The organism is Saccharopolyspora hirsuta, from assembly GCF_008630535.1.
Classification (GTDB): Bacteria; Actinomycetota; Actinomycetes; order Mycobacteriales; family Pseudonocardiaceae; genus Saccharopolyspora; species Saccharopolyspora hirsuta.
Genome location: NZ_VWPH01000009.1, coordinates 287,204 through 343,876 on the forward strand (window position 1 = coordinate 287,204; position 56,673 = coordinate 343,876).

At 71.3% G+C, this 56,673-nt stretch carries 51 protein-coding genes (2 of these 51 only partly in view); 24 read left to right on the forward strand and 27 right to left on the reverse strand.

The features are described from left to right. The 5 genes from F1721_RS21245 to F1721_RS21270 form a co-directional block, all read left to right on the forward strand. Positions 1–425: the end of a LacI family DNA-binding transcriptional regulator gene (locus F1721_RS21245; RefSeq protein ID WP_150068478.1), read on the forward strand. Its footprint begins 553 nt before the window's first position; 425 of the gene's 978 nt are visible here — the last part of the coding sequence; the start codon falls outside the window, past its left edge; its stop codon occupies positions 423–425. Between the two features lie 709 nt (positions 426–1,134). Further along, the gene (locus F1721_RS21250) at positions 1,135–1,842 is read left to right on the forward strand and encodes a M50 family metallopeptidase (RefSeq protein ID WP_150068580.1); all 708 of its coding nucleotides are present in this window, start codon (positions 1,135–1,137) and stop codon (positions 1,840–1,842) included. Positions 1,843–2,037: 195 nt separating this feature from the next. Next, complete coding sequence (locus F1721_RS21255; RefSeq protein WP_150068479.1) at positions 2,038–2,940, forward strand: oxidoreductase; 903 nt, start codon at positions 2,038–2,040, stop codon at positions 2,938–2,940. A gap of 491 nt (positions 2,941–3,431) precedes the next feature. Next, a complete protein-coding gene (locus F1721_RS21265; RefSeq protein ID WP_150068481.1) occupies positions 3,432–4,241 on the forward strand; it encodes an SAM-dependent methyltransferase in 810 nt (269 codons plus the stop codon). 92 nt (positions 4,242–4,333) lie between these two features. Continuing rightward, entirely contained in the window at positions 4,334–6,481 is a 2,148-nt protein-coding gene (locus F1721_RS21270; protein ID WP_150068482.1) for a putative bifunctional diguanylate cyclase/phosphodiesterase, read from the forward strand. A 131-nt stretch (positions 6,482–6,612) separates the two neighbouring features. On the opposite strand, the gene F1721_RS21275 is transcribed toward F1721_RS21270, so the two are convergent. Beyond that, on the reverse strand, positions 6,613–7,125 hold the full coding sequence (locus F1721_RS21275) for a hypothetical protein (protein WP_150068483.1): 513 nt from the start codon (positions 7,123–7,125) through the stop codon (positions 6,613–6,615). A gap of 311 nt (positions 7,126–7,436) precedes the next feature. On the opposite strand from F1721_RS21275, the gene F1721_RS21280 reads away from it, so the two are divergent. After that, a complete protein-coding gene (locus F1721_RS21280; protein WP_150068581.1) occupies positions 7,437–8,255 on the forward strand; it encodes a maleylpyruvate isomerase family mycothiol-dependent enzyme in 819 nt (272 codons plus the stop codon). Here the strand turns inward: F1721_RS21280 and F1721_RS35390 are convergent, their stop codons facing one another. The 4 genes from F1721_RS35390 to F1721_RS21300 all read right to left on the reverse strand — a co-directional run bounded on the left by F1721_RS35390 (position 8,256) and on the right by F1721_RS21300 (position 10,400). After that, positions 8,256–8,522, reverse strand: coding sequence for a cytochrome P450 (locus tag F1721_RS35390; protein WP_281288800.1), 267 nt, complete (start codon positions 8,520–8,522; stop codon positions 8,256–8,258). 280 nt (positions 8,523–8,802) lie between these two features. Beyond that, positions 8,803–9,159, reverse strand: coding sequence for a GntR family transcriptional regulator (locus F1721_RS21290; protein ID WP_150068485.1), 357 nt, complete (start codon positions 9,157–9,159; stop codon positions 8,803–8,805). Positions 9,160–9,226: 67 nt separating this feature from the next. Continuing rightward, positions 9,227–9,835: a DUF4232 domain-containing protein gene (locus tag F1721_RS21295; RefSeq protein ID WP_170301555.1), complete on the reverse strand. Its 609-nt coding sequence runs from the start codon at positions 9,833–9,835 to the stop codon at positions 9,227–9,229. 220 nt (positions 9,836–10,055) lie between these two features. Continuing rightward, complete coding sequence (locus tag F1721_RS21300; protein WP_150068487.1) at positions 10,056–10,400, reverse strand: STAS domain-containing protein; 345 nt, start codon at positions 10,398–10,400, stop codon at positions 10,056–10,058. 70 nt (positions 10,401–10,470) lie between these two features. Between F1721_RS21300 and F1721_RS21305 the strand changes: the two genes are divergently transcribed. Further along, complete coding sequence (locus F1721_RS21305; RefSeq protein WP_170301556.1) at positions 10,471–11,796, forward strand: pentapeptide repeat-containing protein; 1,326 nt, start codon at positions 10,471–10,473, stop codon at positions 11,794–11,796. On the opposite strand, the gene meaB is transcribed toward F1721_RS21305, so the two are convergent. Genes meaB through F1721_RS21320 form a run of 3 tightly spaced genes read right to left on the reverse strand, consistent with a single transcriptional unit; the run spans position 11,793 to position 16,851 of the window. Continuing rightward, complete coding sequence (meaB, locus tag F1721_RS21310; protein WP_150068489.1) at positions 11,793–12,782, reverse strand: methylmalonyl Co-A mutase-associated GTPase MeaB; 990 nt, start codon at positions 12,780–12,782, stop codon at positions 11,793–11,795. The genes F1721_RS21305 and meaB overlap by 4 nt on opposite strands. A 2-nt stretch (positions 12,783–12,784) precedes the next feature. Continuing rightward, positions 12,785–15,004 (reverse strand): methylmalonyl-CoA mutase, encoded by a 2,220-nt coding sequence (gene scpA / locus F1721_RS21315; RefSeq protein ID WP_150068490.1) that lies wholly within the window; start codon positions 15,002–15,004, stop codon positions 12,785–12,787. Further along, positions 15,001–16,851 (reverse strand): methylmalonyl-CoA mutase family protein, encoded by a 1,851-nt coding sequence (locus F1721_RS21320; protein ID WP_150068491.1) that lies wholly within the window; start codon positions 16,849–16,851, stop codon positions 15,001–15,003. The genes scpA and F1721_RS21320 overlap by 4 nt, the downstream gene beginning before the upstream one ends. 278 nt (positions 16,852–17,129) lie before the next feature. On the opposite strand from F1721_RS21320, the gene F1721_RS21325 reads away from it, so the two are divergent. Together F1721_RS21325 and F1721_RS21330 are read left to right on the forward strand one after the other, a co-directional pair. After that, positions 17,130–17,564, forward strand: a complete 435-nt coding sequence (locus F1721_RS21325) for a hypothetical protein (RefSeq protein WP_150068492.1) — start codon at positions 17,130–17,132, stop codon at positions 17,562–17,564. A 248-nt stretch (positions 17,565–17,812) separates the two neighbouring features. Further along, positions 17,813–19,006, forward strand: a complete 1,194-nt coding sequence (locus F1721_RS21330; protein WP_150068493.1) for a M23 family metallopeptidase — start codon at positions 17,813–17,815, stop codon at positions 19,004–19,006. Positions 19,007–19,052: 46 nt separating this feature from the next. Here F1721_RS21330 and F1721_RS21335 read toward each other — a convergent pair whose 3' ends face one another. Beyond that, positions 19,053–19,259: a hypothetical protein gene (locus tag F1721_RS21335; protein ID WP_150068494.1), complete on the reverse strand. Its 207-nt coding sequence runs from the start codon at positions 19,257–19,259 to the stop codon at positions 19,053–19,055. A 539-nt stretch (positions 19,260–19,798) separates the two neighbouring features. Then, entirely contained in the window at positions 19,799–21,292 is a 1,494-nt protein-coding gene (locus tag F1721_RS34510; RefSeq protein ID WP_170301557.1) for a PucR family transcriptional regulator, read from the reverse strand. A gap of 138 nt (positions 21,293–21,430) precedes the next feature. On the opposite strand from F1721_RS34510, the gene F1721_RS21350 reads away from it, so the two are divergent. The 5 genes from F1721_RS21350 to F1721_RS21370 all read left to right on the forward strand — a co-directional run bounded on the left by F1721_RS21350 (position 21,431) and on the right by F1721_RS21370 (position 28,465). Then, complete coding sequence (locus F1721_RS21350; RefSeq protein WP_150068582.1) at positions 21,431–22,852, forward strand: sodium:solute symporter family protein; 1,422 nt, start codon at positions 21,431–21,433, stop codon at positions 22,850–22,852. A 97-nt stretch (positions 22,853–22,949) separates the two neighbouring features. Further along, positions 22,950–24,596 carry a thiamine pyrophosphate-binding protein gene (locus tag F1721_RS21355; RefSeq protein ID WP_150068496.1) on the forward strand — a complete coding sequence of 549 codons (1,647 nt, stop codon included), beginning with the start codon at positions 22,950–22,952 and terminating at the stop codon, positions 24,594–24,596. Positions 24,597–24,678: 82 nt separating this feature from the next. Next, positions 24,679–25,242, forward strand: a complete 564-nt coding sequence (locus F1721_RS21360) for a GNAT family N-acetyltransferase (protein WP_150068497.1) — start codon at positions 24,679–24,681, stop codon at positions 25,240–25,242. A 216-nt stretch (positions 25,243–25,458) separates the two neighbouring features. Further along, positions 25,459–27,966: a DEAD/DEAH box helicase gene (locus F1721_RS21365; RefSeq protein ID WP_150068498.1), complete on the forward strand. Its 2,508-nt coding sequence runs from the start codon at positions 25,459–25,461 to the stop codon at positions 27,964–27,966. Positions 27,967–28,051: 85 nt separating this feature from the next. Further along, a complete protein-coding gene (locus F1721_RS21370; RefSeq protein ID WP_150068499.1) occupies positions 28,052–28,465 on the forward strand; it encodes a universal stress protein in 414 nt (137 codons plus the stop codon). Between the two features lie 14 nt (positions 28,466–28,479). On the opposite strand, the gene F1721_RS21375 is transcribed toward F1721_RS21370, so the two are convergent. The 3 genes from F1721_RS21375 to F1721_RS21385 form a co-directional block, all read right to left on the reverse strand. Continuing rightward, positions 28,480–29,283 carry an SAM-dependent methyltransferase gene (locus tag F1721_RS21375; RefSeq protein WP_150068583.1) on the reverse strand — a complete coding sequence of 268 codons (804 nt, stop codon included), beginning with the start codon at positions 29,281–29,283 and terminating at the stop codon, positions 28,480–28,482. Between the two features lie 172 nt (positions 29,284–29,455). After that, positions 29,456–29,848, reverse strand: a complete 393-nt coding sequence (locus F1721_RS21380) for an MmcQ/YjbR family DNA-binding protein (RefSeq protein WP_170301558.1) — start codon at positions 29,846–29,848, stop codon at positions 29,456–29,458. A gap of 16 nt (positions 29,849–29,864) precedes the next feature. Next, positions 29,865–31,757, reverse strand: a complete 1,893-nt coding sequence (locus tag F1721_RS21385; RefSeq protein ID WP_150068501.1) for a heavy metal translocating P-type ATPase — start codon at positions 31,755–31,757, stop codon at positions 29,865–29,867. Positions 31,758–31,863: 106 nt separating this feature from the next. Between F1721_RS21385 and F1721_RS21390 the strand changes: the two genes are divergently transcribed. Then, a complete protein-coding gene (locus F1721_RS21390; RefSeq protein WP_150068502.1) occupies positions 31,864–32,208 on the forward strand; it encodes an ArsR/SmtB family transcription factor in 345 nt (114 codons plus the stop codon). Between the two features lie 505 nt (positions 32,209–32,713). Here F1721_RS21390 and F1721_RS21400 read toward each other — a convergent pair. After that, the gene (locus F1721_RS21400; protein WP_150068504.1) at positions 32,714–32,944 is read right to left on the reverse strand and encodes a hypothetical protein; all 231 of its coding nucleotides are present in this window, start codon (positions 32,942–32,944) and stop codon (positions 32,714–32,716) included. Between the two features lie 149 nt (positions 32,945–33,093). Between F1721_RS21400 and F1721_RS21405 the strand changes: the two genes are divergently transcribed. Beyond that, positions 33,094–33,945, forward strand: a complete 852-nt coding sequence (locus F1721_RS21405; protein WP_150068505.1) for a helix-turn-helix domain-containing protein — start codon at positions 33,094–33,096, stop codon at positions 33,943–33,945. A gap of 5 nt (positions 33,946–33,950) precedes the next feature. Continuing rightward, positions 33,951–34,154, forward strand: a complete 204-nt coding sequence (locus F1721_RS21410; protein ID WP_150068506.1) for a DUF397 domain-containing protein — start codon at positions 33,951–33,953, stop codon at positions 34,152–34,154. Here F1721_RS21410 and F1721_RS35530 read toward each other — a convergent pair. The 8 genes from F1721_RS35530 to F1721_RS21455 all read right to left on the reverse strand — a co-directional run bounded on the left by F1721_RS35530 (position 34,126) and on the right by F1721_RS21455 (position 43,474). After that, the gene (locus tag F1721_RS35530; RefSeq protein WP_425474412.1) at positions 34,126–34,545 is read right to left on the reverse strand and encodes an MFS transporter; all 420 of its coding nucleotides are present in this window, start codon (positions 34,543–34,545) and stop codon (positions 34,126–34,128) included. The genes F1721_RS21410 and F1721_RS35530 overlap by 29 nt on opposite strands. Before the next feature lie 197 nt (positions 34,546–34,742). Further along, positions 34,743–35,204, reverse strand: coding sequence for an Imm1 family immunity protein (locus F1721_RS21425; protein ID WP_170301559.1), 462 nt, complete (start codon positions 35,202–35,204; stop codon positions 34,743–34,745). Then, a complete protein-coding gene (locus tag F1721_RS21430) occupies positions 35,201–35,956 on the reverse strand; it encodes a DddA-like double-stranded DNA deaminase toxin (RefSeq protein WP_170301560.1) in 756 nt (251 codons plus the stop codon). Before F1721_RS21430 ends, F1721_RS21425 begins: the two co-directional genes overlap by 4 nt. Positions 35,957–36,022: 66 nt before the next feature. Then, positions 36,023–37,720 carry a formate--tetrahydrofolate ligase gene (locus F1721_RS21435; protein WP_150068509.1) on the reverse strand — a complete coding sequence of 566 codons (1,698 nt, stop codon included), beginning with the start codon at positions 37,718–37,720 and terminating at the stop codon, positions 36,023–36,025. Then, positions 37,717–38,559 carry a methylenetetrahydrofolate reductase gene (locus tag F1721_RS21440; RefSeq protein ID WP_150068510.1) on the reverse strand — a complete coding sequence of 281 codons (843 nt, stop codon included), beginning with the start codon at positions 38,557–38,559 and terminating at the stop codon, positions 37,717–37,719. The genes F1721_RS21435 and F1721_RS21440 overlap by 4 nt, the downstream gene beginning before the upstream one ends. 143 nt (positions 38,560–38,702) lie before the next feature. After that, the gene (locus tag F1721_RS21445; RefSeq protein WP_150068511.1) at positions 38,703–39,896 is read right to left on the reverse strand and encodes a glycine cleavage T C-terminal barrel domain-containing protein; all 1,194 of its coding nucleotides are present in this window, start codon (positions 39,894–39,896) and stop codon (positions 38,703–38,705) included. A gap of 100 nt (positions 39,897–39,996) precedes the next feature. After that, positions 39,997–42,468: a GcvT family protein gene (locus F1721_RS21450; protein WP_150068512.1), complete on the reverse strand. Its 2,472-nt coding sequence runs from the start codon at positions 42,466–42,468 to the stop codon at positions 39,997–39,999. 349 nt (positions 42,469–42,817) lie between these two features. Next, positions 42,818–43,474 carry a GntR family transcriptional regulator gene (locus F1721_RS21455; protein ID WP_150068513.1) on the reverse strand — a complete coding sequence of 219 codons (657 nt, stop codon included), beginning with the start codon at positions 43,472–43,474 and terminating at the stop codon, positions 42,818–42,820. A 100-nt stretch (positions 43,475–43,574) separates the two neighbouring features. Here F1721_RS21455 and F1721_RS21460 point away from each other — a divergent pair, with 100 nt between their 5' ends. From F1721_RS21460 to F1721_RS21475, 4 genes are read left to right on the forward strand one after another with little or no spacing between them, the layout of a single operon-like run. Then, a complete protein-coding gene (locus tag F1721_RS21460; protein ID WP_150068514.1) occupies positions 43,575–44,795 on the forward strand; it encodes a sarcosine oxidase subunit beta family protein in 1,221 nt (406 codons plus the stop codon). Between the two features lie 58 nt (positions 44,796–44,853). Continuing rightward, on the forward strand, positions 44,854–45,111 hold the full coding sequence (locus F1721_RS21465) for a sarcosine oxidase subunit delta (RefSeq protein ID WP_150068515.1): 258 nt from the start codon (positions 44,854–44,856) through the stop codon (positions 45,109–45,111). Then, positions 45,108–47,930, forward strand: coding sequence for a 2Fe-2S iron-sulfur cluster-binding protein (locus F1721_RS21470; RefSeq protein WP_150068516.1), 2,823 nt, complete (start codon positions 45,108–45,110; stop codon positions 47,928–47,930). Before F1721_RS21465 ends, F1721_RS21470 begins: the two co-directional genes overlap by 4 nt. Beyond that, complete coding sequence (locus F1721_RS21475) at positions 47,917–48,525, forward strand: sarcosine oxidase subunit gamma (protein ID WP_150068517.1); 609 nt, start codon at positions 47,917–47,919, stop codon at positions 48,523–48,525. Before F1721_RS21470 ends, F1721_RS21475 begins: the two co-directional genes overlap by 14 nt. A gap of 173 nt (positions 48,526–48,698) precedes the next feature. Here the strand turns inward: F1721_RS21475 and F1721_RS21480 are convergent, their stop codons facing one another. Continuing rightward, a complete protein-coding gene (locus F1721_RS21480) occupies positions 48,699–49,895 on the reverse strand; it encodes an NAD(P)/FAD-dependent oxidoreductase (protein ID WP_150068518.1) in 1,197 nt (398 codons plus the stop codon). Positions 49,896–50,111: 216 nt separating this feature from the next. On the opposite strand from F1721_RS21480, the gene F1721_RS21485 reads away from it, so the two are divergent. Further along, positions 50,112–50,855: an IclR family transcriptional regulator gene (locus F1721_RS21485; protein ID WP_150068519.1), complete on the forward strand. Its 744-nt coding sequence runs from the start codon at positions 50,112–50,114 to the stop codon at positions 50,853–50,855. Positions 50,856–51,442: 587 nt separating this feature from the next. Here the strand turns inward: F1721_RS21485 and F1721_RS21490 are convergent. Then, entirely contained in the window at positions 51,443–53,008 is a 1,566-nt protein-coding gene (locus tag F1721_RS21490) for a Na+/H+ antiporter (protein ID WP_150068584.1), read from the reverse strand. Positions 53,009–53,098: 90 nt separating this feature from the next. Between F1721_RS21490 and F1721_RS21495 the strand changes: the two genes are divergently transcribed. Further along, complete coding sequence (locus F1721_RS21495; RefSeq protein ID WP_150068520.1) at positions 53,099–53,371, forward strand: UBP-type zinc finger domain-containing protein; 273 nt, start codon at positions 53,099–53,101, stop codon at positions 53,369–53,371. Between the two features lie 58 nt (positions 53,372–53,429). Here F1721_RS21495 and F1721_RS21500 read toward each other — a convergent pair whose 3' ends face one another. Together F1721_RS21500 and F1721_RS21505 are read right to left on the reverse strand one after the other, a co-directional pair. Then, positions 53,430–54,929 (reverse strand): amino acid permease, encoded by a 1,500-nt coding sequence (locus F1721_RS21500; RefSeq protein ID WP_150068521.1) that lies wholly within the window; start codon positions 54,927–54,929, stop codon positions 53,430–53,432. A 112-nt stretch (positions 54,930–55,041) separates the two neighbouring features. Further along, positions 55,042–55,599, reverse strand: a complete 558-nt coding sequence (locus F1721_RS21505) for a TetR/AcrR family transcriptional regulator (protein ID WP_150068522.1) — start codon at positions 55,597–55,599, stop codon at positions 55,042–55,044. Positions 55,600–55,682: 83 nt separating this feature from the next. On the opposite strand from F1721_RS21505, the gene F1721_RS21510 reads away from it, so the two are divergent. After that, positions 55,683–56,138, forward strand: coding sequence for a nuclear transport factor 2 family protein (locus F1721_RS21510; protein WP_150068523.1), 456 nt, complete (start codon positions 55,683–55,685; stop codon positions 56,136–56,138). 2 nt (positions 56,139–56,140) lie between these two features. On the opposite strand, the gene F1721_RS21515 is transcribed toward F1721_RS21510, so the two are convergent. Further along, positions 56,141–56,673, reverse strand: the 3' portion of a protein-coding gene (locus tag F1721_RS21515; protein ID WP_150068524.1) for an IclR family transcriptional regulator. It continues 256 nt past the right edge of the window; the window shows 533 of its 789 coding nt (coding positions 257–789); its start codon lies off the right edge, out of view; the stop codon is at positions 56,141–56,143.

Here is a 56,673-nt window from a genome sequence, read left to right on the forward strand (position 1 = left end):
GCGCGAAGCCGACCGACTCCGCCGCCCAGGCCCGCCTCGACGGCTACCGGCGGGCGGTCGGCGACGGCGACGACGTGCTGCTGGGCGACTTCAGCAAGGAGTGGGGCCAGCAGGCGGCGAAACTGCTGCTGCAGCGCGGATCGCTGCCCGACGGCATCGTCTGCGGCAACGACACGATCGCCCTCGGCGTGCTCGGCGAGCTGGCGGCCAACCAGGTGCGGGTCCCGGACGACGTCCTGGTCGCGGGCTTCGACGACATCCCCTACGCGGAACTGGCCCAACCGGCCCTGACCACGGTCCGCCAACCGCAGCAGCAGATCGCGGCCGAAGCGGTCCGAGTCCTCGACGCCCGCCTCTCCGGCGACGAAACGGCCCCCCGGAGCATCGCCATCACCCCGGAACTCGTCGTCCGAGCCTCGACCTGAACCACAGTTTCAATTGAGGTTTTTCCAGCCTCGTTCTGCGTGGCGGTGCCGGTGGCGGAACCTCAGCGCCCGCCTGGCTGTGGGTGCCCTGACTTGTGTATGTCCGATACACGGCGTCAGGGCCGTCCTCGCCAGGCGAACGCTGAGAACCCGCGGCGGTGCAAGCTGCGAGGGTGGGTTATGCGCCTGCGGCGCATGCGACACCTGCCGACCGGTGCCGGTCACCCTTCGCAGCTGCGGTCCACGGACAGGATGAAAAAGGCTCATTGAAACTGCGATCCGACCTGGAGGTGAGGTGCGGTTTCAATTGAAACTGCGATCCGACCTGGGCGGAAACCACAGTTTCAACTGAAACTGTGCCCTGGCGTGGGGGAGGGCCGCAGTTTCAACTGGAACTGTGGCCCGGCGTGGGGGAGGGCTGCAGTTTCAACTGAAACTGTGGCCCGGTGGAGCTGTGGTCCGGCGGTGGGTGGGGCTGCAGTTTCAATTGAAACTGTGGATGGCCGGTGTGTCGGGGGCCCGACATGCCGACGGGTCGTCCGGCTGGGGGAGGGGTTGCCGCGATTTCAATGGAAATCGGACCTCTGATTTCCATTGAAATCGCGGGAGACCCGGCTGCGGAGGCCGGTGCGAATCGGTGTCCTCGGGGGTGGTCGGGGAGTCGGCTAGGGTGGACCGCGGCCTGTACCCGGAACACCTGGTGTCTGCTGTGGACGAATTAGTGCGGGAGTGGACCGCGCAGCTGCTCGACTCGGGCAACGCCGCCGCGCTGATCGCGGGCCTGGTCGCGCTGGTCCTGGTGCTCAACAGCACCACCTGGCTGCCGCTGCGCAACGTGGTGACCATCGCGCACGAGGGCGGGCACGCGGTGGTCGCGCTGCTCAGCGGGCGCAAGCTCAACGGCATCCGGCTGCACTCCGACACCTCCGGGCTCACCGTGTCGACCGGCAGGGCGACCGGCCCGGGCATGGTCTTCACCCTGCTCGCCGGGTACCCGGCGGTGTCGCTGCTCGGGCTCGGCGGGGCGTGGCTGGTCACCGTCGACCTGGCGCACGTGATGCTGTGGGGCTGCGTTGCGCTGCTGGCGGCCATGCTGCTCGCGATCCGCAACGCCTACGGCGTGCTGTCGATCCTGGTGGCCGGGGGTGCGGCGTTCGCGGTGTCGTGGTTCGCCACCCCGGCCTGGCAGGCGCTGTGCGGGGCGCTGCTGAGCTGGTTCCTGCTCTTCGGCGGGCTGCGGCCGATCGCCGAGCTGCGCCGCAAGCGGTCGCGGGGGAGGGCGCCGAACTCCGACGCCGATCAGCTCGCCCGGCTGACCGGTGCCCCTGCCGGGGTGTGGTTGACCTGCTGGTTCCTGATCGGCCTGGTCGCGCTCGTCCTCGGCGCCCGCTGGCTCCTCCTGATGCCCCAGGTGTGAGCGCCGCCGAGCCCGACGTTTCGGCTGGTCGAGGTCCGTGAGCACTTTCTGGTGCTATAGCCCCGCGAAGTGCTCGCGGGTCGCCACCTGCGGAAGGGCTTCCGCACGGCGAGGTCCGGTGGTGCGGCCGTTCCGGGGTGCTGGTGTGAGCATGCGCTCCTTGCCGGAGCTGGCGTTTTCTAGCAGCATCGCGGCGTGACGAGTGCTTCCAACGCCTTGGGCGGCGTGTTCCAGTTGACCGCGGACCGGAAGGTCGGCCGGGTCGGGTTCGGCGCGATGCAGCTGGCCGGGCCCGGGGTGTTCGGCCCGCCCGCCGATCGCGATCGGGCGGTCCGGGTGCTGCGGCGCGCCGTGGAACTGGGCATCGACCACATCGACACCAGCGACTTCTACGGCCCGTGGGTGGTCAACGAGCTGATCGCGGAGGCCCTGCGGCCCTACGGCGACGACCTGGTGCTGGCCACCAAGATCGGCGCCTACCGCGACCACCACGGCTCGTGGCTGCCGCTGAACCACCCGGACGCGCTGCGCGCGCAGGTGCACGACAACCTGCGCCGCCTGCACCTGGACGCGCTGGACCTGGTCTACCTGCGGCACACGGTGGATCGCGGGATCCCGCTGGCCGACCAGCTCGGCGCGCTGACCGAGCTGCGCGAGCAGGGGCTGGTGCGCGCCATCGGACTGTCCAACGTGTCCGCCGAGCAGTACGAGGAGGCGCAGCGGCACGCCGAGATCGCCGCGGTGCAGAACCTCTACAACGTGGTCAACCGCACCTCGGCGGACCTGCTGGCGAAGACCGCTGCGGCGGGCGCGGCGTTCGTCCCGTTCTTCCCGCTGGGCTCCGGTTTCGCGGACAGCCGGGCGCGGGAGGACGACGTGCTGCGCGGGATCGCGGAGCGCCACGGCGCGACCCAGGCGCAGGTCTCCCTGGCCTGGCTGCTGCGCCGCGCGGACAACGTCCTGCTGATCCCGGGCACCTCCTCCCCGGAGCACCTGGAGGAGAACACCGCGGCGGCCACCGTCGAGCTCTCCGAAGCCGACGTCGCCGCGCTGAACGCCCTGGTCGCCGAAGGCGAAACCCTCGAAGAAGCCCACTGAGGCACTGCCAGGTCCCGTTTCCGCTGGTCAGGTGCCGTGAGTGCTTTGTGGTGCCATAGCACCGGAAAACGCTCACGGCAGCCACCAGCGGGAACGGCGCGCTAGTGCGGCGATCTCGCGCGAAATCGCCCGCTGCGGGCGAATGTGCCGGGCGGCGTTGTCCGAGACCGCTCACCGCCCGCGAAAAGCCGCGCGGTAGGCGGTCGGCGTGGTGCCGACCCGGTTCGCGAAGTGGCGGCGGAGCCGAACCCGGCGCGCTCGGCGACGTCCTCGACCGGCAGGTCCGTCGTCTCCAGGAGCTCCTGGGCGCGGGGCGCCGTCTGGCAGGAGGCGCGCTGACCGGGGACCGCCACGGGGCCCGGACGGGTGGTGAGGTGCACGAACGGACCTCTCGACCGATACGGAAGTCGCAACAGCATTACGCCCTGCGGGGCGGGGTGGTGTCACCCAGTAGTCTGGTCGACACGCAACGGTGCTAATGCGAGGCAGACGTGACCGAACCAGTCAAATGGGTCCCCGACGGCGTCGACGAAGAAGTCCCCAGCGCGGCCCGGCTCTACGATTACCTGCTCGGCGGCGCGCACAACTTCGCCGCGGACCGCGCCCTGGCCGAGAAGTTCCTGAGCGCGCTGCCCAGCGCCCGCGACGTGGCCCGGCTCAACCGGGCCTTCCTGCGTCGCGCCGTGGTCTTCATGGGGCAGCACGGCGTCCGGCAGTTCCTCGACGTCGGCTCGGGAATCCCGACGGTCGGCAACGTGCACGAGATCGCGCAGGCCGCTGATCCGCAGGCGCGCGTGGTCTACGTGGACTACGAGTCGGTCGCCGTGGCGCACAGCCAGCTGCTGCTGGAGGGCAACGACAACGCCGTCATCGTGCAGGCCGACATGACCGACCCCGACTCGATCCTGCAGCACCCGGAGACCCGGCGGCTGCTGGACTTCGACCAGCCGATCGGGCTGATCATGGCCGGGGTGTTCCACTTCGTGCCGCACGAGGCCGACGCGCCGGCGATCATCGCCCGCTACCGCGACGCGCTGGCCCCCGGCAGCTTCCTGGCGCTGTCGCACTTCACCGCCGACATCAGCCCGGAGGAGATGGCCGGGGTGGTCGAGGTGATGCGCCGCAGCTCCGACCCGATCCACACCCGCACGCACGCCGAGGTCAGCGAGCTGTTCACCGGCTTCGACCTGGTGGAACCGGGCGTGGTGGGCACCGCGCTGTGGCGGCCGGACCGGCCGGAGCAGGCCGAGGACGAGCCCGGCGGCTCGCAGATCTACGCGGGGGTGGGGCGCAAGCCATGAGGCGGTCGCGGGGGGCGCGAGCCGGTTCGACGATGATGGTGGGAAAGGTGTGACTGGGGCGGAGGCCCGACGAACGTTGCTGGACGGTTGAGATGAGCGAGGGAGCGGCGGACGATCCGCCGAGCGCGCTGGTTCCCGAGCGGCGCGACGCCGATTGGCGGGCCGAGGTGGCCCGGCAGTGGGCCGCGCAGCTGAGCACGGCCTCCTACATCCCGCTGGCCCGCGCGACCGTCGAGCAGACCCTGGCGGAGCTGGTCGACCGGATCGTCGCGGCGCTGGACGACCCGTCCACCTTGGACGAGATCGGGCGCGAGGTCGGGGCCCGGCTGGTGGAGATGCACGCCACCGGCGAGACGAGCCTGCCGCTGAGCCTGGACCTGCTCCGCGACGCGCTGGTGCAGCGGTTCGGCTACGACGAGGTGCACCGGATGCTGGCGCTGGTCGCGGCGATCGCCGCGGGCTACGCCGCCGCGGACCGGGAGAGCACGTTCGTGCAGCAGGAGACGCTGAAGAAGGCGTTGCTGCGCTCGAAGCTCAAGGCGGACCGCGAGCTGGCGGCCAGCGAGGCGCGGTTCGGCGAGGTGTTCACCACGACGCCCATCGGTGTCGCGATCAGCGATCTGCAGGGCAACTTCGTCCAGGTGAACCCGGCGTGGGAGCACACCCTGGGCTACCGGGAGCAGGCCCTGACGTCGATGACGATCCACGACCTGTTCCACCCGGAGGACGCCGAGTACCTGTCCGCCGCCTACCGCGAGCTGGCCGAGGGCGGCGGTGCCAAGCGCCTCAGCGACCGCAAGCGCCTGCTGCGCGCCAACGGCGAGGAGGCGTGGGCGTACCTGGCGGTTTCCGTGCTGCGCGGTTCGGACGGCGCGCCGCGCAACTTCGTCACGATGGTCGAGGACATCACCGAGCTGCACATGCTGCAGGCCCGGTTCCGCTACCAGGCGCTGCACGACGTGCTGACCGGCCTGCCGAACCGGCAGTACTTCTTCACCCGCCTGGAGACCGCGCTGGTCAACTTCCCGCGCGACTCCCGGATGACGCTCTACCACCTGGGCCTGGACGGCTTCGAGCTGATCAACGACGGGCTCGGCTACGAGGTCGGCGACCTGGTGATCAAGACGGTGGCGCGGCGGCTGGAGCAGCTGGTCGAGGACGAGGAGGCGCTGGTCGCGCGCTTCGGCGGCACGGAGTTCGCCATCCTGGTGTGGGAGCAGGAGAAGACCCCGCCGGTGCCCGAGGTGGTCCGGCTGATCAACGAGCTGCTCGCCGAGCCGGTCTACATCGGGGAGCAGGGCATCGCGGCCTCGGCGAGCGTCGGCGTGGTGCAGCGGCAGGTGGCCGAGGCGGAGGCGTCGAACATGCTGTGGGCCGCGGACGTCGCGCTGCGCCGCGCGGAAGCGGCGGGCAAGCGGCAGTGGGCGCTGTTCGACCCGGACCGGGCTCCGGAGGAGCGGATCGAGTCCAAGCTGGCCGCGGTGATGCCGGGCGGGCTGGAGCAGGGCGAGTTCGACGTGGTCTACCGCCCGCTGGTGCGCCTGGACGGCAGCGGGCTGATCGCGCTGGAGGCCGGACTCCGCTGGGACACCAGCGAAAGCGGAACGCTGGAGCACGACGAGTGCCTGCGCCTGGCGGAGCGCTCCGGGGTGACGCTGTCCCTGCGGGACTGGATGGTGGAGACGGCCTGGCAGCAGCTGCGCGAGTGGCACGCGGACGGCCACCGGGTCCAGCTGAACCTGGCGCTGAGCCCGAACCAGGGCCAGGACCCCGACCTGGCGGCGGTGATCCACCGCGTCCTGGACGCCGGGGACGTCGACCCGGGCTGGCTGCGCCTGTGCCTGCCGATGGTGGCGATCAGCGGCGACAACGAGGAGACCCGGGACAACTTCCGCTTCCTCAGCAGCCGGGGCATCAAGACCTCCCTGCACGGCTTCCAGGGCTCCCCGGAAGAGCTGCGCCTGCTGCGAGAGCTCCCGGTGGACGCGGTCCGCCTGGCCGACGAGCTGGTCGCGATAGTGCACAACGCGGAGTCCCGGGACGCGCCCGAGGTCCAGGCGATCTGCAGCCTGGTCCCCCTGACCCGAGCCTGCGGAGCCCAGCTCTGGGTCGGCGGGATCCACGACGAGAGCCAAGCGGAAACCTGGCGCGAGATGGGCTGCGAGGTGGCGTCGGGTCCCCACTTCGGTGACCCCCTCTGCTCCTTCGACGTCGCCGACTACCTCCACGCCCAGAACTGACCGAGCAGCACCCGCAGGCCGGGCGAGGCCCGCCGGTGCTGCGCGGTCGCGCTCGACGGCGCAGTTGCTCGGTCGCTGCAGATCCGGCGCTCCGCCGGAGGGGCGCCGCCGGGTGGCGCCCCTCCGCTCGGTCAGGCTGGCATCTCGACCATGCTGTTGATCTCGTCCTCGGAGTTGAGGCTGATCTCGACGTAGATGGCGCCCCTCTGCAGCGCTGCGATCAGCTCGTCCTTGCCGCACGTTCCGGAGCAGACCTTCTGGGAGCCCGTGACCTCCACCTCGTCGGCCAGCGGGACGAAGAAGTCCCCGGGGTTGCTGGGGTCTTCGGACCAGTCGCCGCTGTTGTACTCGCCGGGGGCCGGGACGATGAGCTCGACCATGTCGTTCGCGGCGTCGTACTTCTGCAGGTTGACCACGAGCACGCCGCCGTTGCCGAGCTCCGGTATCCGCTTCTGCGCGGTGCTGGTGGGCGAGCCCTCGGTGTCCGATGTGGACTCCGCGGGGCTGCTGGGTGCTTGCGGCGCGGGCGGGGCGGTCTGCTTCCGCGGGGTTTCCTGGGGTGCCTGCGAACAGCCTGCGGTCACCGCGGCGGCCAGCCCCAAACTCGTTGCGACCAGCGCGATCGCCCGCTGACGGTACTTCATCGGGGAACTCCTCGAATCGTCGGGGGAAGTTGGATCTTCCTTGCGCCTCTGATGACGGGAGGAATCCGCTGCGGGTTGCTCCGCAGGTGATCAAGTTCTGGCAAGCTCGCGATAACCGCTCGCGGACGATTCCCGCGAAGTGCGGCAGCGGAGTTCACCTGCCCCTAAGATGCGCGGAACGACCCTGGTGAGCCGCCTACGTCGACGAACTCATGCCCGGCATCCTGGGCGGCACCATCGAGCCCTGATCCCGACGTGGGTTGATATTCGATGGCTGTCGGGTGCAGGTGGTGGGAGCATTCGGGGATATGATGGTTTTCGGGCCAGTGCTGGACGTTCGCCCCTTGTTCAGGCAGGAGCGGGAGGAGCTGCTTGGGTTGCTTCGGTCGCTGAGCCGTGAGGAGTGGTCGCGGGCGACGGTGTGCCCGGGGTGGGACGTGCACGACGTCGTCGGGCACGTGCTGAACGACTACGTGCGGCGGATCTCGGGGAGTCGGGACGGATTCGGCGGGGCGGTGTTCGCCAACGACGAGACGTTGCCGAGCTACTTGGCCCGCACCAACGACGAATTCGTCCGGGCGGCGCGGCAGTGCAGCCCGGAGCTGATGGTCGAGCTGCTGGGGCACCTCGGTCCTGAGCTGGACCGGGTCTGGGAGTCCTTCGACCTGACCGGACCGGCCGCGCTGGACGTGTCGTGGGCAGGGCCCGGTCCCAGCCCGGCCTGGTTGGACATCGCTCGCGACTACACCGAGTTCTGGGTGCACCAGCAGCAGATCCGGGACGCCGTGGGCAAGCCCGGCGCCGACCGGCCCGAGCTGGTGCACCCGGTGCTGGACACGTTCTTGCGCGCACTGCCTTACACGCTGCGCGAAGTCGCCCGCCCGAGCGGAACTGCGGTCCGCGTCGTCGTCACCGGACCGGCGGGCGGCACCTGGTGCGCGGTGTCCGACGACGGGAGCTGGCGGATGGGCGACGGCGACCCGGCGGCGACGGTCACCATGCGGCCGGACGACCTCTGGCGGCTCGCCACCCGGGGCATCACCGTCGCCGAGGCCCGCGAACGAGCCGCTGTGCAAGGCGATCCCGCACTGACCGACGCGGTGACCTCGCTGCTCGCGGTGGTCGCCTGATCACCACTGGACGCGGATCTCCTCCAGGCCGCGGATGAAGCCATCGGTCTTCCAGCGCAGTTCGGCGTCGGCCAGGCGCAGCTGCGGGAAGCGGCGGGTGAGGCCGCCGAGCCCGGTCTCCAGCTCGATCCTGGCCAGCTGCGCGCCGAGGCAGCGGTGCACGCCGTCGCCGAAGGCCAGGTGGCGGTTGGGCGCGCAGCCGGGCGATGCGTTCGTGGTCGTCGGTGAACGGGAAGACCGGGAGTTCGCTTTCGGTCGCGCGCACAACGCCTCCTCGGCGGGTCGGACCGGCCCGGTCGCGCGGTGGAGCCCGTCCGGCGGAACCGTGCCGGTGGCTGAACTCCGGGAATCTCGATGGGCCCCGCGCTGCGCGGCATCCGCCGCCAGCAGGCTATCGCGCTGCCGGGCCGGTGCCGATCGGAAGATCGAGTGGCGAAACCCGTTGCCCGACAGGACGAATCCGTCCTCCGATCGTCCCCGCCCTGAACGGCCCAGGGGTCGTGAGCGCGCAACGGTGTTCGAACACGCACTCACGGCAAAACGGGGCTCAGGCCTTCAGGGCGGCTCGGACGATGGCGAGGGCCTCCTCGGCGGGGATGCCGAGGGCGTGGGTGATCTGGGCGTAGGTGGCGGCCGCCTCCGCGGCGCGGGCCGCCGTCTGGTCGCCCGCGTCGGAGACGAAAGTGCCCGCGCGGCCGCGGGTTTCGATCAGGCCCGCCTGCTCCAGCTCGCGGTAGGCCTTGGCCGCCGTGTTGACCGCGATGCCCAGGTCCGCGGCCAGGGCGCGGACGGTCGGGAGCTTGGTGCCCACCGGCAGTTCGCCGCTGCGGACCTGCTCGGCGATGCTCGACCGCACCTGTTCGAAGGGCGGCACTCCGGAGTGTGCGTCAACGCTGATCCGCATGGTCCATCGCTTCCGGGGTCGAGGTCGGTGCCGTTCCAGTATCCGCCCCGCCCCCGGGCGGGTGGGATCAGGCCCGCGCGTACGGGTCGATGGACACGCCCTTGGCACACACCTTGCCACCGGTCCACGGCGTTTCCTTGGCGTCGGAGGTGTTCGGCGGGTACACGGCGACGGTCTCGGGCTCCAGGCAGGGCTCGAACTCCGGGCTCGACGACCAGCCCAGCGGTGCCTTGAACCGCTCGCCGGGCTTGATCTCCAGCAGCTCCTGCGTCGAACCGCTCTGGCTGGTGGGGATGCTGAGCTGCTGGTGCCCGGCGTCGTAGAACCGCAGCTCCGGGAACCCGGCCAGGTTGCACGCCTTGGTGCCGACGTTGGCGATGAACAGGTCGGCGCTGCGGGCCACGTCCTCGTCGCCGTGGTACTCCACGCGCACCGACAGCGTTCCGGCCGTGCACTTGCCGAAACCCGTTCCCTCACCGGGGTGTTCGGCGGGCTGCCCGGACTGCTCGGTTTGCTCCGACTGCGGGGCGTCGGCCTGCCCCGGTGCTGGTTCGCCCACCGCGATCCCGGGGTTCTGCCCGCTCGGAGCGGGGGTGGTGCCCGATGCGCAGGAGCTGAGGCCCGCGGTGAGCGCGAGGGCGGAGAGCACGGTGGCGGCGGTTCGTGGGTGGCGCACTGTCGACCTTCCAGGAGTACGATCTTTCCCGTTGGACGTGCGCCGCGCCGCGGGGTTGCTCGCCGGGTCAGGATTTCCGGAACACGTCGAGCTCGGCGGTGCCCGCCCGCGCCTGCTCGAAGGGCGGCACACCGGAGTGCGCGTCAACGCTGATCCGCATGGTCCACCGCTTCCGGGGGGCGCGTTCCAGCGTCCGGCGGAGATGTCGGCGGGATCGCGCTCATGCGCGCCAGGCACGAGCCGAGGGGACGTCGGGCAGGATGGGGAACACCTCGGTCAGGCCGGTGATCCGGAAGACCTTGATCAGCCGCTCCGCAGTGCACACCAGAACCAGGTCGCCGTCGGCGGCGCGCATCCGCTTCAGGCCACCGACCAGCGCGCCGAGCGCGGTGCTGTCCAGGAAGTCGACCTGGCTGAGGTCCACGATCAACCGGCGAGCACCGTCGTGCACCGCGTCGGTCAACCGCTCCCGCAGCGCGGGCGAGGTGTAGACGTCGATCTCCCCGCTGACGGTGATCAGCGCGACGTCGCCGGGCAGCCGGGTGCTGGTCACGCTGAAGTCCATGGCGTGCACACTAGTGGCCCGAGCCCGGTTTCCGGTGACGAACCGGCGTCCTGCGCGCACGGTGGGTGGCATGCTCATCGGCATGATCGGTTCGTGGTGGAAGCGGCCCCGGAACGAGGTGGGGCGGGTTTCCGTGATGCCGCCCTGGTCGATCTGGCTCGGAGCGCTGGTGCTGCTGGTGGTGGCGGCGGTCTCGATGTGGACGTTGTTCGGCCTGTTCGGGGCCGGGAGCCCGCAGGACAAGATCCGCCTGGAGATCGTCAAGCTGGCCGGTAGCATCGTGGTCGGCACCGGTGGCGCAGTGGCGCTGCTGCTCGCCGCACGTCGGCAACGGGCCACCGAGCTGCAGCTGGCCCAGAACGAGCGGGATCTGGCGCAGAAGGAGCGCGCCGCCGCCGACGCCCGCCACGACGCCGCGGAGCGGCGGATCACCGAGCTCTACTCCTCCGCCGCGGAGCAGCTGGGGTCGGACAAGGCCCCGGTGCGCCTGGCGGCGCTCCACGCCCTCGAACGGCTCGGCCAGGACAACCCCGGCCACCGGCAGACGGTCGTGGACCTCATGTGCGCCTACCTGCGGATGCGCGACACCTCGTCGGACGACCAGGAAGGCCAGGTGCGGCTCACCGCGCAGCGGCTGCTCACCGCCCACCTCCGCCCCCAAGCACGCGGGGACGGGAAGTTCTGGGCCGGGATAGACCTGGACCTCACCCGAGCCACGCTCGTCGCGTGGGACATGGCTGGATGCAGCGTCCGCAGCGCCTTGTTCGACGGGGCGGACTTCCGGGACGACGCCGCCTTCCGGCAGACCGAGTTCGGCGGTGCGGTGTCGTTCCGAGACGCCCGGTTCCACGGTGCGGCTTCGTTCGATCGAGCGCGATTCCGCGACGCCGCCGGGTTCGGCGCAGCGGTGGCCCTCGGGGAGATCTCCTTCCGGGCGGCGGAGTTCGACGGCGCAGTGTCCTTCGGCGGGGCCGACTTCCTCGATCGCACCTCCTTCTCGGGCGGGAGGTTCGGCGCCGCAGGGTCCTTCCGGCAGGTGGTGTTCCGCGGCGGGGTTTCGTTCCGGGAGGCGCAGTTCCGCGAAGCGGCGTCGTTCGCCGCGGCCGAGTTCCGCGACGAAGCTTCCTTCGGCGGGGCGACGTTCCACGGCTCCGCCTCGTTCGGCGAGGCGCGGTTCCACGGCGCGGCCTCATTCCGCGAAGCGGAGTTCCACGGCGCGGCGTGGTTCGACCAAGCCCAGCTGGGAGAGCCGGACTTCTCCGGTGCTCGGATGCTCACGCCCGATCCAGCGACTGCGCAGGGGTGGCGGCAACCGGGGTGGCGGCTGACCGCCGTCGACGGCGAAGTGCCGGACGAGCAGCAGCGCCGCTGGTTCCGGTTCGCACCGGCCGACTAGGAGCTGCGCCGGAACGCCTCCAGCAGCCGCTCGGCGGCCAGGCCCGCCGTCAGCTCGCCCGCCCGCACCTGGGACTCCACCTCGCCGAGGATCTCGCGAACCCCGGGGTGGTGGGTGAGCTCCGACAGCAGCTGGTCGCGCACCAGCGCCCAGGTCCACTCCACCTGCTGGCGGCTGCGCTTCTCGGCGAACTCGCCGGTCTCGGTCAGCGCCGCCCGGTGCTGCTCGACCTGCTCCCACACCGAGTCCAGCCCGAGCCCCTGCAGACCGCTGCAGGTGAGCACCGGAGGTGTCCACGAGGCGCTGATCGGGGTGAGCAGGCGCAGGGCGCCGCGGAGCTCGCGGGCGGCTTTGCGGGCTTCGGCCGCGTGGTCGCCGTCGGCCTTGTTGACGGCGATGATGTCGGCGAGTTCCAGGACGCCCTTCTTGATGCCTTGGAGCTGGTCGCCGGTGCGGGCCAGGGACAGCAGCAGGAAGCAGTCGACCATCCCGGCGACGGTGACCTCGGACTGCCCGACGCCGACGGTTTCCACCAGCACCACGTCGAAACCGGCCGCTTCCATCAGCACGATGGTCTCCCGCGTCGCGCGCGCGACGCCGCCGAGCGTGCCCGCCGACGGCGAGGGCCGCACGAACGCGGCCGGGTCGCTGGCGAGCTTGCCCATCCGCGTCTTGTCGCCGAGGATGCTGCCGCCGCTGCGGGTGGACGAGGGGTCGACGGCCAGCACCGCGACCCGGTGCCCCTGCTCGGTGAGCATCGAGCCCAGCGCTTCGATGAACGTCGACTTGTCCACCCCGGGCACGCCGGTGATGCCGACCCGGTGCGCGCCCCCGCTGTGCGGCAGCAGTTCGGCCAGCAGTTCCTGGGCCAGCGCGCGGTGGTCGGCGCGGGTGGATTCCACCAGCGTGATCGCCTGCGCCAGCTTGGTGCGGGACCCGGCGAGCACGCCCTTGGCGTAGTCCTGGACGTCGATCTTGCGCGGCATGATCAGTGGCCGAGCCGGGTGCGGAGCTCGTCGAGCAGGCCCAGCGCCGCGTCGGCGATGACCGTGCCGGGCGGGAAGATCGCCGAGGCCCCGGCCTGGCGCAGCGCGTCGAAGTCGGCGGGCGGGATGACGCCGCCGACGACGATCATGATGTCCTCCCGGCCGATCGCGGCCAGCTCGTCGCGCAGCGCGGGCACCAGGGTCAGGTGCCCGGCGGCGAGGCTGGAGACGCCGACGACGTGCACGTCGGACTCGGCGGCCTGGCGGGCCACCTCGGCCGGGGTCTGGAACAGCGGGCCCACGTCCACGTCGAAGCCGAGGTCGGCGAAGGCGGTGGCGATCACCTTCTGGCCGCGGTCGTGGCCGTCCTGGCCCATCTTGGCGACCAGGATGCGCGGTCGGCGGCCTTCGGCCTCGGCGAAGTCCTCGACGCGCTGGCGCGCGGTCTCCAGCTGCTCCGACGGTCCCGATTCGTCCCGGTACACGCCGGTGATCGTACGGATCTGCCCGGAGTGGCGGCCGAACACCTTCTCCAGGGCGTCGGAGATCTCCCCGACGGTGGCCTTGGCCCGCGCCGCGTCCACGGCCAGCGTCAGCAGGTTGTGCGCGAGGTCGTTCGGGCGTTCGTCGGACATCGACGCCTCGGCGGCGGCGGTCAGGCGGCGCAGTGCGTCCTCGCAGGCCTGGCCGTCGCGCTCCTCCCGCAGCCGCCGCAGCTTCTCCAGCTGCTGGGCGCGGACCCCGGCGTTGTCCACCTTGAGCACGTCGATCTGCTCGTCGCCGTCGTAGCGGTACTTGTTGACGCCGATCAGCGGCTGACGGCCCGAGTCGATGCGGGCCTGGGTGCGGGCCGCGGCCTCCTCGATGCGCAGCTTCGGGATGCCCGCGTCGATGGCCTGCGCCATGCCGCCTGCGTCCTCGACCTCGCGGATGTGCGCCCACGCGCGTTCGGCGAGGTCCTGGGTGAGCCGCTCCAGGTAGTAGCTGCCGCCCCACGGGTCGATGACCCGCGTGGTGCCGGATTCCTGCTGCAGCACCAGCTGGGTGTTGCGGGCGATGCGCGCGGAGAAGTCGGTGGGCAGCGCCAGCGCCTCGTCGAGGGCGTTGGTGTGCAGGGACTGGGTGTGGCCCTGGGTGGCGGCCATCGCCTCCACGCAGGTGCGCACCACGTTGTTGTAGACGTCCTGGGCGGTCAGCGACCAGCCGGAGGTCTGCGAGTGGGTGCGCAGCGACAGCGACTTCGGGTTCTGCGGGCCGAACTGCTTGACCAGCTTCGCCCACAGCAGCCGGGCCGCGCGGAGTTTGGCGACCTCCATCGCGAAGTTCATCCCGATGCCCCAGAAGAACGACAGCCGGGGCGCGAACGCGTCGATGTCCAGCCCGGCCTGCTTGCCCGCGCGCAGGTACTCCACGCCGTCGGCCAGGGTGTAGGCCAGCTCCAGGTCGGCGGTCGCCCCGGCCTCCTGGATGTGGTAGCCGGAGATCGAGATGGAGTTGAACTTCGGCATCCGCTGCGAGGTGTAGGCGAAGATGTCGGAGATGATCCGCATCGACGGCTGCGGCGGGTAGATGTAGGTGTTGCGGACCATGAACTCCTTGAGGATGTCGTTCTGGATGGTCCCGGCCAGCTTCTCCGGCGCGACGCCCTGCTCCTCGGCGGCGACGATGTAGAGCGCCATCACCGGCAGCACCGCGCCGTTCATGGTCATCGACACGCTCATCTTCTCCAGCGGGATGCCGTCGAAGAGCTGGCGCATGTCGAAGATCGAGTCGATGGCCACCCCGGCCATGCCCACGTCACCGGCCACCCGCGGGTGGTCGGAGTCGTAGCCGCGGTGGGTGGCCAGGTCGAAGGCCACCGACAGGCCCTTCTGCCCGGCCGCCAGATTGCGGCGGTAGAAGGCGTTGGACTCCTCGGCGGTGGAGAACCCGGCGTACTGCCGCACGGTCCACGGCTGGTTGACGTACATCGTCGGGTACGGGCCGCGAAGGAACGGTGCCAGCCCGGGGTAGGTGCGCAGGAAGTCCAAGCCCTCGGTGTCGGCGGAGGTGTAGAGCGGTTTGACGCCGATGCCCTCGGGCGACTCCCACACCAGCGCGTCGGACTCCTTGCCGGTGGCGGCGAGGAGTTCGGACTGCCAGCGCTCTGTCTGATTTCGGGGGAGATCGGCGACCGGCGGGCTCTCCAGCGGGACGTCGGCGAAGTTCGGGATCTGCGTCATCGTCGGACTCCCAACTGGTCGTGGACGTCGGTGAGGACGGCCAGCGCATCGCACCCGGCGAAGACGAACCCGTCGACGCCGTCGATCTCGCTCGGCTTCCCGGCCAGCAGCATCTGCTGCGCCCCGGCCCGCTTCAGCGCCTCAGCCGTTTCCGCTGCGCGCTCGGCGTAAACCTTGTCGCTGGAGCACAAGCACACCACCGGAGCACCCGCGTAGGCGGCGAGAACGTCCTCTGTGGACTCGGTGGCCCCGGCGTCGGTGCACTCGATGCCGCCCGCGGCGAAGAGGTTCCGCGCGAAGGAGGCGCGCGCGTTGTGCGCGGCCAGCGGGCCGAGCGTCGCGAGGAACACCGTCGGCCTGCTCGGCTGGGCGTCGGCCGCGTCGCGCAGCCGCTCGAAGTCCTCGGCGTAGCGGTGCACGGGCAGACCGCCGCCGGGCTGCTCGGGCGCGGTCTCGCGCTCCAGCGGCGCCTCGTCCAGGTTCGGGAACTCGCTGACACCGGTGATGGCGTCCCGGCGGTGCGCGATCGCGGTGCGGCGCTGCTCCCAGGTGGCGGCCAGCTCGCTGCTGATCAGGCCGGACTCCAGCGCGGCGGGCAGCCCACCGGCGGCCTCGATCCGCTGGAACCAGGCCCAGGCCGCCTTCGCCAGCTCGTCGGTCAGCGACTCGACGTAGTAGGAGCCACCGGCCGGGTCGATCACCTGCGCCAGGTGCGACTCCTCCAGCAGCAGCGCCTGCGTGTTGCGCGCGATGCGCCGGGCGAAGGCGTCCGGCAGCCCGATCGCGGCGTCGAACGGCAGCGTGGTCACCGCCTGCGCGCCGCCCACGCCCGCGGCGAAGGACGCGATCGTGGTGCGCAGCATGTTCACCCACGGGTCGCGGCGGGTCAGCATCGCCGGGGAGGTCACGGCGTGCTGGACCTGGCCGCGCGCCTGCTCGGCGGCGCCGCAGGAGCGGGTCACCTGCTCCCACAGCCGCCGCGCGGCGCGCAGCTTGGCGATGGTGAGGAACTGGTCGGCGGTGGCGGCGTAGCGGAACTCCAGCAGCCCGGCGGCGGTGTCGACGTCCAGCCCGGCCTCGGTGAGCCACCGCAGGTAGGTGGTCGCGGCGGCCAGCGAGCAGCCGAGCTCCTGCGCGTCCGAACCGCCCGCCCCGTGGTACGGCAGCCCGTCCACGACCAGCGCCTTGAGTTCGGGGAACGCGGTGCAGCGCTCGGCCAGCGCGACCGCGCCCGCGCGGTCACCGGGCTGACCGGTCCTGGCCTGCCAGCCCAGCGGGTCGGCGCCGAGGTTGCCGCGCAGCGCGCTGCCGCGCACGCCCTGCTCGTCGGCCAGTGCGAGGAAGGCCTCCGCGGCGGCGGTGAAGTCGGCACCGGCGTCCAGCGCCACGCCGATCATGTCCAGGTGGACGCCTTCCAGCGCGTCCGCGAGGTCCTCGACCGCCAGACCGCCGCGGCCCAGCCGCAGCCACAGCGAGGACACGCCGTTGTAGAGGTCCGCCAAGATCTCGCGGTTGGCCTCGGCCGCATCGGGGTGCTCGTGCCGCTGCCGCACGTCCCAGCCCTCGGCGACGTTGCCCTGCGCCCGGCTGCCCCGCACGAACGGCGCCAACCCCGGCACGCCCGGCTCGCCCGCGCCCGCGGTGTAGAGCGGGTGCACGGTGATGCCGTCGTAGGTGGTGGTGGCCAGCACGTCCTCGACGGGTCCGGCCGGGTGCTCGCCGATCAGACCCGACCGCTGCAGGACCTTCTGCACCTGGGCTTGCCACTGCTCGTGGGTCGGTTCCGGGAACTCGGCGGCCAAGGCCAGCTCCGGCCCGACGCCGCTCGACTTCGAGTGCGCCACCATGGGAACTGATGGTAGGCCGGTGCCGGGGAATCGAACCCGATCAGCTCTGTGACGCCCGTCGCAGCACCCGGACGGCTGCACCGGCTTGTGGGGTCCCGCGCCGCTGAGCCCCCGTTTTTGGCGGAACCCGACAATTGCGCGCGGCTGGCTGGGCTCGTGAGCACTTTCAGGTGCCATGGCACCACAAAACGCTCACGAGACCTGACCTGCGGAAACCACGAGGGTACGCCATGTGGGGGAACGCCGGTTGATCCGGACGACGATGGTGTGATCGGGGGATGCGCGTCGTGCTGTTGATCGTCTTGCTCGTCGGTGCGGTCGTGACCAGCGGCTGCGGCACCCAGGACCGGAGCGCTCCGCCTTCGGCGGAGGAGGCCCTGGCGTTCAGCGGGGTGGTCGTTCCGCCGGGCGCGGAGGTGCTCGGGGTGGACGCGAGCCGCGGCATCGACTCGTTCTGCAAGCTCGCGATCGCCGTCGACGGCGGGGCGGTGGAGCGGTTGCTGGCCGATTCCCAGTTCCGCGCGGCGCTGGAGCCGGGGCGGGAGGTCAGCTACGAGCCGGTGCCGCAAGCACCGGTCGGGGCCGACATCGCGTCCGCCTCCGACCAGCTCCCGCCCGGTCCCGGGCGGCCGAGCGCGGTGTTCCGCGAGTTCCTGGTGGATCGTTCCGATCCGGCCCGCGCCGTCGTCCACGTCTGGGCCTTCACGACCTGAGCGGGGAATTCTGTGGAACAGCGGGGTTTCCACACTTCCGCCCCGCCGGTCGGTCGCGCCTGAGCCGCTCACCTGCGGGGAATCCGACCAATCGGATTTCCCGCCGGGAATCCGCCGATCGCGGTGATCTTGACGGCCGTGCGCGGTGGCGGTTCCTTGTGGTGGAACCGACCGCGGATCAGGGCCTCCCCGAATTCGCCCCCTCGTCCGCCGCGGTTCGACGATCCCCCGATTCCCCAGGAGGCGGCATGCATGCGTTGCTCAGGCGTGCGCTCGGCGTGGCTGCGGGCGCGGCGGCGGTGACCGCGACCCTCGTGGCACCGGCCAGCGGTGCGGGCCAGGCGGACCTCGGCACGGCCGTGCGGGAGACGATGCTGGCCGAACGCGGCCCGGCCGCCAGCGCGGACTTCGACGTCCAGGCGCTGGCCGAGCCGCTGGTGGAGCCGACCCGCAACGACCAGCGCTGGGCCTTCGGCACGACCACCATCCCCGCTCCGGCGAAGGAGCACGCCGGTCCGCACACGGCGATCTTCGTCGCGCACCGCGACGCGCAGGGCTGGCAGGTCGAGCTGGACGGCACGGCCGAGTTCGTGCAGGCCGTCCAGCAGGCGCCGACCGACATCGTCAGCGACGGCGAGAAGCAGCTGTTCGCGCGCAACTACGAGAACAGCCGCACCGCGGTGACCGACACCGGCCTCGGGCTGCCGTGGGCCGAGGGCGTCGCGTGGTGGATGGGCGGCGGGCCGCACGGCGACAGCGGGCAGAGCCGCCCGTACAGCTCGCTGGACTTCAGCGGCGGCAACGGGCGGGTGCTGTCGGCGGGCGCCGGGCGCGTCTACAAGAGCTGCCTGCGCAACGGCAGCGGGCTGGTCCGGGTCGTGCACGAGAACGGCTACAGCACGACCTACTACCACATGACCGGCCTGACCGACCTCGGCGACGGCCAGCCGGTGCAGTACGGCGACTACCTCGGGCAGATCGACGTCGGCCTGCCCTGCGGCGGCAGCACCACCGGCCCGCACGTGCACTTCTCCCTGCTGCGCGGCGACTCCCACACCCCGGTCGACGGCCGGACCATCGGCGGCTGGACCTTCCACGAGGGATCGCAGGCCTACGGCGGGTACGCCGAGCGCGACGGCACCCAGGTCGGCACCGGCGGCCAGATCACCAATCACGGCCGGGGCGACGGCACCCCGACCGGCGTGGTCGACGGCGGCCGGAACAGCTCGGTGAACGTGCGCAGCGAGCCGAAGCTGACCGCACCGGTCGTCGAGGAGCTGCCCGACGGAAGCGTCGTCCGGATCAAGTGCACCGCACGCGGGGACGCGGTGGACGGGGTCTGGGGCCGCACCGACCTGTGGAACCAGCGCGACGTCGGCGGCTGGATCAGCGACGGCTTCCTCTACACCGGCTCGGACGATCCGATCGCACCGCCGTGCTGACGCGGGGGTCGTGAGTGCGTGAACCGGCTGGAGCCGGTCTTCGCACTCACGACCCCGAGTGGCCCTGGCCGCAGAGGCGGTAGACCCAGCCCGCCTCGGGGGAGTAGTGGAGCTCGTAGTGGGTCTCGATCTTGGGCCCGTCGTGCAGGTGGATGTGCCGCAGCAGTCGGCCCGCGACGGCTTCCGAATCCCGGAGGTCCTGCATCCGTCCGTCCAGCGGCCCGCCGACGAACCGCACGTTCCGGCTCGGCATGGCACCCTCCTCCCGCACTGCTTACCCCGTCCGAGCCCAATCGTCCCCGATCCCGCCCCCGAAGCACCAGCGCGCGAACCGGTGGGTCGCCCGGCCGCAGGCCCGTCGGCGCCCCCAGGTCCCCGCGATTTCAATGGAAATCGGAGGTCTGATTTCCATTGAGGTTTTTCCAGCCTCGTTCTGCGTGGCGGTGCCGGTGGCGGAACCTCAGCGCCCGCCTGGCTGTGGGTGCCCTGACTTATGTATGCCAATACACGGCGTCAGGGCCGTCCTCGCCAGGCGAACGCTGAGAACCCGCAGCGGTGCAAGCTGCGAGGGTGGGCTATGCGCCTAGCGGCGCATGCGACGACCTAACGACCGGTGCCGGTCGCCGTTCGCAGCTGCGGTCCACGGGCAGGATGAAAAAGCTCAACGAAATCGCGGAAGTTCTCCTCAGATCGGACGTCCTGCCCACCTCCGTCGGCGCGTCCGGCACCCGACATGCCGACGGATGCAGTTTCAGTTGAAACTGCAGTTCCCGCCCACGGCGGAACACAGTTTCAATTGAAACTGCGGTCTGGTGCCCAGCGGAGGGCGAACCAGAGCTCCATGCGGGTCTCCGGGTCGGCGAGGTCCGCGCCGAGGGCTCGCTCGGCCTGGCCGATGCGGTGGCGGACGCTGTTGCGGTGCACGCCGAGGGCGGTCGCCGTGCGCTCCCAGCTGCCGTGGTGCGCCAGCCAGGTCCGCAGCGTGTCGAGGAGTCCGCCCGGTTGCCGGTCCGGGTCCAGCGCGTGCAGCGGGGCGAGCACTTCGGCCGCGAACGCACCGGCCGCGCCCGGTGGGACCACTGCGGACAGTCCGGCGCTCTCGGCCACCACCGGACGGCCCAGGGATCTGGCCCGGTCCAGCAGGTTCTCGACCTCCCGCGCCGCGCTGGGCAGCGCGTCGGCCCGATGCGGCCGGGTCACCACCGGCAGCCAGCCCCGATCGCGCATCCCGGACAGGACTTCCGGCGCGGGAGCGGAACTGGTGACAGCGGTGAACCCGCCGTCGACGAGCTGGACCAGCGGTGTGCTCAGGTGCGTGCTCAACCAGTCGTGGTCGGCGACGTCGTCCGCCGCGCGGCGCCGCATCGATGTCCCGGCCACCACCCGGTATTCGCCGCCGGGCAGCAGCCGGGACAGCACGTCGGCTGGCGGAACGCTGTGCAGCAGCAGGGCCGTGGTGGCCGCGCTCAGCGGGGCGTCCCGGGCGCGACCGGCGAGTCCCAGCAGCCCGGCGCCGACCGCGACGATGGCCCGCTCGGTGGCGTCGAAGCGCCGTCGGCGGCCGAGGACGAGCAGGTGCGAGGCGGTCGCCTGCGGCGAAACGGGTTGTGCCAGCAGCGAAGTCCCGTCGGCGAGCTCGGTGGTGGCGCTGCGGATCCCGCGCCCCGCGCGCAGTTTCGCCAACAGGTCCGGCAGCTCGGCGGGCCACCGGGCGGGCGCGCCGTGCTCGGCCACGGCCTCGTCGTGCTGCCCGGCCAGCACGGCCCACGCGTCCAACTGCTGGGCGAGCTCCCGAACCAGCGGCCGCGAACCTTCGACGGAGGCTTTGATCAGCGCTTCGCGCGCCACCGCCACCCGCCGCTGGTCGCGCTGGGCGGCTTCCGCGAGCGCGACCGCGACCGCCCGGCTGATCGCCAGGAACGGAGTCCGCGGCGGCACCACCAGCAGCGGCAGGCCGTGCCGGACGCACGCTCCGCGCAAGGCCTCCGGAAGCGCTTCGTGCATCGGCGGGGTCACGCCGAAGCCGAGGGCGGTGATCCCGGCGTCCAGCAGCCCGCGGACGTACTCCTCGACGTCCTCGGGCGCGTCGGCGAGGTTGACGCCCGCCGTGAGCAGCAGCTCGCCGCCCAGCAGGTACGGGCCGGGATCGTGCAGCTCGCTGACGTGCGCCCAGCGCACCGGGCGGTCCAGGGCGCCGGGGCGGAGGCTGTCGGTGACGACGTCCAGCGCCAGCGCGGTGTCCTCGACGACCGCCCGCAGCGGGATCGCGGTGAAGGCCGTGGTCATAACGGCCACAGAGTACGCCGAACTGGGACGGATCGTCCCATGTCGTCCGCCGTCGACCAGGACCTACGGTTTCCGGGAACAGCGGTGGCCCAGCTCACCGCCGTCGCTGCACAGCAGGATCTGCACAAGGAGGCCGCCGTGGTCGGTGACTACGCGGTGATCGCGCTCTACATCGCCGGGATGATCGGCATCGGCTGGGTCGGCATGCGGCTGGCCCGCACCAAGAGCGACTACCTGGTCGCCGGGCGCCGCCTCGGCTGGTTCATGTACTCCGGCACGATGTCGGCGATCGTGCTCGGCGGGGCGTCCACCATCGGCGGCATCGGGCTCGGCTACACGCACGGCATCTCCGGCGCCTGGCTGGTGCTGACCATCGGCCTGGGCATCCTCGCGCTGCACGCGTTCTTCGCGCGGCGGCTGGTGAAGCTGCGTGTCTACACCGTCTCCGAGATGCTCGACCTGCGCTACGGCGGCTCGTCGACGGTCATCGCGGGCGTGGTGATGTGGGGCTACACGCTGATGCTCACGGTCACCTCGACGCTGTCCTTCGCCACCGTCTTCCACGTGCTCTTCGGCGTGTCCAGCGCGATCGGCATCGCGATCGGCGGTTCGATCGTGGTGCTCTACTCGGTGCTCGGCGGCATGTGGTCGATCACCCTCACCGACATCGCGCAGTTCGTCATCAAGACCATCGGCATCCTGCTGGTCCTGCTGCCGATGTCGCTGGTCGCGGTGGGCGGCTTCGACGGCCTGGCGCAGCGGGTGCCGCCGGACTTCCTCGACCCCACCAGCATCGGCGGCGCCACGATCATCACCTACGTGCTGACCTACGGCTTCGGGCTGCTGATCGGCCAGGACATCTGGCAGCGGGTGTTCACCGCGCGCAGCCCGCGGGTGGCCACCGGCGGCGGGCTGGTCTCCGGCGCGTACTGCCTGGTGTACGGCTTCGCGGGTGCGCTGATCGGCACTGCGGCCAAGGTGCTCTACCCGAACCTGGGCAACGCCGACGACGCGTTCGCCACCGTCGTCGCGAACCTGCTGCCGACCGGTGTCCGCGGCCTGGTGCTGGCCGCCGCGCTGTCGGCGCTGATGTCGACCTCCAGCGGCGCGCTCATCGCCTGCTCGACCGTGACCACCACCGACATCCTGGGCAGGCTGCGCGACAAGCCCGCGGACATCCGGACCAACCGGATCACGACCCTGGTGCTCGGCCTGCTGGCGATCGTCGTCGCGATGGCCGTCAACGACGTGGTCTCCGCGCTCACCGTCGCCTACAACATCCTGGTCGGCGGGCTGCTGGTGGCCATCCTCGGCGGCCTGGTGTGGAAGCGCGGCACCCGGGCCGGGGCGCTGGCCTCGATGGTGGTCGGATCGGTGGTGGTGATCGTCTCCATGGCGGTGCACGGACTGCTCGCCAACGAGCCGATCTACTACGGTCTCGGCGCGAGCCTGGTCTGCTACGTGGTGGTCAGCCTGCTCACCCCGCGCACCGACCCGGCCGTGCTGGAGATGTGGAACGAGCGGCTCAGCGGGGCGGACGCCGAACCGGCGAACGCCTGACCGCGCTGGCCACCGCTCGTGAGCACTTTCCGGTGCTATGGCACCAGAAAGTCCTCACGACACCTGACCAGCGAGAACCTTCCCGGGAGGCAGTGGGATGACCGACAGCAGGATCGGCGGCGACCTGGTGGTCGAGACGCTGCGCGCGCTCGGCGCCGAGACGGTGTTCGGCCTGCCCGGCCAGCACGCGCTCGGGCTGTTCGACGCGCTGCGCCGATCCCCGCTCCGGCTGATCAGCTCGCGCGTGGAGAACAACCTGGCCTTCGCCGCCGACGGCCACGCCCGCGCCCGGCTGGCCGCCGACCCGGCGGGCCCGGTGCCGGTCACGCCGATGATCGTCTCGACCGGTCCGGGCGCGCTGCTGACCCTGGCGTCGCTGCAGGAGTCGCGGGCCGCGTCGGTGCCGGTGCTGGGCATCTCCAGCCAGGTCCCGGCGGCCGGGCTCGGCGGCGGCCGCCGCGGCTACCTGCACGAGCTGCCCGACCAGCAGGCCAGCTTCCGGGACGTGGTCAAGTCGGTGCACGTCGCGCGCACGGCCAGCCAGATCCCCGGCGCGGTGCGCGCGGCCTGGGAGTCGGCGGCCACCGCGCCGTACGGGCCGACGTGGGTGGAGATCCCGCAGGACGTGCTGCTCGCCCCGGCGGGACTCCCGCCGATCACCTCCGCCACCGCCCGACCGGCACCGCTCGAACCGCTGCCGGAACTGGTCGACGAGGCCGCCCGCCTGCTGGCCGGAGCGGAGAACCCGGTGGTCCTGGCGGGCGGCGGCGCGGCCCGCGCCGGGGCCGGGCCGGAGCTGCTGGAGCTGGCCGAAGCGCTGCGGGCGCCGGTGCTGAGCACGTTCGGCGCCAAGGGCGTGTTCCCGTGGGAGCACCCGCTGTCCGGCCAGTCGTGGCTGGAGGACTGGCACAGCACCGAGTTCCTCGCCGACGCGGACGTGCTGCTCGTCGTCGGCTCCGGCCTCGGCGAGCTGACCAGCAACTACCACCGGTTCGCCCCGCGCGGCCGCCTGATCCAGGTCGAGGCGGACGCGGGCAAGCTCGAGTCGAACCACCCGGCGCTGGGCCTGCACGCCGACGCCAAGCTCGCCCTGTCCGCGCTGCTCCCGCGCATCCCGCGCCGCGAACCCGACGGCCGCGCGGAGAAGGCGGTCGCCGACCTGCTGGAACGGGTCCGCGCCCGGCTGGCGGCGCAGGACCTGGAGCTGGAGCAGCGGCTCCTCGGCGAGGTGCGCGCGGCGCTGCCCGAGGGCACGCCGAGCTTCTGGGACATGACCATCCTCGGCTACTGGGCCTGGTCGGCCTGGAACGCCGACGGCGCCCCGATGCACACGGCCCAGGGAGCTGGCGGCCTCGGCTTCGGCCTGCCCGCAGCGCTCGGCGCGGCGGCGACGGGCGGCCCGGCGCTGGCAGTGTCCGGCGACGGGGGAGCGATGTACGGCATCGCGGAGCTGGCCACGGCGGTCCAGCACGACCTGGACGTGACGTGGCTGATCGTCGACGACGGCGGCTACGGCATCCTCCGCGAATACCTCACCGACACCTTCGGCGAATCCACCGCGACCGAACTGACCAGGCCGAACTTCGTCACCCTGGCCGCGGCCTTCGGCATCCCCGCGGTGGAGACGACCCCGGACCGCCTCCGCCAGGACCTGGCCGACGCCCTGACCACCCCGGGCCCCAGCGTCGTCGTCCTCCCGCAGCACCTCCGCCTCTTCGCCCCCACCCACCCCGACCAGGACTGACGGTAACCCGGTCGGCCGCGCGCATCGGATCTAGCATGGTGCGTCGCGGTCGACCCGACCGCGCGGGCGGAAGGATCCGGGCATGGCGTACGCGGTTAGGCCCCTGGACGCCTCGACGTGGGCTGCGTTCGCCGAGCTCGTCGAGCGCAACAACGGGATCTTCGGCGGCTGCTGGTGCCTCGGTTTCCACCCGGAGCGCGGTCAGCGGGGGAGCGTTCGGCGCGAGATCAAGGAAGAACGGGTCCGCAGCGATCGCGCGCACGCCGCGCTCGTGCTCGACGACGGCTCGGTGCAGGGGTGGTGCCAGTACGGCAGCCCCGAGGAGCTGCCGGGCATCAAGCACCGGCGCGAGTACGACAAGGACGCGCCACCGCTCCCGGACTGGCGGATCACCTGCTGCTACGTCGACCCGAAGCACCGCGGCCAGGGCATCGCGCGGGCTGCGCTCGGCGGCGCGCTCGACCAGATCGCCCGGGCCGGTGGAGGTCTGGTCGAGGCGATCTCCGAGGTGACCACCGGCCGCGAGTCCCCGGCCCGGTTCCTGTTCAGCGCGACCGTCGAGCTCTTCGAGCAGTTCGGCTTCACCCGCGGTCGGCAGCTCGGCAAGCACGCGTGGCTCGTCAGCCGGACCGTAGACCCGGTGTGATCAGGGGATTTCGGCTCAGAGCTCTTCGAGCGCGCCGCGCCGGCCGGCTCCGACCGGGCGCAGCGGGCCAGCGCGGGGAAGCGTTCCGGATCCGCGCCCAGCACCCACCACCTCGCGATGCACGGCGAGTGATCATCGGGGCCCGGTCCGGAGGTTCGTGGCTTCTGCCACCCCGGGTCGATTCGGCCGGAGTTGTGCAGGGACGATGGGGGGACGATGAAGCTCACCGACCACCTCCCCGCGACTGACACGCCCGAGCCCGATGCGCTGCTCGACGCCTTCACCACCTGGACCACCGACCAGGGCATCGAGCTGTACCCGGCGCAGGAAGAGGCGCTGATGGAGGTGGTGACCGGGGCGAACCTCATCCTGAGCACCCCGACCGGCTCCGGGAAGAGCCTGGTGGCCACCGGCGCGCACTTCACCGCGCTGGCCGCGGGCAAGCGCAGCTTCTACACCGCGCCGATCAAGGCGCTGGTGTCGGAGAAGTTCTTCTCCCTGGTCGACGTCTTCGGCGCGGAGAACGTCGGCATGATGACCGGCGACAGCAGCGTCAACGCCGATGCGCCGATCATCTGCTGCACCGCCGAGATCCTGGCCAACATCGCGCTGCGCGACGGCGACCGCGCCGACGTGGACCAGGTCGTGATGGACGAGTTCCACTTCTACTCCGAGCCGGACCGCGGCTGGGCCTGGCAGGTGCCGCTGCTGGAGCTGCCGCGCACCCAGTTCGTGCTGATGTCGGCCACCCTCGGCGACGTCACGTTCTTCCAGAAGGACCTCACCCGGCGCACCGGCCGCGAGACCGCGGTGGTCACCTCCGCCGAGCGCCCGATCCCGCTGACCTTCCGCTACGCCAAGACGCCGCTGCACGAGACCATCGAGGAACTGCTGGCCGGGCAGCAGGCGCCGGTCTACGTCGTGTACTTCAACCAGGCCTCCGCGCTGGAGCAGGCGCAGGCGCTGATGAGCGTCAAGGTCGCCACCCGCGAGCAGCGCGACCAGATCGCCGAGGCGATCGGCGACTTCCGGTTCACCGCCGGGTTCGGCAAGACGCTGTCCCGGCTGGTGCGGCACGGCATCGGGGTGCACCACGCCGGGATGCTGCCGAAGTACCGGCGGCTGGTCGAGCAGCTGGCGCAGGCCGGGCTGCTGAAGGTCATCTGCGGCACCGACACGCTGGGCGTGGGCATCAACGTGCCCATCCGCACCGTGCTGATCACCGGCCTGACCAAGTACGACGGGGTGCGCACCCGGCACCTGAAGGCGCGCGAGTTCCACCAGATCGCCGGGCGGGCCGGTCGCGCGGGCTACGACACCGCCGGGTACGTGGTGGTGCAGGCGCCGGAGCACGAGATCGAGAACGAGCGGGCGCTGGCCAAGGCCGGGGACGACCCGAAGAAGAAGCGCAAGGTGGTGCGCAAGAAGGCTCCCGAGGGCTTCGTGTCCTGGAGCGAGAAGACCTTCGAGAAGCTGGTCGGCGCCGAGCCGGAACCGCTGCGCTCCAGCTTCACCGTCACCCACGCGATGCTGCTCAACGTCATCAACCGGCCGGGCGACGCCTTCGCGGCGATGCGGCACCTGCTGGAGGACAACCACGAGGACCGGGCCACGCAGCGCCGCCACATCCTGCGCGCCATCGCGATCTACCGCGCGCTGCTGGCCGCCGACGTCGTGGAGCAGCTCGACGAGCCCGACGAGCAGGGCCGCCGGGTGCGGTTGACGGTGGACCTGCAGTTCGACTTCGCGCTCAACCAGCCGCTGTCGCCGTTCGCGCTGGCCGCCATCGAGCTGCTCGACGTCGACTCGCCCAGCTACCCGCTGGACGTGCTGTCGGTGATCGAGTCCATCTTGGACGATCCGCGGCAGGTGCTGTCGCAGCAGCAGTTCAAGGCGCGCGGCGAGGCCGTCGCGAAGATGAAGGCCGACGGCATCGAGTACGACGAGCGGATGGAGCTCCTGGAGGAGATCACCCACCCCAAGCCGCTGGCCGAGCTGCTGGAAGCCGCCTACGAGACCTACCGCAAGGGGCACCCGTGGGTCGGCGAGCACGAGCTGTCGCCGAAGTCGGTGGCCCGCGACATGTACGAGCGGGCGATGAACTTCGTGGAGTTCGTCAACCACTACGGGCTGGCCCGCTCCGAAGGCCTGGTGCTGCGCTACCTCGCCGACGCCTACAAGACGCTGCGGCACACGGTGCCCGACGACGCCAAGACCGAGGAGCTCACCGACATCATCGAGTGGCTGGGCGAACTGGTGCGCCAGGTCGACTCCAGCCTGCTGGACGAGTGGGAGAAGCTGCGCCACCCCGGCGCCGAGCCGACGGCCGCGCCGCTGGACGAGGGCCCGGAGCGGGTCACGGCGAACAAGCGGGCCTTCCGGGTCCAGGTGCGCAACGCGCTGTTCCGCCGCGTGGAGCTGGCGGCCCGCCGCCGCTACGACGAGCTCGGCGAGCTCGACGGCGACAGCGGCTGGGACGCCGACGCGTGGGCGGACGCGCTGGAGGAGTACTTCGAGCAGCACGAGGAGATCGGCACCGGTCCGGACGCCCGCGGCCCGGCGCTGCTGATGATCACCGAGGAGGCCGACCGCTGGCTGGTCCGGCAGATCTTCGACGACCCGGACGAGGACCACGACTGGGGCATCAGCGCCGAGGTCGACCTCGCCGCCTCCGACGAAGCCGGGTCGGCGGTCCTGCGCATCACCGACGTCAACCAGCTCTGACGCGCTCCGGGGGCGGTGGCGCTGGCGGCGTCGCTGGCCTACTATCCGGGCAAGATCGGCCAGCCCCGTCGGGAGGAGCCCCGCGATGCCGCAGACCGTCGTTGTCGGCTTGGACGGATCGGACGAGTCCGTCCGGGCGCTGCGCTGGGCGGCCAACCAGGTCAAGGAGGTCGGCGGCATCGTGCACGCCGTCATGGTCTGGCACCAGCCAGTCCAGTTCGGGTACCGGCTGCCGACCCCCGACACCGAGCTGGAGCAGCGGGCCCGCAAGTCCCTGGACGCGGCGGTGGACCGGATCAAGGGCGAGTTCCCGTCGGTGGACCTGCGCTCCCGGCTGATCCGCGGCCACGTGGTCGACGAGATGGTCGGGCTGTCCAAGCAGGCGGACCTGCTGGTGGTCGGCAACAAGGGCCACGGAGCGTTCACCGGCATGATGGTCGGCTCGGTGGCCCTGAAGCTGGTGCACCACGCCGCCTGCCCGGTGGTCGTCGTCCGCTGACCCGACCGGTCGCGTCAGGCCAGTTCGGCGATCACCAGGCTGCCGACCTCGGAGAGACCGCGCGCGGCACCGCGCAGCTCGCGGCCGTAGCGCTTCGCGGCGGTGGTGAGCTCCTCGCGCTCGACCGTCCAGCCGTGCTCTTCGAGCAGAACCCCGGGCTCCGGGCGGTCCTCCTTGCTGAACAGCGCGTTCAGGTCGACGCCCCAGCGCTGCGAATCGCGGGTCGACTCGTCGTCCAGCAGCATCGCGCGCTTCGTGACCAGGTTCTCGACGGCGAACCTGCTGCCCGGGGCGGAGTTGTCGGTGACGCCGCGCACCAGCGACCGCTCGGTCGCGGCGTCCAGGTAGGGGAGCAGACCTTCCGCGATCCAGGCGGTGCGCCGCGCCGGGTCGAACCCGGCTCCGCGCAGGGCGGCGGGCCAGTCCTCGCGCAGGTCCACGCCAGCGGCGCGGCGGGTGCAGCGCGGTTGCGCGCCTTCGGCGGCGAGGACTTCGTCCTTGTACGCCAGGACCTCCGGCTGGTCGATCTCGAAGATCCGGAAGCCGGGCGGCCACGGCAGCCGGAACGCCCGGGTGTCCAGGCCCGACGCCAGGATCACCGCCTGCCCGAAGCCGTCGGCGGCGGCCCGGGTGAGGAAGTCGTCGAAGACGCGGGACCGCAAGCCGATGTAGTCGACCGCGTCCCGGAACCGCGGGCTGAAGTCGGACTCGGCGGTCGGCACCGCAGCTCCCGCAGCGCGCGCCAGCGCCGCCGCGTACGGGTCGTCGACCAGCCTGTTCTCCCGCGCGGACTCCAGCGCCCGAGCGGCGGCGACCATCAGCGCGGTGATGCCCACCCCGGACGAAACGTCCCACTGCCCCTGCGGCACAGCGCCTCCCCCGTCGGTCGTGAGTGGCAAAAACCGCCTCCAGCCGGTCTCGCCACTCACGAGCCCACCGCACCGCACCGGGGTTGGGAAGGCCTTCCGGGAAAATGTGTCGGAGCAGACCTCACGACTCGCGCTGGTCGTACTCGGCGATCGCGCGCTTGGTCGCGCTCATCCGCCACGCCTGCTCCAGGAGTGCGGCGATCTCGGACCAGTCCGGATCGGACGCCTCGTCCAGGTTCGCCCCGACCCAGCCGTGCGGGCCCAGGTAGGCGGGCACGAAGTAGCGGGTGTCGTCGGCGACGAGGCTCTCCTGCTCCCCGGGCGGCGCCTTGACAGCCAGCGCCAGCCGCCCGTCGCCGTGGTGGTCGACGAGCAGCCAGGCGAACCGCTTGCCGCGCAGCAGGAATCCGGTGTGCCCGTGCGAGTCGTCCACCTGCACCCCGGGGAACGCCGCCAGCTCCACGAGCCGGGCGCGCACCCGGCGGCGTTCGTCGTCGTCCCAGCTGGTTCCCACGCGGCCACAGTAGCGGTCAGCTGCGGCGCCAGGCGCGTTCACCGAGCAGGCGCAGGCCGTTGAGGCCGACGATGATCGTGGAGCCCTCGTGCCCGGCCACGCCCAGCGGGAGCGGGAGGTGCCCGACCAGGTCCCACACCACGAGCACGGTGATGAACGCGCCCGCGATCACCAGGTTCTGCTGCACCAGCCGCCGGGCGCGGCGGGACAGCCCGACGACCTTCGGCACCGCCGCCAGCTCGTCGCGCACGACCACCACGTCCGCGGTCTGCAGGGTTAGGTCGGAACCGGCGCGGCCCATCGCGACCCCGCAGTGCGCGGCGGCGAGCGCCGGGGCGTCGTTGACGCCGTCGCCGATCACCATCGTCGGCTGCCCGGATTCCCGCACCGCCGCGACCTTGTCCTCCGGCAGCAGGTCGGCGCGCACGTCGGAGATGCCGACCTCGGCCGCGACCTGCGCGGCGGTGCGCTTGTTGTCACCGGTCAGCAGGACCGGTTCGGCGCTGGTCAGCTCGCGCAGCGACGACACCGCCCCGGCGGCGTCCGGGCGCAGCCGGTCGGCGATGCCGAGCGTCCCCACCACCACGTCGTCCGCGGTGACCACCACCGTCGTGTGCCCGGCGTCCTCCAGCTCTGCGCTTTCGAAGCCCCGAGGGCTGGTCACGGTCACCTTCTTGCCGCCGACGGTCGCCGACACGCCGTGCCCGGGGACGGCCCGGAAGTCCTCGGCGTTCGGGATCACCAACTCCTTCTCGCGGGCCGCGGCGACGACCGCGCGCGCCAGCGGGTGCTCGCTGAGGTGCTCGGCTCCGGCGGCCAGCGCCAGGACCTCGTCGGCGTCCTGACCTGCGACGGGAGCGACGCGCACCACGCGCGGTGTGCCCTCGGTGAGCGTGCCGGTCTTGTCCAGCGCGACCCGCTCGGTCTCGCCCAAGCGCTCCATCACCACCGCGGACTTGACCAGCACGCCGTGCCGCCCGGCGTTGGCGATCGCGGACAGCAGCGGCGGCATGGTGGCCAGCACGACCGCGCACGGCGAGGCGACGATCATGAAGGTCATCGCGCGCAGCAGGGCGCTCTCCAGGTCGTCGCCGAACAGCAGCGGAACGGTGAACACCGCGAGCGTGGCCAGCACGACGCCGACGGAGTAGCGCTGCTCGACCTTCTCGATGAACAGCTGCGTCGGGGCCTTGGTCCCGCTGGCCTCGGCGACCAGCGCGACGATCCGGGCGATGACGGACTCCGAGGCGTCCCGGGTGACGCGCACCCGCAGCGCCCCGGTGCCGTTGAGGGTCCCGGCGAAGACCTCGTCGCCGATCTGCTTGGCCGCCGGCAGCGGCTCGCCGGTGATGGTCGCCTGGTCGACGTCGCTGGCCCCCTCGACGACCTCGCCGTCGGCGCCGATCCGCTCCCCGGGGCGCACCACGATCACGTCGCCGACCTGCAGCTCCGCCGTGTTCACGGTCTCCTCGACACCGTCGCGCACCCGGACGGCGGTCTCCGGCGCGAGGTCGAGCAGGCTGCGCACGGAGTCCTCGGTGCGCGCGGTGGCGAAGGCCTCCAGCGCACCGGAGGTGGCGAAGATGACGATCAGCAGCGCCCCGTCGGTGATCTGCCCGATCGCGGCGGCACCCAGCGCCGCGACGATCATCAGCAGGTCCACGTCGAGGGTCTTCTCCCGCAGCGCCTGCAGCCCGGCCCAGGCGGGTTCCCAGCCGCCGGTGGCGTAGCAGACCAGGTAGAGCGCCCAGTGCAGCCAGGTCGGGCCGCCGAGCAGCTGCACGGCGAGACCGAGCAGGAACGCGACCAGCGACGCGGCGGCCCAGCGCGCTTCGGGCAGCGCGAGCAGGCCGCGGCGGGTCGGTACCGGTTCGGTCCGGGTCGGTGTTCGGTCGGTGACTGCGGTCATCGCACGCCCCTCCGGCGTCAGGACAGCGGGCTTGCTGTCGGACGAGGACCATACATGAACGTCTGATCAGTCATTCATATGTCCTGCGGTCGCTAGACTGCCGGTCATGGGTCATGTGGTCAAGCGCGAGGCAACGCCAACGGCGCGGCTCGACGCCGCCTCGGCAGCCTCCGTCTCGGAGACCCTCCAAGCCCTGGCCACCCCGTCCCGCCTGCTCATCCTCAGCGAACTCCGCCAACGGGAGATGCCGGTCGGAGAACTGGCCGAAGCGGTGGGAATGGAGCAGTCCGCGGTCTCCCACCAACTACGACTGCTCCGCTCCCTGGGCCTGGTGGTGGGCAACAGGTCGGGCCGAAGCGTCGTGTACTCCCTCTACGACAACCACGTCGCCCAACTCCTGGACGAAGCGGTCTACCACATCGAGCACTTGCGCCTCGGCATCCAGGACTGACGACGGGAGTGGCGATTTCGCGCGAAATCGCCACCTGTCAGGCATGGAGAACGCCGATCTCGCGCGAAATCGGCGGTTGGCCGACGAGGTGGGACCGGCCGGGCGGGGCGAGGGGGCATCGCGCCGCCCGGCCGGGGAGGCCCGGTGCCGGGTGTCGGGGAGGGGTCGGCCAACACCGGGCCGGTCTACCAGCGCCGCAAGCCGGCGAGAATCCGTTGCAGGACTGCGGGATTGCGAGTCCAGCCGTCGTCGGCTTCGGCGGGGTGCGGGGTGTCTGCGGTCCCGTCGTTGGTAGGGGTTCGGTCGGCTGCGGGTTGGTGGAGTCGGTGGCGGCCGCTGCCGCTCGTTTCGGCTTCCACGCGGGCGATCAGGTAGTGGACTGTCAGCGCGCCATCTCCGCCTCCGGCGTGCTGTGGCCGACGGGAGTAGAAGCAGAGGCTGGCCCAGAGCGCGAGCGAAGCGGCGGCCAGGACGATGGTCGACCAGACGGCGACGGAGTGCGCGCTCATCCCTTCATCGCCTTCAGCTTGGCGTTGCAGTCCTGGCACGAGGGTGCGCGAATCCAGTCTATTTCGGACGGTTCCGCGATGGCGAACGAGCTGCCGCAGAAGGATTCGCCGTTCACTCCCGCGTCGATGCGCCGACCGCGGAAGGCGTGGCGAACCAAGCCGTAGCTGCTGGAGTCGTCCACGACTGGAAGCCAGTGGTAGCGCTGGTGTTCGTTCGTCCCCGCCATGCCGACTCCTGTCCCGATGCTCTGCGTTGATCCCCGATGGCTCTGAGTTAGACGGTAATGGTTACCGGGTAACAGAGTCGATGTGCGGCGTGCTGATCCGCCTGAACAGGTGATCACGCGCGTTCGATCTCCCGTGCGAAGCTGAGCGCATGGCAGGAACCGCACGGCAAGTTCACTTGGGGCGCCAGCTCCGGCAGCTGCGGACCAACGCGGGTTTGTCCCTGGAGGAAGCGGCAGCGCACCTGGAGCGATCGCGAGCGACGGTGGGCCACTGGGAGCGCGGGCACTCCAGGGTGTCCGCGAAGGACCTCGACGCGCTGCTCAAGTTCTACCGGGCTCCGGAGGACCTAATCGAGCAGCTCCAGCAACTGCGCCGGGAGAGCGGTCAGCGCGGCTGGTGGCAGAGCTACAAGCTACCGCCGTACCTCGCGCCGTTCGTCGGCTTCGAAGCCGAGGCCAGCGAGATCTTCCACTACGAATTGGGCTTGGTTCCGGGGTTGTTGCAGACGGAGGACTATGCAAGGGCGGTGCACGAGGTCGGGCGGCTCAAACTGTCGGACTCCGAGCTCCAGCGGTGGATCGACGTCCGCCTCAAGCGGCAGGAGAGGCTGAACAGCGGCGGTGGCCTGACTCTGCACGCGGTGGTTGCGGAGGAAGCTCTCCACCGCGTGGTCGGCTCCCGATCCGTCATGGTCGATCAGCTCGAGCACCTGATTGCGGTGGGGAAACGGACGACAGTGAACTTGCAGGTGCTGCCGTTTGCGGCCGGTGCGAATGCTGGCTCCGTTGGTCCGATCACGGTTCTCAGGTTCGATGACGCCTCGCATGACGATGTGGCGTTCAGCGATACCCCGCTCGGCGGGCACGTCATCGACGATCTGCGAGATGTGGCGGAGCTTTCGCGGCTGTTCAGCGCGCTTCAAGCGCAGGCGCTTTCATCGGAGGACTCCGAGGATCTGCTGCGTACCATCGCGGATGCGCACGCCGGTTCGAAGGAGTGAGAGACATGAGCACGACACCCACGTGGCGCAAGTCCAGCCGTAGTGCTCAGGCGGGCAACTGCGTTGAAGTCGCTTCCGCGGGCGGGACGGATGCCGCTTTGGTGCGTGACAGCAAGCTTGGTGACGAGTCGCCTGTCCTGTCGTTATCCGAGAAGGCCTTCGGGAGCTTCGTCAGCTCCGTCAAGGCTGGGCGTTTCGATCTGGGTTGAGCGGTTCCCGCGGCAGGTGAAGGGCATCTTCGACCGGTGCAGCTCGGGTCGGAGATGCCCTTCTTCGTGTGGTCGTCAGCTGCGGCGGAGGGCTGTGAGTCCGCCGAGGGGGGGCCGCTGTGATCATGAAGAGGGCGAAGGTGGTGGAGCCGGTGGTCAGGCCGGTTGCGTCGCTGAGGTAGCCGACCGCGACCGGGAGGGCTCCGGCGGGCAGGTAGCCGCCTGCGTTGAACGCGGCGTTGGCCTCTGCGCGGCGTTCGGTCGGGACTTCCGCGCTCAGCATCGACAGGCCGCCGAGCTGGCCGAGGCCTTGGCCCGCGCCCGCCAGCATCGCGGCCGCGACCAGCGGCGGGCGCCAGTACGGCACTGAACGCCGCAGCCAGGTCCGCACCGAAGACCTCAACGCCCGCTTCCCAGGCCTCCTCGACCTCGTCGCGTCGTGGCAACCCCTCGCCGGGTGACGGGCGGAGCGCGTGATCGCTCAGCTCGGGCCGGTGACCTGGCCATTCCGTCGAGATCGACGCCCCGGCCCGCTCGCGTTCCTTCGCTTCACCGGGAGGTCTGGGAGGTTCTTCAGGTCTGGTGCAGTCAGACCTGGTAGCCGTCTTGCCACTCGACGGATCGCGGCCGGAGTCCGGACGAGATGAACTCGCTCACCGCCTGGCGGATCGCGTCCAGCGGGAGCAGTGCGTCGGCCGGGAAGAAGTAGTCGGACTGCGTGTCGAACCGGATCGACGGAGGTTCGTCCGGCGGTGAGTCGGTGAACGACTCCAGCAACTCCCGGTGCTCCCGGCTGGCCCAGTTGAGCGCCCCGTACCCGGCCGCCGGATCGGTCGCGACCCGGAGCTGGGTGCCGGGGAACTCGCGCACGGCACCATCTTCGGACTCGCGGCACGGACGGTCCCACACGTAGACCTTCGATGAGAACTCGGGATGCGGCTCGTCCACGATCGCGCCGACGAGCTCGACGCGCTCTTCCGAGGTGTACGCGTACCGCATCTCGTTGTCGATGATCGCCGACACCACCAGCTCGGTAGGTGCTTGCGTCATGGCTTCGCCTTTCCGTTGAGGGTGATCGGTGACGTGGCGTTGGGGCTCCACACTACGAGGCACGCTCCCTGCGGCAGGATCGCTTGAACGGCTGAACGGCATCCGTAGTCACCGCCGCACACCGAGTTGTTGACCACGACGACTCCGAAGGTCTGACCGGAGTCGCGCATCCTCTGCGCGGCCTTGGTCTCGACGTGCGACGCGGCCGCCGGAGAGCCGTTCGGGCTGGGCATGTCCGGGAAGTGTTCGGAGTTGATCAGCATGACGGCGGCCGTGTGCGACTCCTGGTCGGTGCCGGACACCAGCGGGGTTCGTGTGCCGTCGGTGTCGATGAACGTGCCGTGCGTCGGTCCGTCATGCTCCCGCTTCGGGAGCTCGGCCAGTCGGTTCCGCGCCCATTGCGGATCTCTGGCCGCAGCCTGAATCCCTTGCGACTTCGTCGCGGACGGGTGCGCCACGCTGGGCGGTGTCGAGTCCACGGCTTCGCGTACTTCGAGGTTCTGCCGGTAGGCCGTGACGGTGTCGAGCACCCGGCGGCCCGCCTGATAAGCGCGGATCAGGTTGTCGTTGATCGACCCCAGTGTGCCGAGCAGTTCGTGGGCTTCCAGCGCATTGGTGCCGTCCAGCGCGGACCGCAGTGCCTCCGCGCCCTCGTCCGTTGCATCCTGAGCGGACGTGACTCGTTCAAGGGCATCGGTAATCCGGCCGATCACCTGCGCCAAGGCTTGATCGAGTTCACCGAGCGCCGACACTGCGTTGCCTGCAATCGGCCGGTGCAGCTCTTGGCCGTGTTCGTCGCAGCCCCATCTCCGAGCCGCTCAGCTCAGGCCGGTGATCTGGCCGTGCTCGTCGATGTCGATGGACTCCGCCGCTGGGTGGGAGCCGAGGCCTGGCATCGTGCGCATCTCTCCGCAGATCGGGTAGATGAAGCCCGCTCCGACCGAGGCTCGGACCTCGCGGACCGGGAGGGTCCAGCCCGTCGGGGCGCCGAGGAGGGTCGGGTCGGAGCTCAGGGAGAGGTGGGTCTTGGCGATGCAGACCGGGAGGTTGCCGTAGCCGTTGGCCTCGTAGCCGTCCAGGGCTCGGGCCGCCGCCGGGAGGTAGGAGACGCCGTCCGCTCCGTAGACCTTCGTCGCGATCGTCTCGATCTTGGTGCGCAGGTCCGCCGAATCCGGGTACAGCAGCTGGAAACCGCTCGGTTCCTCGGCCGCCGCCACCACCGCTTCGGCCAGCTCCAACGCGCCCTTGCCGCCTTCCAGGAAGTGGTTGCTGACCGCCACCCGCGCGCCTTCGGCCTCGGCGACTTCGCGGATCGCGTCGTGCTCGCTGTGGTAGTCGGTGGGGAAGGCGTTGATCGCCACCACCGGCGAGACACCGTGCAGGCGGATGTTGTCGATCTGCTTGCGCAGGTTCGCCGCCCCGGCGCGCACGTCGTCCGGGTTCTCCGCCAGCATCGCGGCGGGCAGCGGTTTGCCCGCGACCACCTTGTACCGCCCCGAGTGCGCCTTCAGCGCGCGGACCGTGGCCACCAGGACCGCCGCGTCCGGGCGCAGGCCGGAGGTGCGGCACTTGATGTTGAAGAACCGCTCGGCACCCATGTCCGCGCCGAAACCCGCTTCCGTCACCACGTAGTCCGCGCAGCGGCTGGCGATCCGGTCGGCCACCACCGAGGAGTTGCCGTGCGCGATGTTGCCGAACGGCCCGGCGTGCACCAGGACCGGCGTGTTCTCGGTGGTCTGCATCAGGTTCGGCTTGATCGCCTCGCGCATGATCACCGCCATCGCGCCGCCCGCGCGCAGCTGCTCGGCGCTGACCGGCTCGCCGTCGCGGGTGTAGCCCACCACGATCCGGCCCAGCCGCTGCCGCATGTCCTGCAGCGACGTGGACAGCGCCAGCACCGCCATCACCTCGCTGGCCGCGGTGATGTCGAAGCCGGTCTGCCGGGGCGTGCCGTCGGCCCGGCCGCCGAGGCCGATGACGATGTTGCGCAGGTCGCGGTCGTTGACGTCCAGCACCCGCCGCCAGGTGATCCGGTGCGGGTCGACGCCCAGCGAGTTCCCCTTGTGCAGGTGGTTGTCCAGCATCGCGGCCAGCAGGTTGTGCGCCGCGGTGACCGCGTGCATGTCGCCGGTGAGGTGCAGGTTCAGCGCCTCCATCGGCACCACCTGGCTGTAGCCGCCACCGGCCGCACCGCCCTTGATGCCGAACGTCGGGCCCATCGACGGCTGCCGGACGGCGATCGCGGACCGCTTGCCGAGGTGCCGCAGCGCCTGGCCGAGCCCCACCGTCGTGGTCGTCTTGCCCTCGCCCAGCGGGGTGGGCGTGATGGCCGAGACCACGATGTAGCGGGCCGTCGGTTCCTCGGGCAGCTCCTCCAGCGCGTCCAGCGAGATCTTCGCGACGCTGCGCCCGTACGGTTCGAGCAGGTGCGCCCCGATGCCCAGCTGCGCCGCGACGTCCTCCAGCGGCTTGAGCGCGGTGGCGCGGGAGATGTCGAGGTCGGAGGGGATGTTCATGCCGGTACCTCCCGGAGTCGGGCGACCAGGTCGTGGCGCCACTGCACCGTCTTCGCGATCTCGTTGAACGTGAAGAAGTGCCAGCCCGCGATTCCGGCGGAGGGGTCGACGAGGTGGGGGGAGAGCTCGTCGAGCAGCTCGTCCGGCGTGTAGCGGGTGAGCAACTTCGACACTACGCCGTGCTGCTTGCGCAGGTAGCGCATCGACTCGCCCAGCCCGATCTTCAGCGAGATCCGCAGCAGCCGGTGCGCGTCCACCACGCCCGGCACGCCGACGAAGATCGGCAGCTGCACCCCGCGGGCGCGCACCGCCTTCACCCAGGACGCCACGGTCTGCGGGTCGTAGCAGATCTGCGAGACCACGTAGTCGGCGTAGCGGGCCTTCTCGGCCATGGCCCGCACGGTGGTGGCGTCGGCGATGAACGCGTGCCGCTCCGGGTAGCCGGTGATGCCCACCCGGGCCGGACGCCGCCCGAGCTCGTCCATCGCGCGCAGCAGCGCGAGCGCGTCCGGGAACTCCCCGCGCGGCTCGGGGGAATCCCCGGCCACCGCGAAGACCTCGGTGATGCCGAGCCCGTCCAGGCGGTCCAGCAGAGCGGTCAGGTGCGAGCGGTCGCCGATCATCCGGGCCGCCAGGTGCGGCACCACGTGCAGATCGCGCTCCCGCAGCCGGGCGGCGAGGTCCAGGGTCGCCTCGACGCCCTTGGCGGGCGAGGCCGTGACCGTCACGGTGGTCCCGGCGGGCAGCAGCTCGGCCTGCGCGACCGCGCCCTTCAGCGGCAGCACCTCGAACCGGGCGTTGTTCAGGGACTGCTCCAGGAGTCCGGCATTGGCCGTCATCGCCCCTCACCTCCCGCGCCGGTGCCGACCGCGATGTTGTTCGGCCTGGTGGGCGACCGTGGGTACTTTGTGGCGCTATAGCCCCGCAAAGTGCTCACGGGTCCGCCCCGCACTGCTGTGCCAGCCATCGCGATCAGCCCTCCCTACGCCGTGCGGACCAGGGCCTTGGGGATGTCCTTGGTCGGGTCCAGGAACGGCTTCCCCACCACGACCGCCTCCTGCGGGCCGTGCTGGGTGTGCACCACCAGCTCGGTGCCCAGCTCCTGGTAGGCGATCGGCACCATCGCGTAGCCGATGTTGCGCTCCAGGCGCGGCGAGTAGCAGGCCGAGGTGACCTCGCCGATGCGCAGGCCGCGCGGGTCGTGCACGTCGAAGACGTCGATCATCTCGCCGTCGTTGAACGAACCCACGCCCGGTCCGCCGATCTCCACGCCGACCAGCTTGCGGCTGATGCCCTCGGCCTTGATCCGCTGCAGCGCGGCCTTGCCGATGAAGTCCGCCTCCTGGTCCAGGTCGACCATCCAGGTCTTCTCGAAGCCGTAGCCCACCTCGAACGGGTTGGTGTCGTAGGTGATGTCGCAGCCCCACGACAGGATCCCGGCCTCGATGCGCCGGATGTGGCACGGGCCGATCACCCGCAGGTCGTGCGGTTCGCCCGCCTGCCAGATGGTGTCCCACAGCCGAACCCCGTCGCGGCTGGCGTTGTGCAGGTAGATCTCGTAGCCCAGCTCGGCGGTGTAGCCGGTGCGGGAGACCACCACCTGCATGCCGTCCAGCTCGCGCTCCACCGCGTAGTAGTAGGGCACGTCGAGGATGTCCTCGCCGAACAGGTCCACCATCACGTCGCGCGACTTCGGGCCCTGGATCTGCACCGGTCCGACGTCCGGTTCGCGGATCTGCACGTCCATCCCGAGGTTGTGCGCCAGGCCCTTGGCCCACAGCAGCACGTCGCTGTCGGCCAGCGACAGCCAGAAGTGGTTCTCGCCGAGCCGCAGCAGCACCGGGTCGTTGATGATGCCGCCGTCCTCGGCGGTGACGAACACGTACTTGCACTGCCCGACCTTGCACTTGTTCAGGTCGCGGGGCACGAGCATGTTGGTGAACTCGAACGCGTCGGGGCCGGTGATCTCCACCTGCCGCTCGACGCCGACGTCCCACAGCGTCACGCCCTCCAGCAGCGCCCAGTACTCGCCGACCGGGTCGCCGTAGTGCCGCGCGTGGTAGGTGTGGTTGTAGACGCTGTACAGGCCGACGCCGTGCCGCCGCGAGGCGTAGAAGAACGGCGACTTGCGGATCCGCGGGTAGAGCAGGACTCCGGGGTTCGGGTTGATGCTCATGATTAGCTCCTATGAGGTCCGGGCGGTGGGTAGCCGCTACCCGCACCGCTGGTCGGGCACCACGGGCGGGCGTGTGCAGGTGGAACGCCGAATCCGCTGATCAGCAGCGCATTCTGGTCATCTCGGGGTCGAACACGGGGTCAGCGGCGACCGTCGCCGGGTGCCGCTGGTCGAAGTAGGACACCCGCACCGGGGTGCCCGGCTGGGCCAGCTCGGCGGGCAGCCAGGCGTAGGCGAGGCTGGCGCCGACGCTGTACCCGTAGCCGGCGCTCGTGGTGTGCCCGACGGGCGCACCGTCGGCGAACACCGGCTCGGAGCCCATCAACACGGTGCCGTCGTCGATCGTCAGACAGCACAGCCGCCGCCGCGGGGCGCTCTCCCGGCGCCGCAGCAGCGCGTCCCGGCCGATGAAGTCGCCCTTGTCGGTCTTGACGGCGAAGCCGAGACCCGCTTCATCGGGATCGTGCACGCTCCACATGTCCGCCCCCCAGGCCCGGTACCCCTTCTCCAGGCGCAGCCCGTTGAACGCGCCGCGCCCGCCGGGGAAGATGCCGTGCTCGGCACCCGCCTCGGCCAGCAGGTCCCACAGCCGACGACCGAATTCCGCGGAGGTGTAGAGCTCCCAGCCGAGTTCGCCCACATAGGACAGCCGCAGGGCGACCACCGGGACCTCGCGCACGTGGAGCCGCTTGGCGCGGAAGAACCGGAACGCCTCGTTCGAGACGTCGCGATCGGCCAGCGCGGCGAGCACGTCGCGGGCCCGCGGGCCCCACAGCCCGATGCAGCAGGTGCCGCCGGTGATGTCGCGGACCTGCGCGGTCTCGTCGGCGTGCCGCCGCAGCCAGGCGATGTCGCGGGGTCCGTTGCAGCCGACCTGGAAGGTGTCCCGGTCGAGGCGGGCCACCGTGATGTCCGCGCGGATCCCGGCCGTGGGCTCCAGCAGCAGCGTGTAGGTCACGTAGCCGGGTGGCCGGTCGAGCTGGTTGGTGGTCAGCCGCTGCAGCAGGTCGAGCGCACCGCGCCCGGTGACTTCCGCCCTGGCCAGGGAAGTCATGTCGTACATCGCAACTCGCTCGCGGGTGGCCTGGTGTTCGGCGCCGACGATCGGGGACCAGTAGCGCCCTGCCCACGGACCAGGTTGGACGATGTCCCGGCCGTCGACCAGGGACTTGTTGCTCTCGTACCAGTGCGGCCGCTCCCAGCCGTTGGCCTCCAGGAACACCGCGCCGAGCTCGCGCTGGCGGTCGTGGAACGGGCTGGTGCGCAGCGGGCGCGGGTGCTCCGGCGGCTGCTGCGGGTGGATGACGTCGTAGACCTCGCGGAAGCTCTGCGCCCCGCGCTCGGCCACATAGGACGGGCTGTGCGCGAAGTCCTCGAAGCGGCGCAGGTCGGCCTGCCGCAGGTCGATCTCGGGCACCTGGCCGGTCAGCCACTGCGCCATCACCTGGCCGACCCCACCGGCGTGGGTGATCCACACGGCCTCGGCGACCCAGAAGTTGTCGATCTCGTTGGAGGGCCCCAGGACCGGCATCCCGTCGGCGGTGAACAGGAACAGGCCGTTCATGCCCTCGGTGACCTCGGTGCGGCGCAGCACGGGCAGCAGGTCGCAGGCGTCCTGCCACGGCTTGGCGAAGTCCTCCGGGGTGAACGGCTGGACCGACGCCATGCCCTTCCAGCCGCCGCCCTCGGACGGGGCCTCGGCCCCGCCGCCGGGGGCCGCGGTGGGCAGGATCTCGCTGCTGTCCACCGGAATCGCCCGGTGCTGGTAGGAGCCGACGCCGTAGCGGTCGTGGATCTGCCGGAAGTACATCGACCGGTCCTGGTGCCGCAGGATCGGCTGCTCCACCTCGTCGCGAGCGGCCACCAGCCCCGGCACCGAACCGGTCACCGCGTACTGGTGCGCCAGCGGTTGCACCGGGATCGACACCCCGGCCAGCCGACCGATCTTCGGGCCCCAGATCCCGGCGCAGCACAGCACGGTCTCCACCGCGACGTCACCGCGGGTGGTGCGCACGGCGCGGACCTTCCCGCTCTGGACGTCGAAGCCGATCACCTCGGTGTTACCGGCGAACCGCACGCCGAGCCGCTTCGCCTCGCGGGCCATGGCTTCCGCGGCGCGCACCGGTTTGGCGATGCCGTCGGTGGGCACGTGCAGGCCGCCGTGGATGCGGGCCGCGTCGATCTGCGGGATCCGCTCCTGGACCTGGCGCGGGTCGAGCAGCTCGCCGCGGATGCCCCAGGCGGTGGCCAGGCCGAGCTTGCGCTTGAGGTCGTCCCAGCGCTCCGGCGTCGCGGCCACCTCGATCCCGCCGACCTGGTGGAAGCAGGGGCGGCCGTCGAGCTCCAGCCCGGCGTAGGTCTCGACGGTGCGGGCGGCCAACCGGCTCATCGTCTCGGACGGGTTGGTCTGGAAGACCAGGCCCGGCGCGTGGGAGCTGGAACCGCCGGTGGCGAACAGCGGTCCCTGCTCGACGACGAGGACGTCGGTGACTCCGAGACGCGCGAGGTGGTAAGCGGTGCTGCATCCCACGATGCCCGCGCCGACGAGGAGTACTTGGGCGCTGGAATCCATAGCTGCCGCCTTGTTGCGTCTACGACAACTCCCTGCGTATACCGCAACAGTGCGCCTCCGGGAGGGGGCGCGTCAAGGACACGGCAGGGCCAATTTGGCCGTCGGCCGAATCGGGGTCCCGACCTCCGCGGAGGTCGACGATCAGTGGCCTCCGTTGACCTTTCCGGGGGCTGCCGACCACGATCGGACCAGCCCGATCCCGTTACCCCTGAAGGCAAACCCGGCGCAGAGCCGTCCGCGGCGCGCAGTCCGGCCGGACTGGCTTCTGCCCGCAACTGGCACCGCGCCGTGCCGGAACGTTCGTCAGGCATGGGCAAAACCGGCGCGCAGCCCCGCCTGCGGCCCGGCGTCAGATGGCCTGGCGGATGGACTTCTCGAAGTGGTCGACGTGGGCGACCGCGATGCGGTCGGCCCGGTCGGCGTCGGCGGCGATGATCGCCTTGAGCAGTTCCGCGTGCTCCTCTACGTGCTCGGCGACGTTCGGCAGCCGGTCGAAGAACAGGTGCCAGATGCGCAGGGCCAGGTTGTAGTAGTGGCCGAGGGTGGTTTCCAGGTAGCGGTTGTGGGTGCAGCGGTAGATCGTGCGGTGCACCCGGGCGTCGACGTCCATGATCACCGCCTGCTCGCCGTCCAGGTCCTCGGCGAGCGCGCGCAGCTCGTCCAGTTCGGACCGCTCCGCGTCGGTGGCCCGCTCGGCGGCGCGGCGCGCCGCGTGGCCCTCCAGGCGGTGGCGGACGTCGGCGATCAGCGCGTGGTCGGTGATGTTGACCTCGGTGACGAAGGTGCCGCGGCGCGGGTAGATCGCCACCAGCGACTCGGCCTCCAGCCGCTTGACGGCCTCCCGGAACGGGGTGCGGCCGATGCCGAGCTCGCCGGTCAGCGGCTCCTCGGGCACCGGGGAGCCGGGCGGCAGCTGCAGGGTCAGGATCAGGTCGCGCAAGGTCAGGTAGGCGCGCTCGGCCTGCGACGGCTGCTCGCCGGATCGGGAATTGACGGCTGCGCACACGTCTCGTAGCCTACCCCACAGACTGATATATCAGTTCGCCGACAACTTCCGCCCCATCCGATCCCACTGGTCACTCCCGTCTTTCGCGTTGGAGGCCGCGGTGGTCACCACCCCCTTGCCCGAGCCGCCGCCGAAGCTGTGGCGCAACCCGGAACCGAAGCGGCACTACGACGTGGTGATCGTCGGCTCCGGCGGTCACGGCCTGGCGACCGCCTACTACCTGGCCCGCAACCACGGCATCCGGGACGTCGCGGTGCTGGAGCGCGGCTGGCTGGCGGGCGGGAACATGGCCCGCAACACCACGATCATCCGCTCCAACTACCTCTTCGACGAGAGCGCCGCGCTCTACGACCACGCGCTGAAGCTGTGGGAGCAGCTGCCCGCCGAGCTGGACTACGACTTCCTGCTCAGCCAGCGCGGCGTGCTCAACCTGGCGCACACCGAGCAGGAGGTGCGCGACTCGCGGCGGCGGGTGTTCGCCAACCAGCTCAACGGGATCGACGCCGAGTGGGTGGAGCCCGCGGAGATCGCCGAGCTGTGCCCGATCCTGAACCTGTCCGCCGACGTCCGGTACCCGGTGCTGGGTGCGACCCTGCAGCGCCGCGGCGGGATCGCCAAGCACGACCACGTGGCCTGGGCGTTCGCCCGCAAGGCCGACGAGATGGGCGTGGACTTGGTCCAGGGCTGCGAGGTGACCGGGTTCCTGCTCGACGGCGACCGGGTCACCGGGGTGCGGACCTCGCAGGGCGCGATCAGCGCTGGTCGCGTCGCGCTGGCCGCGGCCGGGCGGACCTCGCTGCTCACCGACCAGCTCGGCCTGCGCCTGCCGCTGCAGAGCCACCCGCTGCAGGCGCTGGTGTCCGAGCTGCTGGAGCCGGTCCACCCGTGCGTGGTCATGTCCAACCACGTGCACGTCTACTGCAGCCAGGCGCACAAGGGCGAGCTGGTGCTCGGTGCGGGCATCGACAGCTACAACGGCTACGGCCAGCGCGGCTCGGTGCACGTGATTGAGCGGCAGATGGCGGCGGCGCTGGAGCTGTTCCCGATCTTCGCGCGGGCGCACGTGATCCGGACCTGGGCGGGCACTGTGGACGTCACGCCGGACGCCTCGCCGATCATCGGCCCGACGCCGTACGAGAACCTCTACCTCAACTGCGGTTGGGGGACCGGCGGGTTCAAGGCGACGCCGGGCGTGGGCTGGGTGTACGCGCACACGATCGCCACCGGACGACCGCACCCGCTCAACGAGCCCTACGGCCTGAAGCGGTTCCGGACCGGCGCCCTGATCGACGAGCACGGCGCCGCCGCAGTCGCCCACTAGCCGCGATTTCCGTTGGAGCCTCAAGGGAAACGCGGGACATGAAGGAGGGGAGTCCCCGATGTTGTCGATCCGCTGCCCCTGGTGCGGGGATCGGGACGAGACCGAGTTCCGCTACGGCGGTCAGGCCCACGTCGACTTCCCCGAGAACCCCGCCGAGCTGGACGACGCGGAGTGGGCGGAGTACCTGTTCATCCGCGACAACCCGCGCGGGTTGTTCCACGAGCGCTGGGCGCACACGGCGGGTTGCCGCCGCTGGTTCAACGTCGTCCGCGACACCGAGACCAACGAGATGCGTCCTGAGAAGGTGGTGCCATGACGCGCTTGGGCCAGGGCGGTCGCATCGACCGCACCCGCACGCTGCGGTTCTCCGTCGACGGCATCGAGCTCACCGGCCACCCCGGTGACACGCTGGCATCGGCGCTGCTGGCCAACGGCCGCATCGAGGTCGGGCCGTCGATCTACCGGGACCGGCCGCGCGGCATCCTCACCGCCGACGGCACCGAGCCCAACGCGCTGGTCCAGGTGCTCAGCGGTGGCCCGGAACCGATGGTGCCCGCCACCACCCTGGAGCTGCACGACGGTCTGCAGGTGGCCAGCCTGTCCGGGATCGGCTGGCTCAGCGCAGCGCCCGATCCCGCGGTCTACGACAAGAAGTACGTGCACGCCGACGTCGTCGTGGTCGGGGCTGGCCCGGCCGGGATCGCCGCCGCGCTCGCGGCCGGGCGCAGCGGCGCGCGGGTGCTGCTGGTCGAGCAGGGGCGCGAGCTCGGCGGGGCATTGCTGGACGGCGGCGAGCGCATCGACGGTCGCAGCGCGGGGGAGTGGATCGCCCGCGCGGCAAGGGAATTCGTGGACCTGCCGGAGGTGCGGGTGCTCACCCGCGCGGCCGCGGTCGGCTACTACGACCACAACTACCTGCTCATCGCCGAACGCCGCGGCACCCGCCAGCGGCTGTGGCACGTGCGCGCGCAGCGCGTGGTGCTGGCCACCGGGGCGCACGAGCGGCCGATGGTCTTCGCCGACAACGACCGGCCCGGCATCATGCTGGCCTCGGCGGTGCGCACCTACCTCAAGCGGTTCGCGGTGCTGCCCGGCCGGGACGCAGTTGTGGTCACCACGTCGGACAGCGCGTACCAGACCGCCGCCGACCTCGCCGCGGCTGGAGCGCGGGTCCGCGCTGTGGTCGACACGCGCCCGGAACCGCCGCAGCGGCTGGTCGACCTCGCGGATTCGCTGGGCGCTCAGGTCTTCACCGGTGCCGCGGTCATCGGGACCAGCGGGAACGGGCGCATCACGTCCGCGCGCATCGGCGACCTCGAAGGCGCGGGGACGCCGGTCGACGTCGAGTGCGACCTGCTGGCGGTCTGCGGCGGCTGGAACCCGGCGGTGGGCCTGTTCAGCCAGACAGGCGGTGCGCTGCGCTGGGACCGGCTGGTGGCCGGGTTCGTGCCGGAGCAGGAACCCGGGCGGCCCAAGGTGATCGGCGCGGCTCGCGGCACCTACGACCTCGCGGGTTGCCTCGCCCAGGGGCTGGCCGCCGGTGCGGAGGCGGCCACCGCCAGCGGCTTCCGGATCGCGGCCCCGCCGGTGCCGCCGGTGGCCGGGGACCGGCCGGTCGCCGCGCCCCGGCCGGTGTGGCTGGTGCCGGGGGAGTCCGGGGAACCGGCGGAGTGGACCCAGCACTTCGTCGACCTGCAGCGGGACGCCACGGTCGCCGACGTGTGGCGGGCGGTCGGCGCCGGGATGCGCTCGGTCGAGCACGTCAAGCGGTACACCACCATCGGCACCGGCAGCGACCAGGGCAAGACCTCCGGGGTCAACGCGATCGGCGTCATCGCCGAAGCGCTGGGCGCGGAATCGCCCGGCGAGGTGGGCACCACGACGTTCCGGCCGCCGCACGCGCCGGTGTCGTTCGCGCTGCTGGCCGGACGGGACCGGGGTGAACTGCACGATCCGGTGCGGACCACGCCGATGCACTCCTGGCACGTGGCGCACGGCGCGGTGTTCGAGGACGTGGGCCAGTGGAAGCGGCCCCGGTACTACCCGCGGCCCGGCGAGGACATGGCCGCCGCGGTGCACCGGGAGTGCCTGGCGGCGCGCACCGGCGTCGCGATGCAGGACGTGTCCACGCTCGGCCGGATCGAGGTCGTCGGGCCGGACGCGCCGGAGTTCCTGAACCGCATCTACACCAACGCCTTCGCCAAGCTCCCGGTCGGCAAGGCCCGCTACGGCGTCATGTGCACCGCCGACGGGATGGTCTTCGACGACGGGGTGTCGATGCGGCTGGCCGAGGACCGCTACCTGATGAGCACCACGACCGGCGGTGCGGCGAAAGTGCTGGAGTGGCTGGAGGAGTGGCTGCAGACCGAGTGGCCGCACCTGGCCGTGCACTGCACGTCGGTGACCGAGCAGTGGGCGGCGGTGGCCGTGGTCGGGCCGGACTCCCGGGAGGTGGTGGCCCGGCTGGCACCGGACCTGGACGTCTCCAACGAGGCCTTCGGCTTCCTGGAGTTCCGGGAAACCGCGCTGGCCAACGGGATTCCGGCCCGGATCAGCCGGATCTCGTTCTCCGGCGAGCTGGCCTACGAGATCAACGTGCCGTCCTGGTACGGCCTGGCGCTGTGGGAAGCGGTCGGTGAAGCCGGGCAGGACCTCGGCATCACGCCCTACGGCACCGAGACCATGCACGTGCTGCGCGCGGAGAAGGGCTTCGTGATCGTCGGGCAGGACACCGACGGCACCGTGACGCCCCAGGACCTGGGCATGGACTGGGTGGTGTCCAAGCGCAAGGACTTCGTCGGCAAGCGCTCCTTCGCCCGCCCGGACACCGCCCGCGCCGACCGCAAGCAGCTGGTCGGGCTGCTCCCGGTGGAGCCCGGAGAGCTGCTGCCGGAGGGCGCGCAGCTGGTGGCGCCCGACGTGCCGCTGGAACCGCCGGTGCCGATGCTCGGGCACGTCACCTCCAGCTACCGCAGCGCGGTCCTGGACCGCACCTTCGCGATGGCGCTGGTCCGCGGCGGCCGCGGGCGCATCGGCGAGGTGCTGCACGTGCCGGTCGACGGTCGGCGCATCCCGGTCGAGGTGACCGAGCCGGTGTTCTACGACGTGGAAGGAGCCCGCCGTGACGGTCGTTAGCCCGCGCCGGACCGACACCCTGCGCCGCAGCCCGCTCGCCGACCGGGCCGCCGAGCTCGCCGCCGGCGGCGGCCGGGACGTCCGGCTGGCCGAGGAACCGTTCCTGACCCAGGTGAACCTCCGCGTCCACCCGGGCAGCCCGGCGGTGGCCCGCGTCGAGCACGCGCTGGACCTGGCGCTGCCGCACCACGAACCGAACCTGGTGTCCGGCGACGAGACCGCGGCGGCGCTCTGGCTCGGCCCCGACGAGTGGCTCCTGGTCGGTCCCGACGGCCGGGCCCCGCACCTGGTCGCCGCCCTCGACGAAGCCCTCGCGGACTCCCTCGGATCCACAGTGGACGTCTCGGCGAACCGGACGGCGTTGCGGCTGTCCGGCCGGATGTCGCGGGAAGTCCTGGAGAAGCTGTGCTCGATCGACCTGCACCCGAGGGCCTTCACCCCGGGCCGTTGCGCGCAGACGATGGTGGGCAGAGCGCAGGTGATCCTCTGGCAGCTGAGCCCGGAGCCCGAGTACCGCCTGCTGGTGCGCAACTCCTTCGCGGACTACCTGGCGAACGTCCTGCTGGACGCGATGGCGGAGTTCGCCGGGCGGTGACGGTGAGCAGGGGCGTCGGCGGAGCCAGGACGCTGATCGCACGGCCGTCGTCCCGGTGGTGACTGCAGAGATTTCTCACGAAATCGGCTTCGATGCCAACTGGAGGTTCCGTCGAGACGGTGCCGATTTCGTGAGAAATCGCGCCCGACTGGCGACGTCACCACAAGGTGGGCTCAGGAGCGGGCCGGGACGGTCGTCGCGGGGTGGGATAGGGCTGTGATGAGGCGGCGGCGGTGGGTGGCGAACAGCTTCGGGCTGTTCATCGCCAGGACCGCCACTTGGCGGCCGCCTCGGTGGTAGGTCGCCACGAAGCGGCGGGACGACAGGGAGCCCTCCACCACGGTGATCCGGTCCTTCGGGCCCGCGTAGCCCGCGAACTGGAGGGTCGAGCCGTACTGGCGGGACCAGAAGTGGGGGACGCCGGTGTAGGTCGCCACCGTGCTGCCCGCCAGCAGGTTCCGCACCGCCACCGGTGGTTGGTTCATCGCCGTCGACCAGTGGTCGCTGCGGACCGTGCGCGGGCGGTGCGGCGGTTGGTAGCGCGCGATGTCGCCCACCGCCACCACGTTCGGCAGCGCGGTGACGCAGCCGGAGTCGGTGACCACGCCGTCGCGGAGCTTCAGGCCGGAGCCGCGCAGCCAGCGCGTCGCGGGTTCCGCGCCGACCTCGACGACGACCGCGTCCGCCGGGAGCACCCGGCCGTCGGCCAGCTCGACGCCGGTCACCCGGTCCTCGGCGAGCACGCGCCGGGCGGGCGTTCCGCAGCGGACCCGGACGCCGTGGTCCTCGTGCTGGGCGAAGTACAGGGGAGCCAGCTCGATGCCCAGAGTTCGCGCCAGCGGCAGGTGTTGCGCGTCGACGAGCGTCACCTGCGCACCGAGGGCCCGGCAGCTGGAGGCGATCTCGGTGCCGATCAGCCCGCCGCCGACCACGACGACCCGCGCCCCGGCGCGGATGTCGTCGCGCAGCGCGAGCGCGTCGTCGATGGTGCGCATCCGGTGGCTGCCGGGGGCTTCGCCGGTGCCGGGCAGGCTCCGCCGCGCCGAACCGGTGGCCAGCACGACCCCGTCCGCGCGGACCTCGCTGCCGTCGGCGAGCACCACCGCACCACGCCGGGTGTCCAGCCGGACCGCCGCCGTACCCAGCCGCCAGTCCGCGGCCAGGTCGGCCTCCTCCTGCTCGCTGCCCAGCGCCAGCTCCTCCGGTTGCAGCGCCCCGGCCAGGAATTCCTTGGACAGCGGCGGTCGGTCGTAGGGTCGGTGCGGTTCCGCGCCGATGATCACCAGTCGCCCGTCGAAGCCCTGCTCGCGCAGCTCCTGCGCGGCCCGCCAGCCCGCCACCGAGGATCCGACGACGGCGACCGTCCTCATGCCGCGATCACGGCCGGTGCGGCCACGAAGAATGACAACAAGCCGACCTCCGTTGCACAATGAGGAACAGCGCGTAGTATGTGCAACAAATCTGACCCTTTTGTTGCGACAACGTCAAGAGGGATAACGGATGGTTCTGGTATGTGCACCACGAGCGGATACGGTTGACCGGTGGGTAGCGCAGCTGAAGAACGCGGAAGGGGTTCTGGCGCTCTGGTGCAGTCCGTCGACCGGGCTGTGACTGTCTTGGAACTGCTGGCGCGCAACGGCGAAGCCGGCATCACCGAGATCGCCGGGGAGCTGGGAGTGCACAAGTCGACGGCCTCCCGGCTGGTCAGCGTGCTGGAAGCGCGCGGTCTGGTGGAGCAGCTGGGCGAGCGCGGCAAGTACGCCATCGGCTTCGGCATCGTGCGGCTGGCCGGTGCCGCGACCGAGCGGATGGACCTGCCCCGGTTGGGGCGGCCGTTCTGCGAGTCGCTGGCCGCCGACCTGGGCGAGACGGTCAACATCGCGATCCGGGACTACGACGTCGCCATCAACATCAGCCAGGCGCGCGGCACCGCTGCGGTCACCGCGCACAACTGGGTCGGCCAGCGCACCCCGCTGCACGCCACCTCCAGCGGCAAGGTGCTGCTGGCGCACGCGCCGCGCGAGGACCAGGACGAGCTGCTGGTCCGCCCGCTGGAGCGCTACACGACCCGGACCGTGACCAACGCGGGCCAACTGCGCAAGGACTTCGACCTGATCGTCCGCGACGGCTACGCGACGAGCTACGAGGAGCTGGAGCTCGGCCTCAACGCGGCGGCGGTGGCGGTCTACAACCAGGAGGGCGAGGTCATCGCGGCGCTGAGCGCCTCGGGCCCGTCCTACCGCTTCTCCCGCAAGCGCATGCGCGAGGTCGTCGGAGCGATGCGCATCGCGGCCAAGGAACTCTCCTCCCAGCTCGGCTTCCTGGCCTGACCAGAGGTTTCCCGCGCCGGACCTCCCGCCCGGCGTCCACCGCTCCACCGCAGCAACCGAGATCAGCTCCGGGGCCGGTCGCGACGGCAGGTCACCTGCTGCGGCGGGGTGCAGTTTCAATTGAAACTGCGATCCCCACCCACACCGATCCGCAGTTTCAATTGAAACTGTGGTTCCGCACGAGGACGTCGGTGTCCACCAGTTGCCGTCGCAGTGGTGCCCGGTGCTGCGCCGGGAGGTCCCCGCGGCGGAGGTCTGGTGCGATTTCCATTGAGGTTTTTCCAACCTCGTTCTGCGTGGCGGTGCCGGTGGCGGAACCTCAGCGCCCGCCTGGACTCCGGGGTCCCTGACTGATGTATGACCCGATACACGGCGTCAGGGCCGTCCTCGCCAGGCGAACGCTGAGAACCCGCGGCGGTGCCGGTTGCGAGGGTGGGTTATGCGCCTGACGGCGCATGCGACCACCTGCCGACCGGTGCCGGTCGCCCTTCGCAGCTGCGGTCCACGGACGGGGATGAACAAGTTCAATGGAAATCGGATGTCCGATTTCCATTGAAATCGCGGTGGTCGCCCGCGGACCCGGCGGGTCAGTCGCGGGAGAGCCAGAGCTCCTCCAGGTCGAGCTGGTGCATCACGCGGCGGAGGACTTCGTCGTCGATCCGGCGGTTGTCCCGGAACTGCACGAAGACCGCCCGCTCCGCGGCCAGCATCTCCCCGCGCAGCCGCCGGTACGCCGCCGTCGGGCTCTCGCCGACTTCGTCGGCGGATCGCCCCAGCCGCTCCCACGCCTGGTTGCTGCGCTGTTCCGCGGCGCTTCGCAGCCGCTCCACGACGTCGCCCGGTGGTTCGGACTCCGCGGCGAGCGCGTCCAGGCGGTCTCGTGCCGCGCGTGCGGCGTTGTGCTGGGCTTCGGCCTCGGCGAGCGCGTCGGTGTAGTCCTCGGTGCCGCGCACGCCCAGCTTGTTGATGAGCCAGGGGAGCGTGCTCCCGTGCAGCAGCAGCGTCGCCAGCGTCACGAAGAACGTCAGGAACAGGACTTCGGGGCGGTGCGGGAACGGGGCTCCGCTCAACGTCACCGTCGGGATCGCCGACGCCGCCGCCAGCGACACCACGCCGCGCATGCCCGCCCACGACACGACCGCCTTGGCCCGCCAGTCCGGGCCGCGACCGCTCAGCAGTTCCGGCAGGTACATCACCAGGTAGACCCACACCACCCGCGCGAGCACCACCCCGGCGGTGAGCGCCAGCCCGGCGACGAGCAGCGGTCCGAGGTCGGCCGAGACGGTCTCCGCGACGCTGCGCAGCTGCAGGCCGATCAGGGCGAAGACCACCGCTTCGAGCAGCGTGTCCGCGGCGTTCCACACCGCCCGGTCCTGCAGCCGGGTGGCCGCGCTGCCCGAGGTCGCGCGGTGCCCCAGGTACAGCCCGGCGACCACGACGGCCAGCACCCCGGAGGCGTGCACCTCCTCGGCGATCAGGTAGGCGAAGAACGGCACGATCAGGCCGGTGGCGCTCTCGAGCATGTCGTCGCGCAGCACCCGGCGGATCCGGTGCACCACCCAGCCGATCGCGTAGCCGATCAGCACCCCGCCCACCGCGGCGACCAGGAACATGCCGATCCCGCCCAGCAGCGACGAGCCGACCCCGACCGCGGCGGCCACCGCCACCCGGTACGCGGTCAGCGCGGTCGCGTCGTTGACCAGGCTCTCGCCGCTGAGCACGGTCGTGATCCGGCGCGGCAGCCCGAGCCTGCGGCCGATGGAGATGGCCGCGACCGCGTCCGGCGGTGCGATCACCGCGCCGAGCACCAGCGCCGCGCTCACCGGCAGGCCCGGCACCAGCCACCACGCGATGGCCCCGGCGACCGCGGTGGTGAACAGGACCAGCCCGAACGCCAGCAGCCCGATCGGCCGCAGGTTGGCCCGGATGCCGATGGTGGAGCTGTTCAGCGCCGCGGAGTACAGCAGCGGCGGCAGGATCAGCAGCAGCACCACGTCCGGGTCGAGCGTGTAGTCCGGCACCCCGGGGATCGACGACACCGCGAGCCCGACCACGACGAGCGCCAGCGGAGCTGACACGCCGACGCGTCGCGCGATCGCGGTCACCGCCAGCGCCCCGGCGAGCAGGGCCATCAACGCGGGAAGGTCGTGCATCATCACTCCGGTGTTGCTGCGGACGGGTGAACCGCGCGGTTACGGTCGAGTCGACATTCTTGCGCGAAAGCGCCGGGAAGGAGTTCTGCGATGTCCACCACCTGCGAGCACCTGCGCGAAGCGGCCGACCGCGCGCCTGAGCCCGGCCGCGCGGACGGCTGCGAGGACTGCCTGGCCGCGGGCGAGCGCGCGTGGGCGCACCTGCGGATGTGCACCGAGTGCGGCCACGTCGGCTGCTGCGACTCCAGCCCGCACAAGCACGCGACCGCGCACTTCCACCAGACGTCCCACCCGGTGGTCCGCTCCTTCGAACCGGGCGAGTCCTGGACCTGGTGCTACGTCGACGAACAGCTCCGCCCGTGAGAAACCGACACCCGGGGCGGCACCGCGAAATCGGCGCCACCCCGGGTGACGGCCGGGGTCAGAGCTCGTCGGCGGCCTCCTCGATGGTCTCGCCCCGGGCGAGGCGGCTGTTGTGCCTGCTGTAGACGAAGTAGAGGACCAGGCCGAGGACCATCCAGATGCCGAAGCGGATCCAGGTCCAGCCCTCCAGGTTCAGCATCAGGTACAGGCAGGCCGCCGCGGCCAGGACCGGGATCACCGGCACCCACGGCACGCGGAACGCCCGCGGCAGGTCCGGGCGGGTCCGGCGCAGCACCAGCACGCCGATCGACACCAGCACGAAGGCGAACAGGGTGCCGATGTTGGTCATCTCGGCGAGCACGTTGATCGGGGTCAGCGAGGCGATGATCGCGACGATGATGCCGGTGATCACGGTGATCCGGTAGGGCGTGCGGTACTTCTTGTGCACCTTGGCGAACCACACCGGCAGCAGCCCGTCGCGGCTCATCGCGAACCCGACCCGCGCCTGGCCCAGCATCAGGATGAGGATCACCGTGGTCAGCCCGGCGATGGCGCCGAGCGAGACCAGCCCGACCGCCCACGGCGCGCCGATCGCCTGGAACGCGGTGGCCATCGGGGCCGCGGTGTCCAGCTGGTCGTACTTGACGATGCCGGTCATCACCAGCGACACCAGCACGTACAGGATCGAGCAGATGGCCAGCGAGCCGAGGATGCCGATCGGCATGTCCCGCTGGGGTCGGCGGGTCTCCTCCGCGCCGCTGGCGACGATGTCGAAGCCGATGTAGGCGAAGAACACCAGCGCGGCACCGGCGACCAGGCCGCTGAGCCCGAACGAACCGGTCTGCCCGAAGATCGCGCTGATCAGCGGTTGCTCCAGCGGCGCGCTGACCGCGCCGGGCTCCGGCGGCTGGTGCGGCGGGATGAACGGGCTCCAGTTGGCCGCCTTGACGAAGAACGCGCCGAAGATGATGAAGAACAGCACCACGGCGAGCTTGACGGCCACCACGACGTTGGTGACCGCGGCGCTGAGCCGGATGCCGACCACCAGCACGACGGTCAGCAGCAGGGCGATGATCGCGGCGGGGATGTTCGCCACGCCGCCGGCGCCGGGTGCGGCCGTCAGCGCGTCGGGGAGGGGCAGGCCCACCGCGCCGAGCGCTTCGACGAAGTACTGCGACCAGCCGACCGACACGGTGGACGCGCCGATGATGAACTCCAGCATCAGGTCCCAGCCGATGAGCCAGGCGAAGAACTCGCCCAGCGAGGCGTAGGAGAACGTGTAGGCGGACCCGGCCACGGGCACCACCGAGGCGAACTCCGCGTAGCACAGCGCGGCGAGGCCGCAGGCGATGCCGGAGATGACGAACGAGATGGAGATGCCCGGTCCGGCGTCGGTGGCCGCGGCCACGCCGGTGAGCACGAAGATGCCGGTGCCGATGATCGCGCCGATGCCGATGCCCAGCAGGTCCACGGCGCGCAGCACGCGCCGGAGCCGGAATTCCGGGGCCTCCGCATCGCGGATGGACTGTTCGACCGACTTGACACGCATGATCGTCATGGGTGGCCTCCTCACCCTTGCCCCCGGCAGGTCGGATTGGCCCGCTCGTGCCGCGCTACCGCGTCTTAGGACAGGATTGTGTCTAGGGTCACATCTGACAAGGCGGAGCAGCTCATCGTGAACCGGCTGTGATCAGCGCGGCCGCGGCGGACCGGGCGGCGCGGGCGGCGTCGGACCGTCCGCTCACGGCGGCGGTGGCGATCGCGCCCTCGACCAGGACGAGCAGCTGCTCGGCGAGTTCTCCGGGGTCGGCGACGTCGAGCCGGTCCACCAGTTCCCGCAGGTAGTCGTGCAGGTCCTGCTTGTGCTTCCGGGCGGCCTCGGCCACGGCGGGGGCCACGCCGCCGAGCTCGCCGAACGAGTTGAGGAACGCGCAGCCGCGGAAGCCGGGCTCCTGGAACCACTCGTGCAGCCAGTCGAACACCGCGAGCGCGGGGGGCTCGTCGCTGCGCTCGACGTGCGCGGTCAGCGCGGCCAGCCAGCGCTCGTCGCGGCGGCGCAGGTAGGCCTCGACCAGCTCGTCCTTGGAGGCGAAGCACTGGTAGAGGCGCTTGAGCGAGACTCCGGAGGTCGCGCGCAGCTCGGCCATGCCCACGGCTTGGATGCCGCGCTCGTAGAACAGGGCTTCGGCGGTGTCCAGCAGCTTGTCCGCGGCCTGGTGGCGGTCCATGTGGCGATCTTCCGGGTTGTTGGGAGAACGATCGTTCTCTAGCCTAGTCGGAGAACGATCGTTCTCCACGAGGAGGCCCCGCCATGCCCCGCCCGCCCTTCCCGCCGTTCGACGAGCGCACCGCCGCCCAGAAGGTCCAGGCGGCCGAGGACGCCTGGAACACCCGGGACCCCGAGCGCGTCGCGGCGGCGTACACGGTGGACTCGGTGTGGCGCAACCGCGACCAGTTCGTCACCGGGCGCGCGGAGATCGTGGCGTTCCTGCGGCAGAAGTGGGCGCGCGAGCTGGACTACGCGCTGCGCAAGGAGCTCTGGGCGTTCCGGGAGAACCGCATCGCGGTGCGCTTCCAGTACGAGAGCCGCGACGCGGCGGGGCAGTGGTGGCGCAGCTACGGCAACGAGCTCTGGGAGTTCACCGCCGACGGGCTGATGAGCCGCCGCGAGGCCAGCATCAACGACGTGCCGATCACCGCCGCCGAGCGCCGGATCTTCGGCCCCCGCCCGGAATCCGAGCGCGGTCAGCTGCTGCCGGGCCGCTGACGTCAGGGCATCGCGGCGGCGATGTCGGTGGCGGCCCCGCGGGCGAGGGCGCCCAGCTCGGGGAAGCGCGACTCCGGGATGCGGTCGCGCGGGCCCCAGACGCTGACGATGGCGAACGGGCGGTCGCGCGCGTCCAGCGCCGCCGCCGCGACGCCGTGGACCTCGGGTTCCAGCTCGCCGACGCCGACGCTGTAGCCCTGCTCGCGGATCTCGGCGAGCTCGGCGCGCAGCGCGGCGCGGTCGGTCCGGGTGCTGGCGGTGTACTCCGCGAGCGGACCGGCGAGCATCGACTCGACCTCGTCGTCCGGGAGCCAGGCGAGGAACGCCTTGCCCGCTGAAGTCGCGTGGATCGGCACCTGCCGACCGAGCCAGCGGGCGCTGAGCACCACCGGCGGCGCCACCTCGTCCACGTAGGTCAGGCCGAGGTGCTGCGCCACGGCGAGGTTCGCCGTCTCGCCCGTCTCGCGGCTGAGCCGCTCCAGCACGTCGTGCGCCCGGCGCACCAGGCCGTCCACGCCCGCGGTGGCGGCCATCC

Coding starts and splice junctions, on each gene's coding strand:
- F1721_RS21425 (WP_170301559.1), bottom strand. CDS start 35,204: ATGACGCAAGCACCTACCGAGCTGGTGGTGTCGGCGATCATCGACAAC.
- F1721_RS21390 (WP_150068502.1), top strand. CDS start 31,864: ATGGGTCATGTGGTCAAGCGCGAGGCAACGCCAACGGCGCGGCTCGAC.
- F1721_RS21270 (WP_150068482.1), top strand. CDS start 4,334: ATGAGCGAGGGAGCGGCGGACGATCCGCCGAGCGCGCTGGTTCCCGAG.
- F1721_RS21280 (WP_150068581.1), top strand. CDS start 7,437: ATGGTTTTCGGGCCAGTGCTGGACGTTCGCCCCTTGTTCAGGCAGGAG.
- F1721_RS21355 (WP_150068496.1), top strand. CDS start 22,950: ATGACCGACAGCAGGATCGGCGGCGACCTGGTGGTCGAGACGCTGCGC.
- F1721_RS21465 (WP_150068515.1), top strand. CDS start 44,854: ATGTTGTCGATCCGCTGCCCCTGGTGCGGGGATCGGGACGAGACCGAG.
- F1721_RS21290 (WP_150068485.1), bottom strand. CDS start 9,159: ATGCGGATCAGCGTTGACGCACACTCCGGAGTGCCGCCCTTCGAACAG.
- F1721_RS21450 (WP_150068512.1), bottom strand. CDS start 42,468: ATGGATTCCAGCGCCCAAGTACTCCTCGTCGGCGCGGGCATCGTGGGA.
- F1721_RS21500 (WP_150068521.1), bottom strand. CDS start 54,929: ATGACGATCATGCGTGTCAAGTCGGTCGAACAGTCCATCCGCGATGCG.
- F1721_RS21385 (WP_150068501.1), bottom strand. CDS start 31,757: ATGACCGCAGTCACCGACCGAACACCGACCCGGACCGAACCGGTACCG.
- F1721_RS21305 (WP_170301556.1), top strand. CDS start 10,471: ATGCTCATCGGCATGATCGGTTCGTGGTGGAAGCGGCCCCGGAACGAG.
- F1721_RS21330 (WP_150068493.1), top strand. CDS start 17,813: ATGCATGCGTTGCTCAGGCGTGCGCTCGGCGTGGCTGCGGGCGCGGCG.
- F1721_RS21325 (WP_150068492.1), top strand. CDS start 17,130: ATGCGCGTCGTGCTGTTGATCGTCTTGCTCGTCGGTGCGGTCGTGACC.
- F1721_RS21365 (WP_150068498.1), top strand. CDS start 25,459: ATGAAGCTCACCGACCACCTCCCCGCGACTGACACGCCCGAGCCCGAT.
- F1721_RS21320 (WP_150068491.1), bottom strand. CDS start 16,851: ATGGTGGCGCACTCGAAGTCGAGCGGCGTCGGGCCGGAGCTGGCCTTG.
- F1721_RS21275 (WP_150068483.1), bottom strand. CDS start 7,125: ATGAAGTACCGTCAGCGGGCGATCGCGCTGGTCGCAACGAGTTTGGGG.
- F1721_RS21480 (WP_150068518.1), bottom strand. CDS start 49,895: ATGAGGACGGTCGCCGTCGTCGGATCCTCGGTGGCGGGCTGGCGGGCC.
- F1721_RS21360 (WP_150068497.1), top strand. CDS start 24,679: ATGGCGTACGCGGTTAGGCCCCTGGACGCCTCGACGTGGGCTGCGTTC.
- F1721_RS21410 (WP_150068506.1), top strand. CDS start 33,951: ATGAGCACGACACCCACGTGGCGCAAGTCCAGCCGTAGTGCTCAGGCG.
- F1721_RS21470 (WP_150068516.1), top strand. CDS start 45,108: ATGACGCGCTTGGGCCAGGGCGGTCGCATCGACCGCACCCGCACGCTG.
- F1721_RS21375 (WP_150068583.1), bottom strand. CDS start 29,283: ATGGTCGCCGCCGCTCGGGCGCTGGAGTCCGCGCGGGAGAACAGGCTG.
- F1721_RS21435 (WP_150068509.1), bottom strand. CDS start 37,720: ATGAACATCCCCTCCGACCTCGACATCTCCCGCGCCACCGCGCTCAAG.
- F1721_RS21510 (WP_150068523.1), top strand. CDS start 55,683: ATGCCCCGCCCGCCCTTCCCGCCGTTCGACGAGCGCACCGCCGCCCAG.
- F1721_RS21405 (WP_150068505.1), top strand. CDS start 33,094: ATGGCAGGAACCGCACGGCAAGTTCACTTGGGGCGCCAGCTCCGGCAG.
- F1721_RS21490 (WP_150068584.1), bottom strand. CDS start 53,008: ATGCACGACCTTCCCGCGTTGATGGCCCTGCTCGCCGGGGCGCTGGCG.
- meaB (WP_150068489.1), bottom strand. CDS start 12,782: ATGCCGCGCAAGATCGACGTCCAGGACTACGCCAAGGGCGTGCTCGCC.
- F1721_RS21400 (WP_150068504.1), bottom strand. CDS start 32,944: ATGGCGGGGACGAACGAACACCAGCGCTACCACTGGCTTCCAGTCGTG.
- F1721_RS21300 (WP_150068487.1), bottom strand. CDS start 10,400: ATGGACTTCAGCGTGACCAGCACCCGGCTGCCCGGCGACGTCGCGCTG.
- F1721_RS21505 (WP_150068522.1), bottom strand. CDS start 55,599: ATGGACCGCCACCAGGCCGCGGACAAGCTGCTGGACACCGCCGAAGCC.
- F1721_RS21335 (WP_150068494.1), bottom strand. CDS start 19,259: ATGCCGAGCCGGAACGTGCGGTTCGTCGGCGGGCCGCTGGACGGACGG.
- scpA (WP_150068490.1), bottom strand. CDS start 15,004: ATGACGCAGATCCCGAACTTCGCCGACGTCCCGCTGGAGAGCCCGCCG.
- F1721_RS21370 (WP_150068499.1), top strand. CDS start 28,052: ATGCCGCAGACCGTCGTTGTCGGCTTGGACGGATCGGACGAGTCCGTC.
- F1721_RS21440 (WP_150068510.1), bottom strand. CDS start 38,559: ATGACGGCCAATGCCGGACTCCTGGAGCAGTCCCTGAACAACGCCCGG.
- F1721_RS21445 (WP_150068511.1), bottom strand. CDS start 39,896: ATGAGCATCAACCCGAACCCCGGAGTCCTGCTCTACCCGCGGATCCGC.
- F1721_RS21495 (WP_150068520.1), top strand. CDS start 53,099: ATGTCCACCACCTGCGAGCACCTGCGCGAAGCGGCCGACCGCGCGCCT.
- F1721_RS34510 (WP_170301557.1), bottom strand. CDS start 21,292: ATGACCACGGCCTTCACCGCGATCCCGCTGCGGGCGGTCGTCGAGGAC.